We start from the raw sequence: 56,529 nt of genomic DNA, 5'->3' as shown, positions 1-56,529 counted from the left end.
CACCTCTCAACGCGATGCGCGCCTTCGAGGCCTCGGCACGCCACCTGAATTTTCGTCTTGCTGCGGAAGAAATCGGCGTAACCCAAGGGGCCGTTGCGCAACAGGTGCGGGGCTTGGAAGCGCGGCTAGGGACGGCGCTGTTCGAACGCCTTCCGCGTGGGTTGCGCCTGACCGAAGCGGGGCGTCGGTTCCACGCGCCGCTGCGTCGGGCGTTTCGGCTGATTGAAGAGGCTGTCGATGAGCTGGCTGATCAGCGGCAGATCACGATCTCGGTCACGCCCAGCTTTGCCTCAAAATGGCTGGTGCCGCGTCTGAATGATTTTGTGACCCGCCATCCCGATATCTCGGTGCAGGTTGACGCGCGCGAGCGGTTGGCGGATTTCCAGTCTGATGGAATTGATATCGCGGTACGCCAAAGCCGTTCACCGGTTGCGCGCGGTCTGCAAGCGACACCTTTGTTCTCGACCGAATTCGTTGTTGTGGGCAGTCCGGACCTCGCATCACAAATTTCTGGTCCAGACGACCTGATGCAACACGTTCTGCTCAGCGATTCCCATGGTCTGTGGCCTTTGTTTCTTGAACGCGCCGGGGTCGAAGGGAAGCCACGGATGATGAGTTTCAGCCAGACAAGCCTGGCGATAGACGCCGCTGTCTCGGGGCAAGGATTTGCGCTGGCCAATGCGCCACTTGTGTCTGCGGAACTGACTTCGGGTCGGTTGGTGCAGCCACTCTCTGAGGTGCTGGTTGACGATCTGAGCTTTTTCATTGTCACCCCGCAGAAACCGCGTCAGCGGGAGTTGGTGAAACAGATGCGCGACTGGTTGCTTTCTCAGGTCTGAAGCGAGGCCGCAATCGCGTCGATCCGTTCCCGTAACCAGCGATGTGCCGGGTCGTTGGCCGAGCGTTGGTGCCAGACCATATAGATTGACACTGCTTCGCATTTGAACGGCAGTGGTGCGCTGTCCAGCGTGGCAAGCGGCCCGCGTTTCATCAGTGCCGTGTCGGTCGAGATCAGGTCGCTGCCTTTCACGAAAGGCGGGATTGCGTTGAAATGCGGCAGGGTTACGACGGGCGGTCTGATCTGGCTTTGATCCACGCCACGCATCACGGCACGGGCGTTGCGCCCGTCGGCAAATCGCACCTCGACATGATCGCTATTGCAATAGGAGCGCCAATCCTCAGGCGGATCACGGTGAGCGGCATCATAGAATACCAACAACGGGCTGGTGATCAGCCGCTTCTGAAAGATATCCGGCCCATCCGGTGGCAGCGGGGTGAGCATCAATTGACACCGGTCGCTGCGCAGCAAGTCCGGGTCAGGAACACCCGACGGGATGAACTCCAGCCGCAACCTGACGCCTTCGGCGCGTGTCGCCCGCAGAAGTTCGGGAAAGATCAACTCACGCGGCATGTCGTTGGTGGCGATCTGAATGTCCATCTGTTCGGACAGCGGATCAAACGGGCGACCTTCGGTCAGGGCGCGCATGTTGTCCAGCACCTGTTGCACCGGCTCTTTCAACGACAAAGCGCGTTCGGTCGGGGTCAGCCCCTGTCCGGATCGGACAAATAGTGGATCGCCCAGCACTTGCCGCAACTTGCCCAGCGTATGGCTGATGGCCGATTGCGTCACCCCTAACCGGTCGGCAGCTTTCGACACCGAGCTTTCTTCGAGTATCGTCAGGAACACCCGTAGGACCTTGCCGTCCAGATCTGTGAAATCAATTCTGCTCATACCATTTATGATTATTCATGAATGGATTTGGTGTCCATGCCGGGGTAGGGGAAAGGGCAGCTAACTGGAGGCGCGCGATGGGGATCCGCTTTTTCTCGGACAAGAACAGACCTGTTCACATGGGTCCGTTCCCGCTGGAACGGCTGGCGCGGCTGGATCGGATGCCTGATCTGGCGCAGGTCGAACCGATGTGTGCGCTTAGCTTTCGCAGGCCCGAGCAGCCCGAAAGCATCGTGAATGCGATGGGCGAGTTTCAGGCGATGATGGACGCAATTCGGGATGGATTTGTGAACCCCGTCGCATCGGAAATTCCTGCCAACCCAGCAGATCGTGCCAATCATCTGAAAGCGTTTGGCTATTTCAACGATGCGTCGATGATGGGCTGCGGGCCGCTACCCGCGGAGGCGATGTTGGCTGAGCCTCGGCGCAACCCGGATATCGACCGGCTGGCACATGCGCTTAGGACGCGGCAAACCAAAACGCTGGCCTCGGGCATCGATGTGATCATGGCGGATCTAAAAGAAAGCATGGAGGCCGCGCCACGCCCGATGGACCGTCATCGCCATACGCTCGTGTTTCTCTATGAGTTCAACCGCGATCCGGACCCCTCGGAGCCCGGGTCCGATTGGATCATGGATGCGCAGGATCACCGCGCCTGTTTGCTTGCCACCGAGAATGCTGTGGTCATTGCCAACTACATCCGCCTCCTGGGTTTCGATGCGCGGGCGCATTCGGCGATGTCCTCTGAGGTTGATCTGGGCAAGCTGGCAGTTGCTGCGGGTCTGGCCTCGGTTGAGGATGGTGCGGTTGTGGTGCCTTGGTTGGGTAAGCGGTTCGGATTGGCCGCTGTGACCACCGAAATGGAGATCGCGCATGACCGACCCTTGCGACCGCTGGCCGAACAACCGTGGTTCCGCACGCAAGGACCTGCATGGTGGCTGGGTGCAGGCTTCGCCAAGAACGCTCTGAACCGGGATGCCTATGCCAAGCGGCGCTATGTGGACGGGGCACATCCTTTTGAAAACCTCAAACGAGTCGAAACACCGACCACCTATATCGACGAGCAAAACGTAGCCCGGGTGCCCAAACGCGCAGACATGTTTGCGCGGGCTCAGTTCGGCGACATGGGTAAGTCGCTGCAAGACGCGACCAAGGGCGGGCATTACGTGCGCAAATCCGCCCCCAGCTTCGCCCAACGCCGCGCGCTGGGCGCATTTGTTTTGCTGCAGGACGGTGACAGCGCCGAGGCTGTACAGCCCACAGATACCGAAAGAAATGCCGCGAATATCAAGGCTGCAACCTATTTCCTTGGGGTCGATGCGGTCGGGCTCAGCCGGTGCCCCGAGTGGAGCTGGTATTCCCATGACGCCACCGGAGAAGAAATCGTTCCGCCCCATGATCAGGCGATCAGCATGATCATCGACCAGGGCTATGAGACGATGGAAGGCGCCAGCGGGGATGACTGGATCAGCGTGGCCCAATCCATGCGCGCCTATCTGCGGTTTTCACTGCTGGGGGGCGTGATCGCGCAGCAAATCCGAAATCTCGGCTACAAGGCCAAGGCGCATACGGTGATGGATGGCGAGGTGCTGCAACCGCCGCTGCTGCTGTTGTCGGGGTTGGGGGAGGTCAGTCGGATCGGTGAGGTGATCCTGAACCCCTATCTTGGCCCGCGCCTGAAATCCGGTGTCGTGACAACCGACATGCCGATGTCGCATGACAAACCCATCGATTTCGGCCTTCAGACGTTTTGCGAAAGCTGCAACAAATGCGCTCGGGAATGCCCTTCGGGCGCGATCACTGCCGGGCCAAAGCTGATGTTCAACGGCTATGAAATCTGGAAATCCGACAGCCAGAAATGCGCCACTTACCGTATCACCACGCCCGGGGGGGCGATGTGCGGACGATGCATGAAGACCTGCCCGTGGAATCTCGAAGGTATATTCAAGGAACGCCCGTTCCGATGGGCCGCGATGAATATTCCGCAGGCCGCGCCTGCATTGGCCAAACTGGATGATGCGGTCGGCAATGGTGGTCTGAATGACATCAAGAAATGGTGGTGGGATATCGAACTGGAAGCCGACGGAGCCTATCGCCCGTCACAGCACCCATTGAACCGGCGGGACCTGCAAAAAGACCTCGATTTGAAGTACGAGGATCAGACGCTTGCTGTCTACCCCGCTCCGCTCGCTCCGCACCCATGGCCCTATCCCTTCAACATGGACCGGGAAGCCGGAATTGCCGCCTATGAGGCGATGGTCACAGCTGAAGACTACAAAGCGCGCAAAGCGGCAGGCGATATGTCTGTGATCCACCGTTATCAGGTCGCAGGGGACGCCCCGGTGATGCGGGTGGAACTAACCAAGGTCGACAAGATGACCTCGGATGTCACCAAGTACGAGTTCTCAACCCTCGACGGTGCGCCCTTACCGAAATGGACTGCGGGCGCGCATCTGGACGTGCTGGTTTCGCCCGAATTCCTGCGGCAGTACTCGATGTCGGGCGATCCCTCCGACCGCAACACTTATCAGATCGGCGTGCTGCGCGAGGATGAGGGGCGCGGCGGCTCGGCCTTGCTGCATCGCATCTTCAACGAAGGGCGCAAGGTCTTCATCTCAAAGCCGATAAACCATTTTGAGCTGGACGAGACTGCAACCAAAACCTTTCTGATGGGCGGCGGTATTGGCATCACACCGATGATTGCTTTTGCCCACCGATTACATGCGATGGGCAAACCGTTCGAGCTTCACTATTCCGCCAGCACACGAGCAGGTGCCGGATATCTGGATGATCTGGCGGCTGTGCCATGGGCCGATCACGTGCACTATCACTTCTCGGACGAGGGCACGCGGGCCGATCTGGAGGCTGTTCTGGAAGGATATCAGGACGGATGGCACGTTTATACCTGCGGCCCTGACCGCTATATGGACGGCGTCATTCACGCAGCCGAACGGCAGGGGTTTCCGGAAGGTGCACGGCATCTCGAATATTTCTCGGTGCCGGAACAGCCCGAATATGAGAACCATCCGTTCACTCTGAAATTGGCGAAATCGGGTCGGGAGTTGACTGTACCCGCTGACAAAGATGCGGCGCAGGTACTTAATGAGGCGGGCTTTCACGTGGATGTGAAATGCGCTGATGGGATCTGCGGGGTCTGCAAATGTGACGTGATTTCAGGTGATATCGAACACCGCGATTTCGTTTTGTCCAAAAAACAACGCGAAGGTGCGATCATACTGTGCCAAAGCCGGGCGGCCCGGGCAGACGGGGTGATCGAGATCGATCTGTGATTGCTCTCGATAAAACGACATTTTGAATCCCAAAAATTGGTCGTTCCAGCCATGGACGCCGCCGACTTGCTGCACTAACGTCCCCGGCGAACCCCAGTCTATCCTGATCAACAGGTGCGAGGTACTTTCATGGATTATCACAGCCCCGCCAGCTTTGCCGAGGCGTCGGCTCTGGCCGCAAATGCAACGGGCATCACTCGGTTTCTGGCAGGCGGCACCGATGTGCTGGTGCAGTTGCGCTCGGAATTGGTGACGCCCGATACGCTGATCGACATCAAGAAGATCGACGGCGTTAGCGAAATTACCCGCAATGCCGATGGCAGCTGGACTCTGGGCGTCGCCGCGACCGGTGCCGAGATGAGCGAGCACGCCGCGTTGGGCCGCGATTGGCCGGGTGTGGTCGAGGCGATGGACCTGATTGGATCGGCTCAGGTACAGGGGCGTGCGACGCTGACCGGGAATCTGTGCAATGGCTCTCCGGCGGCGGATTCGGTGCCAGCGATGGTTGCGGCAGGCGTTACGGTTACCGTGACTGGCCCGGACGGCACACGAGAGGTGGCGGTCGAAGACATCCCGACGGGACCTGGAAAGACCTCACTGGCCAAAGGCGAACTGATCTCGGCGGTCAACATTCCAGCGCGTGGCGACAACGCGGGTGACGCCTATCTGCGCTTTATCCCGCGCACCGAGATGGATATCGCGGTGGTTGGTGTGGGCGTAAGCTTGCGGCTGGATGGTGATACCATCACCGAAGCGCGTGTCTCGCTGGGCGCTGTCGCGCCGACCGTACTGCTGGTGGAAGACTGTGCGAAAGCGATTATCGGCAGCACGTTGGATGACGCGGCGCTGGACGCGCTCGCTGCAGCGGCCTCGGCTGCCTGCAATCCCATTGATGACAAACGCGGCACTATTGCATTCCGCACCGAAGTTGCTGGCGTTCTGGCCAAGCGCGCCGCAAAAATCGCCTATGCCCGCGCAAAGGGAGAAGACGTATGAGTAAGTTCCACGTATCTACCACCGTGAATGGGGACGCGGTTGAATACCTCTGCGACCCACGCGAAACCCTGCTGGACTGTCTGCGCGACAAGCTGAACCTGACCGGCGCGAAAGAGGGCTGCGGCACCGGCGATTGCGGCGCTTGTTCGGTCAGCGTCGATGGCCGTCTTGTGTGTTCATGCCTGATGTTGGGCGTCGAGGCTGAAGGCAAGCAGATCGAAACGGTTGAAGGGATCGCGGACGGCGACGTCCTGCATCCGCTGCAAAAGAAGATGATCGAGTTTGCCGCCCTGCAATGCGGCATCTGTACCCCGGGCATTCTGGTGGCGGCCAAGTCGCTGCTGGAAAAGAACCCCAATCCCACCGAAGAGGAAACCCGGTACTGGCTGGCAGGCAATCTCTGCCGCTGCACCGGCTATGACAAAATCATTCGCGCCGTGATGGATACGGCGGCTGAGATGCGGGAGGCTTCGTAATGGCACTGGACGATCGCAAATCTGACTTCACGTTTGTCGGCACCCGCCCTGACCGCCCTGACGGTCTGGACAAGGTGACGGGCCGCGCCAAGTTCGGTGCGGATATCTCAGCCCCCGGCATGTTGCATGGCGCTATCCTGCGTTCACCCCATGCCCATGCGCGGATCGTCAAGATTGATGCTTCAAAGGCCGAGGCCCACAAAGACGTCAAAGCCGTTGTTACCCGCGCCGATTTCGCCGATGTCCCCTTCAAGCCGGGGCTGGAAGGCGAATTCTGGAACGTGCTGGAAAATGTCATGGCGGGCGAAAAGGCTCTGTATGACGGCCACGCGATTGCAGCAGTTGCAGCGACATCAGCCTTGGCGGCGCGCGATGCGCTGAAGCTGATCGAGGTTGAATATGAAGTTTTGCCCCACGTCACAGATGTGGACAAGGCGATGGCACCGGACGCGCCTGTCATCCGCGAAGGTGCGGCAGATTATTCGGTGCCTGAGGGGATGCACCCCAACGTGGTGCGCTATCACGAAAGCGGCCACGGAGATGTCGAAGCCGGATTTGCCGAGGCGGATCTGGTAATTGAGGACAGCTTCGTTACCGAGGCAACCCATCAGGGTTACATTGAACCTCATGCCTGCATGGGGTCTCTGGGTACTGACGGCAAAGGTGAGCTTTGGTGCACCACCCAGGGCCATTGGATCGCACAGAAAACCTGCGCGGCGTTGCTGGGCATCGAAACCTCACAACTGCGTGTGACCGCGTCTGAGATCGGGGGCGGCTTTGGTGGTAAGACCACTGTGTTCATCGAACCGGTTGCGTTGGCGCTCAGCCGCAAGGCCAACCGCCCCGTAAAGATCGTGATGACCCGGTCCGAGGTGTTCCGTGCGACCGGCCCGACCTCATCGGCGTCGATGGATATCAAGATCGGTATGAAGAAGGACGGCACCATCACAGCAGCCGAAGGCATCTTCCGCCTGCAGGGCGGTGCCTTCCCGGGTGCGCCGGGCGACATGACCGCCATGTGTGCCTTTGCGCCCTACAACCTGACCAACGTTCGCCAGGTCGGTTATGACGTAATGGCCAACCGCCCGAAACAGGCCGCCTATCGCGCGCCAGGCGCTCCGATGGGTGCGTTTGCGGTCGAATCCGTTCTGGATGAGCTGTGCAATCAACTCGGCCTCGACCCGGTGGATGTGCGCCTAAAAAACGCCGCGCATGAAGGCACCAAAGCCAGCTATGGCCCGACCTATGAGCGTATAGGTCTTGTCGAAACGCTTGAGGCCGCCAAGGCGCATCCGCATTACTCGGCCCCGTTGAAGCCGGGGCAAGGGCGCGGGATTTCCTGTGGGTTCTGGTTCAACCATGGTGGTGAGACCTCGGTATCTCTAGCGCTGTCCGAGGACGGCTCGGCCCAAGTCATGGTCGGTACGCCGGATATCGGCGGATCACGCGCGTCAATGGCTCTGATGGCAGCTGAAGTTCTGGGTATCCCCTACGAGAATATCCGCGTGACCGTCGCCGATACGGCAACGCTGGGTTACAATGACGTAAGCCATGGCAGTCGCGTGACCTATGCCTCGGGTCTGGCGACAATCAAGGCGGCGCGCCATGCGGTCGAGCAGCTATGTGCCCGCGCAGCGGCCAGTTGGGGAATTCCGGTTGATGCGGTGAAATGGGAGAACGGTTGTGCCGTGCCCTCAGGCCCCAATGCCGGTGACTTCGATCCGCGCCCGCTGGCCGATATCACCGCCCATATGGGCGCGACCGGCGGCCCGATCTCGGGCCATTTCGAGGCTACGCCGGAAGGCGCGGGTGTATCCTTTGGCACCCATATCGTGGATGCCGAGGTCGACCCGGAAACCGGCAAGACCAGCATCACCCGCTACACGGTCATTCAGGACGCGGGCAAGGCGATCCACCCGACCTATGTCGAAGGCCAGTATCAGGGCGGAGCTGCGCAGGGCATCGGCTGGGCGCTGAACGAGGAATATATCTATGGTGAGGATGGCCGCTTGCAGAACTCGATTTTCCTCGATTACCGCATCCCGGTCGCCAGCGATCTGCCGATGATCGACACGGTGATTATCGAAGTGCCCAACCCCGGCCACCCGTTCGGTGTGCGTGGTGTGGGAGAGACCGGCATCGTGCCGCCGTTGGCCGCCATCGCCAACGCGGTCTCCAACGCGGCCGGTGTACGCCTGAAGCAACTGCCAATGTCCCCGCCGCGCATTCTTGCCGCGCTCAAGGACAATGGTTGAGGTCCACCTCTGGTCTAGCCTCCGGTCTTTGACCGGGGGTCGCGAGGTGGTCGAGGTTGAGGCCGCCACCACGGGCGAATTGCTGCAGGAACTGGTGCGTATACATCCCCGGCTGCAGGCACCGATCGATGCTGGGGTCTCGGTGGCGTTGGACGGGCGCATCATCGCGACCGGACTGTCTGAGCCGATTCCGGAAGGTGCCGAGGTTTATCTGATGCAGCGTCTCAGGGGCGGTTGAAGGCGAAAGGTCTAATCGACCCCCTCCCTCACGCGAAATCACGGGATAGGATGAACGCGCAACACTGCTCGGTCAGATCTTGGAAGCGCGAACGCTCGCGGACATAGAGATACACTTGCCTTTTGTCGTGAAGGTCCGTGATCGGGCGGTAAGACACCGCCTCCGGCAAGAATTCGGCAACGGTTTGAGGAAGCACCGTGATCCACTCGCCCGATCGCACTAGTGTGATAAGTGAATGCGTGTTGTGAATTGTGATCTCGGCGTTTTTGATTGCCGTATGGAAAGCCGGCGTTTGAATCAGATCGCATAACATGTTTCGGACAAAGGGCGCGGTGGCCATGTCGGGGATAGTCAGCGGTTCAGCGCGTGTGATCAGAGGATGATCCGAGGCCGCGACCAATCCAAAGGAGTCCTGAAATAGCGGAATGGTTTGGATGCCGTTAAGGGCGTGATACCCGGATGCGATTCCGATATCTGCCTGATCCTGAGCGATGGCATCCAACACCTGCTGCGTGTCGGTGTCGCGCAGCTCGATCTTCACCCCGGGGGATTCGCTGCTCATGTGGTGCAATAGTGGTGGAAAGATCAACGCGCCAACCGAAGGGACGGATACGATCCGGATCAATCCCTGTTCAGCCAGCGCGGCGGCCTCGATATTCTGGACAGTCTGATCGAATTGGCGCACTTGCCGCAAGCCCAGATCGAGTACCTGCTCACCCAGCGGGGAAAGCTGGTTCTTGCGCTCGCCTTCGAACAGCTTTTTGCCCAGATGGTCTTCGAGCTGCTTCAATGTCATCGAGACGGCTGATTGCGTTCGACCAAGGCGGTCGGCGGCCTCGGACAGGTTCCCGGTCTGGGCCACCGTGCAAAAGCAACGCAGCATCTCAATCTTGATTGCCAACTTCAGGTTCCTTGAAGTTTGTTTAAGTTATTTGAGTTTGACTGATGTGCATCGGAAAATCCATCCTGTGACAAACGAATTCTGACTCTGGGGCGCATTGTGACCAAACTGAACCTGATCGCTGGCGAATGGCTGGCAGGCGAAAGCGAAATCGAAAACCGCAACCCTTCTGATTTGACTGACCTGGTTGGTATGTTCGCGCAAGCCAGCAGCGACCAACTTGAAGCGACGCTGGATCAGGCGCGTATCGCGCAAGCTGAATGGGCTGCCTATGGGCTGGAACGTAAGCAGGCCGTTCTGAACGCCATCGGTAACGAGCTGATGACCCGCGCCGAGGAACTGGGCACGTTGCTCAGCCGGGAAGAGGGCAAACCGCTGGCCGAAGGTAAGGGCGAGGTCTATCGAGCGGGTCAGTTCTTTACCTACTACGCCGCTGAATGTCTTCGGCAGATTGGGGAAAACGCCGACTCCGTTCGCCCCGACATCGAGATTGACGTGCGCCGCGAAGCGGTGGGTGTTGTCGCCATTATCAGCCCGTGGAACTTTCCCACCGCGACCGCTTCTTGGAAGATTGCGCCCGCGCTGTGCTATGGCAACGCTGTGGTGTGGAAACCGGCCAACATCACGCCTGCCTCGGCTGTGGCCCTGACCGAGATCATCGAACGTCAGGACATTCCCAAGGGTCTGTTCAGCCTGGTGATGGGTTCGGGCCGTTCGATTGGCCAACGTCTGGTCGAAAGCCCCAAGGTCAACGCGATTTCCTTCACCGGTTCGGTTCCGGTCGGCAAGGGCATCGCGGCGGCGGCGATCCAGAACCTGACCAAAGTTCAGATGGAGATGGGGTCCAAGAACGCGCTGGCCGTGATGGACGACGCGGATTTGGATCTTGCGGTTTCGCTGGCATTGGGCGGCGCATTCGGCGGCACCGGTCAGAAATGCACCGCCTCGTCGCGGCTGGTGGTGCATGCAGGCATCCATGATGCTTTTGTCGAGAAACTCGTCGCAGGCGCGCAGGCGATGAAAGTTGGCCACGCGCTGGAAGAAGGTGTTCAGATGGGCCCCGTCGTAAGCCAGCAGCAACTAGGCGAGAACCTCGCCTATGTCGATCTGGGTAAATCTGAAGGGGCCGAACTGGCCTGCGGCGGACAGCGCCTAAAGATGCCGCATGAGGGCTTCTACATGTCGCCGGGCGTGTTCCTGAACACCACCAACGATATGCGCATAAACCGCGAGGAAATGTTCGCGCCGCTGACCAGCGTCATCAAGGTTGGCAGCTATGACGAGGCGCTGAGTGTGGTGAACGACACCAATTTCGGCCTGACCTCGGGCATCGTGACTAAATCGCTGGCCCGTGCCACCCATTTCCGCCGCAATGCGCGAACTGGTGTGGTGACGGTGAATCTGCCTACGGCAGGCACCGATTATCACGTACCCTTTGGCGGTCGCGGCGACAGCTCGTACGGGCCGCGCGAACAAGGCAAAGCAGCGGCAGAGTTCTATACCACCGTCAAGACCGCCTATATCAGCGCAGGCCCCGTCTGATGCGTATCGACGCGCTGCAATATGTCAACTGGTCGGAGAAGATTTTCCGCCAACTGCGCGAAGGCGGCGTGGATGCGATCCACGTCACCATCGCTTATCATGAGAATTTCCGCGAAACCGTTCTGAACTTTGAAAAGTGGAATCGCTGGTTCGAGCAATACCCGGACCTGATCATGAAAGGCCGTTGGGCCAGCGACATCGACATCGCGCGCGAAACGGGGCGGACGGCTGTGTTCTTCGGGTTTCAGAACCCATCCCCGATCGAAGACGATATCGGTCTGGTTGAGGTTCTGCATGATCTGGGCGCTCGCTTCATGCAGCTGACCTATAACAACCAGTCGCTGCTGGCGACCGGCTGTTACGAGGCCGAAGACACCGGCATCACCCGCATGGGCAAGCAGGTGATCAAAGAGATGAACCGCGTGGGCCTTGTTGTCGACATGAGCCATTCGGCGGATCGGTCGACCATCGAAGCGGCGGAATTGTCCGAGCGCCCCATTGCCATCACCCATGCCAATCCGCACGAATGGTCACCTGCTTTGCGCAACAAGCGCGATGCGGTGATCCGGGCGGTGACGGAAAATGGTGGGATGCTGGGCTTTTCGGTCTATCCTCATCACCTCAAGGACAAGTCCGACTGCACGTTGGAGAGTTTCTGTGAGATGATCGCCCGAACGGCTGAGAAATACGGTGCCCAGCATCTGGGGATTGGCACCGACCTGTGTCAAGATCAGCCCGACAGTGTGGTTGAATGGATGCGCGTGGGGCGCTGGACAAAACAGATCGACTATGGCGAGGGTTCGGCCTCGGCCCCCGGTTTCCCGCCAATGCCGGGCTGGTTTCGGGACAATCGCGACTTCGGTAACATCGAGTCCGGCTTGCGCGCCACTGGCATGAACTCCGACGAGGTCGCGGGGATCATGGGCGGCAACTGGTACCGCTTCTTTGCCAATAATTTTGGGCCACAAGGCATATGATGGACCAAAGCCCGCAAATCGCACGCCGCGACCCGGCCACTGTGATGCGCCTGTCCCGTTTGGGATCGTTGCATCAATGCCGTCTTAGTTTCATGCGGCAATTGATCCGTCGGATGGCTGCCGAAAACTGGACGGTCACCCGCCCAGTCTTCCAGATTGATGAAAAGGGCGTCGGTCACGCGGTCTACACCGCACAAGGTCCGGAACGCGCTTATTCGTTGGTGGCGTTTGCCCATGATCTGCCACCCGAGCAACGCTCGGATCGTGTGATCGCCGAGGCATGGGACGCGACCTTTGCGTTGTTTGACGGAATTCCTGACCCGGAAGACATTGAGCGGCTTTCGCAAAACGTACCTCTGCAAGAGGCCGGGCGTGTAAGCGAAAGCGAGCTGTCCTTGTCACGCGCCAACCGCTCGGTGCGTCTGTGGGCACATGTCGTGGATAGTCTTGCCACCGGTCAGCAGCCCGACCTCGAACAGATTTACAAGGTCGGTTACCTGATGCGGACAACCGCCGTCTATGGCTCGGGCAAGTTCGGCGCGGCAGATCGTGAGAGGATTGCAGACCGAGACGAAGTCAGCGCGCCGTTTCAGGCCGAGATGCTTTCGGTCTATCTGACGCGGACCTTCGTGCGCGATCTGGTGCAACATATGGCCCGCACCAAGGGTGGCGACCAGACCGCAGAGTTGAACCCGGAAATCGCGCGTTGGCTGGGCATCGGCAATTCGACCGGGCTAGGTATGGCGCCTTTCATCGTCAATCACCCGATCCTGTTCAACAACTGGATCATGGTCCGGGAAGAGGCGATCTCGCGGGTTCGGTCCATTGAGACCGCAACAGAGGCAGAAGCGGCCAAGTTTCGCGACATCTTCGCCCGTAGCAAATTGTCGATCTCGTGGTGGAAGTCCGAACATCCAATCCAGATCGAAAAGCTCGCGGCGCTGAATGCTGACTTGTGCGCAATATCGGACTATCTCGACAAGACCGATCTGACGGGCAATCAGCCCTGGGACCACTTGATAAAGTGGTCTCAGGCTGCGCTCAGCGAAGAAGGGCAGGAGTTGCTGGCCTCGCTGATCCTTGAACCCTACGGAGAACTGGTCGATGGGCTGACCAGCTGTATGGCAGACAGCAACGGTGCGGCGCATGTGATTGATGGCACGATGACCGTTGGCGCGGTGCGCGACCTGATCCGCGCCAGCTTTGGCTGGGCAATGGATCTGGACTGGAACGCGCCCGAACACTGCGCGCGCGCTTGGTATGTGTCCGAGGAAAAGCTCGAGCCCCGGCTGGGTGAGCGGTTTGACGAACCGATTGCAGACTACGAACAGCCGCTTGCCCCGGCGCGCGACGCGGCTCTGGCCGAAAGCGCGCTTTCGGAATGGGCGGATGGTGCACCCATCGCCGAGTTCCTACTTGAACACCCTGAACACCGCCACACGATCCGTCGCGCGCAAATGAGCCGCGTCGCGCCTTACGGCGAAATTCGCGACAACACGATCAGCGCGGATGTTCTGCCGATCGACATGCTGCGTGCCAAACTCTCGTTCTTTGGCGCCACGCATTTCGATCCTCGTTCAGACCGCTGGGTGCGTATCTGCATGTATGCTGGCGCGCCTTATCCCGAAGAGTTAAGCAGCAAGACTGCCGATCTGTGGGTCTATCCGGAGCTTGCACCGTGAACGTATCGCTGAACGAGATCGAAGCCACGGCCAAACGCGCCGCGCGCGGAGCCGGATACCCCTGGGGACTGGCGGAAGAGGCGGGCAAAGCCACACGTTGGCTATGCGCGCACGGGATTGATGGCACGAATTCCCTTGCGCAATTGTTGGAGCAAGGTCTGGCAGCCTCGCTCAAGAATCACCGCCCGGTTGAGATGCGGTCGGCTTGGGCGGGGCAAGGTGTGCTTTGCCCGATCATCACGGGCGCTTTGCTGTCTGATCGGTCTGACCTGCTGCACGCAGGTCCCATACGTATCCAGAAGCTCGCAGTACCTGTTTTTCTGCTGCCCTTCGTAGCCTCGGCGGCACGCGCCCAGAATAACGTGATCACGCATACGTGCGATCTGTTCAGGGCCGCAACGGATGGCGGTCGTCTGGAGGCGGGGCAGGATTGGCCATCGTTTTCTGATCACACCCAGATCACGCTGGGCGGCCAACTTACCACCCCTCGACCGCACGTGACCCGCGCAACCCCGGACCCGGTTTGCTGGGACACCCTCAACCGATTTGCCCATCGCACCTACGCGCCTGCTACCGAAGAATCCCGACTGTTGGGCGCCGGCGCTGGCCTGTCCGACAATGACTGAATGAGAGAGCGACATGATCGAAACCCGTACCCTTAGCCTAGCTGAAATCGAGGATCTTTCTTTCCGTGCGTTGGTGTCCGCGGGCACCAGCGAAGAAAACGCGCGCCCATTGGCAATTGCAACCGCCGCAACCGAGGCGGACGGGGTAGCGAGCCATGGTCTGGCCTATATCCCGATCTATTGCGAACATGTTCAGTGCGGCAAGGTAGATGGGCAGGCCACCCCTCAGCTGTCCCAGCCGCGCCCCGGCGTAGTGACGGTCGACGCGGCAACCGGGTTCGCCCACACGGCGATCGACGTTGGGTTCGAGGCATTGATCGCTGCGGCGCGCACGCAGGGCGTTGCGGAGTTGGCGATCTGCAACAGCTATAACTGTGGCGTGCTGGGGTATCACACCTACCGGCTGGCACAGGCTGGTTTTGTGGGGCTTGGGTTCACCAACGCGCCCGCCTCCATCGCGCCGTCCGGGGGTGCCAAGCCCGTGGTCGGGACCAATCCGTTCTCAATTGCAGTCCCCGGAAACGATGGCCAACCCGCATTACTGATCGATCAAAGTGCCAGCACCATCGCAAAAAGCGAGGTCATGAAACACGCGCGCGAAGGCAAACCAATCCCGGTTGGCTGGGCGTTGGACGCAGATGGCAACCCTACGACCGACCCGAATGTTGGGCTTAAGGGTTCCATGGCCCCATCGGGTGGGTACAAAGGGGTTGGCGTTGCCCTGATGACCGAGGTTTTGGCTGCAGCGCTGACCGGTGCCACGCTTGGGATACACGCCTCACCTTTTTCGGGAACCGCCGGTGGGCCTCCGAAAACAGGCCAGTTCTTTATTGCAATTGACGCTTCTGCGACTGCGGATGACGCATTTTCTTCCAGAATTGTCGATCTTGTCGAAGCGATCCGATCTCAGAACGGCGCACATTTGCCCGGTGACGGCCGCCAGGCAAAGCGTTTGGTGGCCAAGAACGATGGTGTGGCTGTCAGTGTAGCGACCCTCGACAAAATAGAAGCTCTGCTGACGTAGGGCTCGATGGCGAAGCTCCGGGACGCTCATGAAGATCTTTCTGGAAATCAGGACACGTGCGAATAGGGAGGAAACACATGTCTATGAAGGAACCTTTTACCGATCTGGAGATCAAGCGATCTTCGGGCGGGTTTTATGAAGGGCACAGTGTTGAGATTGCCTTGCTGAGCAAGTCAATCATGGTCGCGCTGGTTATCTGGGCGCTTGTCTGGCCCGCAAATGCAAACGGAGTTCTTGGAAGCCTGAACTCGCGTCTGCTGGAAGATTTCAACGCCTTCTATATCATTATTGTCGGCTTTTTTGTCTTTTTCCTGTTTGTCGTGGCGGCGCTGCCGCAAACCGGTAAGCGGCTTATGGGCCCAGAGGGCGAAAAACCAGAATTCTCGGATTTCTCATGGTTTTCGATGATGTTTGGCGCGGGCTTGGGCGTCGGTCTCATGGTGTTCGCTACCGCTGAGCCTTTAGGGCTGTGGGGATCGAACCCGGTTGTCATCGCGGGCGATGTCGTCGGCAATAGCGAAGACGCATTGCAGTCAGGATATCGCTACACTTTCTTGCATTACGGGTTTCACGCCTGGGCGATCTATGTGGTGACCGGCCTGTCGCTGGCCTATTACGCCTACACGCGCAACATGCCCCTGACTATTCGCACCGCGCTGACACCTCTGTTCGGCAAGCTGATGAACGGCTTCCTGGGCCACGTCGTGGATGTGCTGGGCGTGGTAGCAACCATTCTGGGTGTTTCAGTTACCATCGGGTACGGGGTTTCGCAGTTCATCGACGGCCTATACGCCATTTCGGGTATGGAATGGATGATGGATCTGACCGGTGACGCACCAGCCCCCAGCACTGTTGGTCTGCTGGCTGGCCTCATTGTGATCATGGGCCTTTCGATCATCTCGGCTGTCTCTGGTGTTGGTCGTGGCGTCAAGTACCTGTCTAACCTGAACCTGGTGTTGTCGCTGATCCTGTTGCTGGTCTTTGTTGTCTTTGGGTCGTTCCTGTTCGCGATGACGACTTACGCAACTGCATTTGTCGATTACATCCAGCACTTCATTTCGCTCAGCTTTGGTGCTTTCAATCCGCAATCGGCGGCGGCGTTTGATGCTGCCCTGCCGAGTGAAGCAGCGCCGTTTGCCGATGCGCTTTATGCCGGTGCGACCAATCCTTGGGGATCGTTTGACGGGTTCAAATCTGGCCTGGAAGGCGACGCCGCCGCGCTGCCGGAATCTGTACTGGCTTCGGTCTACGCCGCAGGTGATCCGGGTCGGCAGTTTGGCTGGCAAGCGGGCTGGACCACGTTCTACTGGGCCTGGTGGATTGCGTTTTCGCCTTTCGTCGGCCTGTTCCTGGCGCGCATTTCCAAAGGACGCTCTGTGCGTGAGTTCATCATCGGTTGTGTCTTTGCCCCTGCGCTGGTCTGCTTTGCGTGGATGACCATTCTGGGTGGCACCGCGATCGATCTAGAACTGAATGGCACCGCCGAAGGCGCCATCGTCGGGGCGTCGAACACCGCCAAGCTGTTTGTCACATTGCAAGAGATGATCACCGGTGGGCTGTTGTCTGGCATCACCGTGATGTGCGTCGTCCTGATCATGACCTTCCTGGTCACCTCGGCGGACTCGGGCATTCTGGTGATGAACACCATCATGTCTGGCGGAGATCAGAACATCGGTAACAAGCACAAGATCGTCTGGGGCCTTATCCTGACAGCGGTGATTGGCGCTCTGATCCTCGCTGCGGGTGAAAACAATCCGATGGACGCCTTGCGAAATGCGATGATCATCGGTGCGCTACCCTTTACGATGGTCATGGGCCTGATGTGCATAGCGCTCGCCAAGGCGCTTTATCGCGATGGTCTGAGGCAAAAGCAGACCACAGCACCTGCGGAATAAACCTAGGCACGGGCGGTTGTGATGCAACCGCCCGCTGTCATCAGGCGCTTGCGCGCGTCAACTTCAACTCAATTCAATGAAAATGCCAGTGGCTGAGACGCCACGTGATCGTGCACCACTCGAAGCATTATGTCGGACGTGAAGATGGTGCTGCTGGAGAGAATTGAACTCTCGACCTCTCCCTTACCAAGGGAGTGCTCTACCTCTGAGCTACAGCAGCGCTGTGGGCGGGTGATTAGACTCAAACGAAACGCGGCGCAAGGGTGTCTGGACGGTTTTTTCTACTCCTGTAGAGAAAGGCAATGGCAGACAAAAATTCACCTAAAAAACACGGCAAGTCCGGGGAAACGCGCGAAGACCGTCTAAAGGCGGCGCTAAAAGCGAATATGGCGCGGCGCAAGGCTCAGGCCAAGGCGCGGGCCACCTCCGGGGACAAAGCCGGCAAGGACGAGGGATAAGAGCAAATGGATTCGATTCTGGTAACGGGTAATGGCCCGCTGAACGGGCAGATTCCCATTGCGGGGGCCAAAAATGCGTGTCTGACGCTGATGCCCGCGACCTTGCTCAGCGAAGAACCGCTGACGTTGACCAATGCGCCGCGTTTGAGTGACATCAAGACCATGACGGCGCTGCTGCGGTCGCTGGGGGCCGAGGTGTCTTCGCTGCAGGATGGTCAAGTCATTGCGATGTCCAGCCATGACCTGAACAGCCACACGGCGGATTATGACATCGTGCGAAAAATGCGCGCTTCGAACCTGGTGTTGGGGCCGATGCTGGCGCGGCTGGGGCAGGCCGTGGTGTCGCTACCTGGTGGATGTGCCATTGGCGCGCGCCCGATGGATTTGCATGTCGAAGGGCTTGAGGCGCTGGGCGCCGAGATCGAGCTTAAAGATGGCTATCTGCACGCGAAGGCGTCGGGCGGGCTGAAAGGCGCTGTGCATGAGATGCGCTTTGCCTCGGTCGGCGCGACCGAGAACATCGTCATGGCCGCCACGCTGGCCAAGGGCACCACGGTGCTGAAAAACGCCGCGCGCGAGCCCGAGATTGTCGATCTGGTCGAATGCTTGCGCAAGATGGGCGCTCAGATTTCGGGTGAGGGGACCTCGACCATCGAAATTCAGGGTGTCGATCGTCTGCACGGCGCGACCCATCAGGTGGTGACCGACCGGATTGAGCTGGGCACTTATATGCTGGCCCCGGCGATCTGCGGGGGCGAGGTTGAGCTGCTGGGCGGGCGCATGTCGCTGGTCGAATCCTTCGCCGCCAAGCTGGATGCGGCGGGGATCAGTGTTTCTGAAACCGACAAGGGGCTGAAGGTTTCTCGTAAGAACGGGCGTGTGACCTCGGTAGATGTGGTCACCGAACCCTTCCCCGGCTTCCCGACCGATCTGCAGGCGCAGATGATGGCGCTGATGTGCACTGCCGAAGGTGTGTCCGTGCTTGAAGAGCGTATTTTCGAGAATCGCTTTATGCATGCGCCCGAACTGGTGCGCATGGGCGCGAATATCGAGGTACATGGCGGCACGGCCACCGTAACCGGGGTCGAACGATTGAAAGGTGCTCCGGTGATGGCGACAGACCTGAGGGCCTCGGTTTCGCTGATCCTTGCTGGAATGGCGGCGGAAGGTGAGACGGTTGTCAGCCGGGTCTATCATCTGGACCGCGGATATGAACATGTGGTGCGCAAGCTGGAAGGCGTGGGCGCAAAGATCGAACGGATTAAGGGTCAATGACAGACGCAAGTTTCAAAGATGGCCGCGAGGCACCGCTGAACCTTGGAGCCGAGGATGCCGATGATCTCCAGGTGATTGCGACCCTGACGCAGGATGCGGTTTTCCCGGTGACCGAGATGACATGGCAACCCGGCCAGCGCCGCTTTGCGCTGCTGCTCAATCGCTTTCGCTGGGAAGACAAGGATGCCGCTGCCCGGCGCGGTCGCGCCTACGAGCGGGTGCAGGCCGTTTTGATGTTCGGCTCGGTTCTGTCGGTAGCGAGTCAGGGCATCGACCGCAGCGACAAGGACATGATCCTGTCTCTGCTCTCGGTCGAATTCGAGCCAAGCGAGGATGGTGCGGGACAAATCCTGTTGACCTTGGCAGGCGACGGCGCGATCCGCCTGTCGGTTGAGGCCATCGATGCAACGCTCAAGGATGTGACGCGTCCCTACAAGGCGCCTTCTGGACAAGCGCCCCATCACCCCGAGTGAAGAATAAACGTGGCATCGCTCAGGCCTTCCCGAATCCGCCACGCGGCATCGCGGTGCGGCGGGCAACCGTGTTTGATGTATTCGACATCAACCGTGTTCTGATCCGATCGATCCGTGACCTCTGTCGGGCGGATCATCTGGATAATCCCGAAAACCTTTCCCGCTGGTCTGCCAATAAGGATCCGGCTTCGGTCCGAAACTGGATCGATAGTGGAGCAATCCTTTGGGTCGCTACGCAAGTGGGAGTGGTTACTGCAGTGGGCGGTTTAAGTGGCGAGGGTGAGATATCCCTGCTTTATGTCGATCCCGATCACGCAGGGCGCGGGCTCGGAGCAGCGCTGCTGCACCGGTTGGAAGAGGAACTGCAAGCACGTGGCGCCTCTGAGGCGCATCTGCACGCGACCAAAACGGCACATTCGTTCTATCTGGCGCACGGCTGGCATGATGTCGGCGACCCGACGGAATGGCACGGCATCCCCCAATTCCCGATGCGCAAATCGCTGCACCCAGCGGCCTAAGGGTTGAGGCCACCCGGCCCGGGCGATAAGACCCGTTGAAACGCTTCCGGAGTCTCTCACATGCCCGCTTTCCTCGATACGACCTCCGCCGATTTCGAACCTGCATTTCAGGCGCTGTTGTCCGCCAAGCGCGAGGACAGCCCCGATGTGGATGCGGTCGTGGCGCAGATCATCGATGATGTGCGGACCCGTGGTGATGCTTCGGTGATCGAACTTACCGCGAAATTCGACCGGCTGGAGCTGACGCCCGAGACCATGGCCTTTTCATCCAATGAGATCGCCGAGGCCGTTGCGCAGGTCACGCGCCAGGACCGGGCCGCGTTGGAACTGGCTGCAGAACGCATTCGTGCATATCACGAAAAGCAGATGCCCGAGGATCATCAGTGGACCGATGAGGCAGGCGCAACACTCGGCTGGCGCTGGTCGGCGGTGTCGGCTGCGGGGCTTTATGTGCCGGGCGGATTGGCTTCATACCCGTCGTCGGTTTTGATGAACGCAATACCTGCGAAGGTGGCGGGCGTAGACCGGTTGGCCATTGTCGTCCCCACGCCTGAGGGTCAGGCAAACCCGCTGGTCCTGCTGGCGGCACAACTGTCGGGCGTGGATGAGATTTATCGCATCGGCGGCGCGCAAGCTGTGGCCGCGCTGGCTTATGGCACCGAAACCATTGCGCCGGTCGATAAGATCACCGGCCCGGGCAACGCCTTCGTGGCCGCCGCGAAACGCCGTGTATTCGGCAAGGTCGGCATCGACATGATCGCGGGCCCCTCGGAAATTCTGGTCATTGCAGACAAGGACAACGACCCCGACTGGATCGCGCTGGACCTGCTCAGCCAGGCCGAGCATGACGAAAGCGCCCAATCCATTTTGATCACGGATGACGCAGAATTTGGTCAAGCCGTGACGCAAGCGGTGGAAAAACGTCTTGAGACCCTGCAACGCCGCGCCATCGCCTGGGCCAGCTGGCGCGACTTTGGTGCCGTAATCACTGCGCGCGATCTGGACGAGGCTGCCGCGTTGTCCAACCGCATCGCGCCCGAACATCTGGAACTCTGCGTGGCCGACCCGGTGGCGTTAAGCCAGCAAACGATCCATGCCGGTGCCATTTTCCTTGGCCAGTACACGCCCGAAGCCATTGGCGATTATGTCGGCGGCCCCAATCACGTGCTGCCCACAGCGCGTTCGGCGCGCTTTTCGTCTGGCCTTAGCGTGATGGATTTTCTCAAACGCACAACGCTCAGCCAGATGACACCCGAAGCTTTGCGCGCCATCGGCCCGGCGGCTGAAACGCTTGCGCAATCCGAAAGCCTCGAAGCGCATGGCCTGTCCGTTTCTGCGCGCCTTAACCGGCTGAATGGCTGAAGTGACGCAAAGACTTGGCACGCATGGCGCTTCTGTACGTTGCTCAATGAAAATCGTTGTTATAGGTCTGTGCAGACGCAAGGATTGTGACCGTTAAGATGACCCGTATTTCGCATATCGAACTGGACGACCGAAATCTGCCCCCGCCGACACCGGAGATCGAGCAGGAGCGGAAGGTCGCCATATATGATTTGCTTGAAGATAACTCGTTCACGCTGCCAGCGCGCGACGATCGGGTGATCCCCGACGGGCCCTACCATGTGCAGCTATCAATCCGTGACAAGCGACTGGTTTTCGATATCGCCACCGAAGCCAGCGAGAAGGCGGCTGAGTTTCATCTGTCGCTTGGTCCATTCCGGCAGGTCGTAAAAGACTATTTTCAGATCTGCGAGAGCTATTTCGATGCGGTGAAAACACTGCCGCCCAGTCAGATCGAAACGATCGATATGGCTCGGCGCGGCATCCACAACGAAGGCAGCCGCGTGTTACAGGAAAGGCTGGAAGGCAAAGCTGAGGTTGATACTGATACTGCCCGCCGCCTCTTTACGCTCATCTGCGTCCTTCATTTTGGAGGCTAACGGGTGACGCCTCTGCCGCAGTCCATTCTGTTCTGTTGCGACCACAATTCGGTTCGGTCACCCATGGCCGAAGGCATCATGAAGAAGTTTTACGGCACCGGCACCTATGTGCAATCTGCTGGCGTGCATAACGATCTGGAGATCGATGGGTTCTGCATCGCAGCCTGTCAGGAGATTGGCGTTGAGCTGTCCCGTCACCGCTCGCGTTCTTTTGACGAAATGGAGCAATGGGGCGATGACCTCAGTTCATTTGATCTGATCGTGGCCCTGTCACCCGCCAGCCAGCGAAAAGCGCTGGAACTGACGCGTTTTTTTCACCTGGATGTCGATTATTGGCCAATTATGGACCCTACCGGACTAGGTGAAACCCGCGAGGACAAGCTACGTCATTATCGACAAACCCGAGATCAGATCATCGCGCATCTGAAAGACCGCTGGGGTGAACCGACGGAGTGACCATGAACCCGACCGTGAAAACTTACTTTGATGCCTTCAATGCCGGTGACGTGGATGGCATGTTGGCCTGCCTGTCGGATGACGTGGCCCATCATGTCAACGAAGGTCAGATTCGCGTCGGCAAAGAGAAATTTGCCGCCTTCTGCGCGCATATGAACCGCTGCTACCGCGAGAACCTGACGGATATCGTGATCTTTGAAGCCGAAGGCGGTACCCGTGCTGCGGCTGAGTTCATCGTCAACGGAACCTATCTGGAAACTGATGAAGGTCTGCCAGAAGCGTATGGGCAGACTTACCGCTTGCCTGCGGGTTCGTTTTTTGACCTTAACGACGGCAAGATCACCCGCGTGACCACGTTTTACAACCTTGCGGACTGGACCAAACAGGTCTCGAATGGCTGAGATTTCGCAGGTCCGCGCAATGACCGGATCGACATTGGTCGACGCGTTGGATGAAGTCGCGCGCCTGCGGATCGACGTATTTCACGCTTGGCCATATCTCTATGATGGCGATCTGAAGTATGAGCGGAAATACCTGCAGTCCTACGTCGATAGCGCCAGGGCCATCGTTGTCGGAGCGTTCGACGGTGATACTTTGGTGGGTGCTTCGACGGGTGCACCTTTGACGGATCACGCCGACGATTTCGCGGCCGCGTTCGAAGGCTCGGGCCTATCGCTGGGCGATATCTTCTATTGCGCAGAATCGGTTCTGCTGCCGGAGTATCGCGGGCAGGGAGCAGGCCATACGTTCTTTGATCTGCGCGAAGCCCACGCCCATGCGATGGGATTCACCAAAAGCGCCTTCTGCAGTGTAGTACGCCCTGACGACCACCCCATGCGACCAGATCATTACCGCCCGTTGGATGCCTTCTGGCGCGCGCGGGGATATGCGCCGCTTCCTGGCGTCGTGGCGCTATTCTCGTGGAAGGATCGAGGCGACGATTGCGAAACCCAAAAGCCGCTTCAATTCTGGATTCGGGATTTATAAGCCATCCATGCGCGTCGCGCCGGGTGTTTGAAACGGGTTGTGGCATTGTGAGTTGGCGATGACATGTGCGGCCGAATTTGCCTGAAACACCCTATGATTGTATAGTTTCACCTATTCAATTGCGCGTTTTCATGGGGAAATTTGATGAAGTCCGTTTTCAATCGCCTGATTCCGGCCTTGGTGCCGCTGACTTTGATCACCGGTTGTGCCTACGAGAATAGGGCCTTTAATGCCGAGCAAACCGTGCTGTCGAATACATCGGGAGACGTTATCCAGCACGCTGTTGGGATCGGGGGTGCGTTTGAAACGGCACCAAAAACATTTCAGTCCACAAGCCTGTTGCTTGAACGCGGTCCTATTCGTACGTCGTATTATGCGCTGCAACTTTCAGATGCCTACAAAAGGCTGGGCGACGAAGCAGCGCGCAATCGGGACCTGACAGCGGCGGCACTGATCACTGTAGCAGGCGGTGCCGCGCTTGGAAGTGCGGCCTCGATCTCAGGGAAAGACCTGGCCTTGGTCTTGGCCGGTGGAGCTTTGATCAATGAAGGCGTTAAATACGTAAACCCTAACAGCGCGGCGCAGGCTTTCTACGTGGCATCCGAGTCAATGGCGTGCGCAAGCGCTGCGATTGCCGCCCATGTACCTGTGGACACTCCACCAGACATTCGTGTGTCTTCTCTGACCCTTTGGTACATTCGAAAAATTGAGGTTTTGCTGCGCGCGGGATTGAAACGGGACGTACCGGACTGGAACACGTTGCTCAAAAACCTTGGTTTGACGAGGCAAGGAGCCAATGAGGTGGACGCTCTGCGAGCTGGAGACATAAACCTCAGTGCATTGGAAGTAGACTTGGAAAAGTGCCTGAGGCGAGAACCGGTCGAGAAAGGCAAAGCCAAGACTTAGTACGTCGTGCGGGAGACTTTTCCTTAGAACAAAAAATACGCCTCTGTTTTTGACCTCAATCCGAAAACTGCCGCCGTTTTGCTGCGCGGATCTCGCGAGCTTGTTGTTCTTGTCCAACGCGAAATGAATCCTCGACGAAATCCATATGCGTGCGTGCGGCGGTTTCTGCACGGTCCGGGTCGCCATCGATGATGGCCTGCGCGATTGCCTTGTGCTGATCAAGCAGTGCTTCACCCGTGCCGTCCATCGAGCGCAGGAAGCGGCGGTTGTAGAACACGCCTTGGCGCGTGAGGTCATAGATGGATGCCATCATGTGGATAAGGGTCGTGTTTTGGCTCGCATCGACAACGGCGGCGTGCAGTCGAAAATCAGCCTCTTCACTGGCATCCTGATCATCATTCTCCCAGGCTCGCTGCATTTCATCGATGATTTCAGCAATCCGTTCCTTGTCGGATTGTGTAGCGCGCTGTGCGGCGAGGCGGCTGGCAAAGGCCTCTTGCTCGCGCCGGTATTCAAGATAATCGTAGAAAGCACTGCCGTGCCGGGCATAGAGAGACAGAAGGGCGGGCGACATGGCACGACCGGTCAGTGGGGCGATAAAGGTGCCCTCGCCATGTCGCACGGTCACCAAGCCGCGATTTTCGAGGGTTTGGAGTGCTTCGCGCAGCTTGGGGCGTGAAACGCCTAGGGCTTCCGCAAGCTCCCGTTCAGACGGGATTTTGCGACCCTCTTTCAGGATTCCATCAACAATCATTGTCTCGATTTGTGCGACCACCGCATCGGCAATTGATTCGTGACCAACGGGATCAAAGAGGCTGTTCGTGCTCATAATTCCTGTCCGGTAGTTAGATTAAAGATCGTCGAGGTTGTTTATAATATTTACCACTAGCTTTCGGCATTGCAAGAAAAACTACCCAAAAATACGGACGCTCGCCGCGCATATAAGCGTTTGTTTTTATTGAGTGTCGCAAAATTATTCGAAAATTTCGGGTTATGAAAGGTCAATCTTGGTTATGAGCCACACCACCGCGGCGTAGCCAAATTGGTAAATAAAATTGTTGACTAAATGATAAGGTAAACAATATTTACCACTTAAGCCGTGCTCGCGGCGAGAGTGACAGCCAGACCACCGGCTGATCTTTACCTTGGAGGAGAACCCATGAAGACCACCCTGACATCGCTTGCCGTTGCGGCCTCGCTGCTGGCAGCCCCGGTTGCCCACGCGGCGGATAAGATGCTGCTGAAAACCCCAATCGCGTTTTCAACCGCTCTACCGGGCCTCGGCTCGCCGATCCCGCGCGTGGCCGAACAGCTGGACCTGATGTCCGGCGGCACGCTGAAGATGAAGGTTTACGAACCGGGCAAGCTGGTCCCGCCGTTTGAAATTCTGGATGCGGTGTCTTCAGGCAAGATCAATTCGGGCTATACCACCGCCGGCTACTGGGCGGGTAAGATCCCGGCTGCACCGTTGTTCTCGGCCGTTCCGTTTGGCCCTGAGGCGGGTGAATACATGGCGTGGCTGTACTATGGCAACGGCATGAGCTTGTATCAGGAGATGTATGATCAGGCCGGTTTCAACGTCCATGTCATTCCCTGCGCCATTATCGCTCCCGAAACCTCGGGCTGGTTCGCGAATGAGATCAACAGCCCCGAAGACCTGAACGGCCTGAAGATGCGCTTTTTCGGTCTGGGCGGTGAAGTGATGCAGAAGCTGGGTGTGGCGACGTCACTGCTGCCCGGCGGCGAAATCTTCCCGGCACTGGAAAAAGGCGCGATCGACGCGACCGAATTCTCGATGCCTGCCATCGACGCACGCCTCGGTTTCCACAAGTTGGTCAAGTACAACTATTTCCCCGGCTGGCACCAGCAAGCGACGGTGTTTGAACTGATGATCAACAAGGACGTCTGGAACGAAGCCAGCGATCAGCACAAAGCGATCATCGAAAATGCCTGTAAGGCTTCGATGGCTGACAGCTTTGCCGAAGGTGAGGCGATCCAACACGCTGCGCTGCTGGACAACGTTGAAAACAATGGTGTTCAGATCAAGCAGTGGAACGACGAGATGCTGTCGACCTTCCGCGCGACCTGGGAAGAGGTTGCCGCAGAACAGGCCGCCAACGACGAATTCTTTGCCAAGGTTCTGGCCGACATGAACGAATTCCGTGACGGTTATGCGGTCTGGAAAGAGAACGCATTCCTCCCCCGCAAGTAAATTTGCCACTTGCGATTGTCCGGGGGCGGCTTCCTTCCGCCGCCCTCGGACCCTTCTGATTTTCTTTATTTTCCCCAACGACCCGGGCGCATTCACGTCCCCACTGCCAAACTCTTGAGGAGGAGACCATGGCCGAGACACAGCGTCATCAGGACGACCCGATTGAAGTCTATGAAAGCATCCTTGAGCATGGGGAGCCCGATCGCCAGAAACTGGCCGTTGCCATCGACAACGGCGTCAAGGCGGTGGGTCATGTGGTCATGTGGGCCAACTTGCTGCTGGTTGCGGCCATCGTTTCGCAAGTGGCGATGCGCTATCTGCTGAACCAGAACTATCCCAAGCTGGATGAGATTCAGTGGCATTTCTATGGTCTGGTGACGATGATCGGCATTTCTTATGCGCTGGTCACCGACAGCCATGTGCGGGTGGACCTGCTGCACATGCAGCTCAGCCAGCGCGCGCGGCGGATTATCGAGATCATCGGAATCTTCACCCTATTGGTGCCGTTCATCTATTTGATGATCGATCAGGGGTATGACTATTTTTACGAAAGCTGGCGCGTCAATGAATCCTCGGACAGCCCTACCGGTCTACCTGCGCGTTGGGCTTTGAAAGGTGTGATCCCGGCCAGTTTTGTATTGCTGGCATTGGCTGCGGCGGCGCGGCTGATCCACGACGTGCACGCCCTGATCGTCAATCTCGACGAGGAACGGCAAGGCAAGGGCCTGCGTCTGATCGTCTGGGCGCTGTTGGGCTTTGCTGTGGTGGCGACCGCGCTGACCTTCCTGGTGGAAACGACTGAGGAAAAACTGGTCATCGCGATGTTCCTGACCTTCATCGCGCTGCTTTTCACCGGCTTCCCGGTGGCATGGACGCTGGCCGGGGTCGGGGTCGCATATTGCGGGCTCGCTTATCTGTTCGACAACGGCATGATGAATTGGACCGGGCTTGAGGAAACTCTGACCGGTCTGGACTATCTGACGCTGGGCGCGGTGGTGAACCGGGTCTATGCCACCATGTCAAATGCGGTTCTGGTGGCCTTGCCGATGTTCATCTTCATGGGCCTGATGCTGGACGAATCCGGTGTGGCCGAGCGTCTGATGACCTCGATGCAGCGCCTGTTTGGTACGGTGCGCGGCGGGCTGGCGATCACGGTGACAATGATCGGTATCATCCTGGCCGCCTCAACTGGCATTATCGGAGCCTCGGTGGTGCTGCTGGGCGTGCTTTCGCTGCCGTCGATGATGGAGCAGAAATACAGCCCCTCATTGGCCGCCGGTGTGGTCAGCGCTTCAGGCACGCTGGGCATCCTCATCCCGCCGTCGATCATGCTTGTCATCATGGCGGACCAGATGGCGCTATCGGTCGGCGACCTATTTATGGCTGCAGTGTTCCCCGGCGTGATCATTGGCGCGCTCTACCTGACCTATATTTTTGTCATCGCCCTGATCAAACGCGACGTGGCCCCGGTACCCGAAGGCGCAACCCGTCCTGACTGGAACGCAGTCAAGGACGTGCTGATTGCAGTCTTGCCGACGCTGGCCCTGATCCTCGCCGTGCTGGGCTCGATCTTCGCGGGTTTGACCACACCGACCGAAGCCTCGGGCGTGGGCGCGTTGGGAGCCACTCTGCTGGCGCTGGGATATCGCAAGCTGACGCTGGCCAAGCTGGTGAACGTGCTGAAAGCAACGTTCAACACCACCGCCTATATCTTCGCGATCTTCCTGGGTGCCACAGTGTTCTCCTATGTCTTGCGCGAACTGGGCGGCGACGCGCTGATCGAGGATATGATCCACAGTACCGGGCTCGGCCCAAATGGCACTGTCTTCATGATCCTGTTCATCGTCTTCCTGCTGGGCTTCGTGCTGGACTGGATCGAGATCACGCTCATCGTTCTGCCCTTGATGCGCCCCATCGTGAACGGGCTGGGCCTGGATATCGACGGCTTCGGTGTCATCGATGAACCTGCGCTGGTGTGGTTCGTAATCCTTGTGGCGGTGACGTTGCAGACCTCTTTCCTGACACCTCCGGTTGGATTTGCGCTTTTCTATCTGAAAGGGGTCTGCCCGCCCGAGATCAAGCTGACTGACATCTACAAAGGGATTATCCCATTCGTGATCCTGCAGCTGACCGGCCTGTTCTTTGTCTTCTTGTGGCCGCAACTGGCCACGTGGTTGCCCTCGGTCGCGTATTAACGGAGGGTAGCGGGATGAACGATGCCGATCTGATCAAGCGTCTTCAGGCCATTTGTGGGCGGCGGCGCGTTTTGACTTCGTCGCGCAGCACCCGCCGCTTTCGCCGGGGGTTCAGATCAGGTGAAGGGGACGCGCTCGCGGTGGCTCAGCCCGCCACGCTGCTGGAACAATGGCAGGTGCTTCAAGCCTGCGTTGCCGCCGACAAAATCGTCATCATGCAAGCCGCCAATACCGGCCTGACCGAAGGGTCTACGCCCAAGGGTAGCTACGATCGTGATGTAGTGTTGATCAACACGCGGCGGATGGACGATCTGCATCTGATCAATGAAGGCAAACAGGTCATCAGCTTTCCGGGCAGCACACTGTTTGCGCTGGAAAAGCTGCTGGACCCGATTGGCCGCCAGCCGCATTCGGTGATCGGATCTTCGTGCATCGGTGCCTCAGTCGTTGGCGGGGTGTGCAACAACTCGGGCGGTTCGCTGGTCGAGCGCGGCCCCTCCTATACCGAGCTGTCACTGTACGCGCGGATCACTCAGGACGGCGAGCTTGAGTTGGTCAATCATCTGGGCATGCAGTTGGGTGATACACCCGAAGAAATCCTGACCCGGCTGCAGAACGGTGATTTCTCAGCAACTGATATCGAGACCGACAATCGCAAAGCCTCTGACACCGATTACGCCCGTCGGGTGCGTAATGTAGATGCTGAAACGCCAGCACGCTTTAACGCTGATGAGTCGCGTCTATACGAAGCAGCGGGCTGCGCGGGTAAACTGGCGGTTTTTGCGGTTCGGCTGGATACATATGCCAAGAACGAAGCAGAACGTACTTTCTACGTCGGGGCGCACGACACCGAGGCATTCACGGAATTGCGCCGTCGCATCCTGTCCGACTTCAAAACCCTGCCGGTCAGCGCTGAATACATGCATGAGGAGGTATTCGATATCTCTGACCGCTATGGCAAAGACACCATGGTGATGATTGACAAGTTGGGCACCGATCGTTTGCCCACTTTCTTTGCGCTGAAGGGCGCGGTGGACGCGCGTTTGGAAGGCATACCGGTTCTCGGCAATTTTACCGATCGATTCATGCAGTTCGCGATGCGACTTTGGCCCGATATCCTGCCGCGCCGGATGCGGGCCTATCGGGATCGGTATCCGCATCACCTCATACTCAAAATGCGCGATGGCGGTATCGATGAAGCGCGCGATCTACTCAATGACATGACTGCCGAAGACAAGCTGGATTTCTTTGAATGCGACCTGCGTGAGGCAAAGATCGCTGGGCTACATCGTTTTGCTGCCGCAGGTGCAGCCATTCGTTATATGAAGGTTCATGCAGCCGAAGTGGAAGATATCATCGCCCTAGATATCGCGCTGCGCCGCAATGACGTCGACTGGTTCGAAGACTTGCCAGTTGAGATCGCGGATCAACTGGTCGGCAAGCTCTACTATGGCCACTTCATGTGTCATGTTCTGCATCAGGATTACATCGTCAAGAAAGGCGCGGATCCGAACGCGTTGAAGGCCGCAATGCTAAAGTTGCTGGACATACGCGGCGCTGAATACCCGGCCGAACACAATGTCGGCCACCTCTATGCGGCCAAACCCGATCTGGCAGCTTTCTACAAGTCGATCGATCCCACGAACAGTATGAACCCGGGAATCGGAAAGATGTCCCGCAACAAGCACTATTCGTGAGACGGAACGCTGCTGACCCGTATCCGTTGAATACTACTTGAAGCTGCGGCTGTCCTTGATCTGATCCCAGGCCCAGACGACCTCTTGCAACTGCTCTTCCTGAGATCGGTCACCACCGTTCATATCCGGGTGCAGCACCTTGATCAGCTTCTTGTAGGCTTTGCGAATCTCTGCCTTCGACCAGCTATCTTGCGCTTCGAGGATCTCAATCGCGCGGCGCTCAGTCGGCGGCAGGCGTCGACCGCCGGAATTGGCGCGGCCGGGATTTTTGGTGGCGTTTTCGCCTAGAACCTGATGCGGGTCCTCGATCCCCAGACGTGCCCAGGCACGGGCCTCGGGATCGCCCATCGGTTTGGTCTCACGCTCCCACACTTTGTCCTTCGAACGCTGCGCGTTCAGTTCGGCCTCGGTGGTGCCGTCGAAGAAATTCCACTTCTGATTATATTCGCGCACATGTTGCTGGCAGAACCAGAAAAAATCATCCAGCACGTCCGGAGCTTTGGGCGCGCGAAACTTACCGGGTTCTTCACAGCCCTCATGATCACAGATCTCGCACCGAAGTTTCGGACGCACCTGACATACCCCGACGGCCGCGCGGCTTCTTTTTCTTAGCGCTCGACACGGACATATCGAATCCGAAGGGATCTGACTTTACCATCTGCACAACCTCACGAAGGCATCTTTTCGACTCGGAGGCAGCAGTTTAATCTAAGCAGCCGAAAGTAGAAGAGGGGGACGGCAATTTATTTGCCGTTGAGCATAAAAATGAGCGTGACCGACGAAATCCGTGAACGATTGCAGGCAGCATTTAACCCGCGTGAGCTGGAGGTGGTTGACGACAGCGAGAGCCATCGTGGTCACGCTGGATATCAGGAGGGCGGTGAGAGTCATTTCAACGTCCTTATTCGTTCTGCGGCTTTCGAGGGGCAATCCCGCGTTGCTCGCCATCGCGCAGTACATACGGCATTGGGGGATATAGTCCCCCGTATCCATGCGCTTGCTTTGGATATCGACGTCTGACAGTCGCGGCCTTGGTTCAGATAAGCGACGATCACGTCGCCAATTCTCTGCGGATTTAATCTCGATCAAGGCATCGCGATACATGACTCTCTAATATTCGCCTCGTCGATCTCCGGTTAACCGGAGCGATCAGATTTGCGGATAATGAGGGCTTTTTAAATGATGACCAAAGCCAGAACGTGGTTCTCGGCACTGTCGACAGTTTTATTGCTGTCGGTGGGTGTTGCGTTCCCGGTTCACCATGCCCAGGCGGAACAGCCGGGCCCGGTAGAAGCCATTGAGTTCGACCAAGCCAAGGCGGCACTTGGCAAACGTTTGTTTTTTGACCCGCGCCTGTCTGGCGACACCGAACTGTCCTGCGCCAGCTGCCACCAGCCGGAAAACGGCTTTACCGACGGGCAGGCCCTATCGGATGCCTATGCCGGCAGCCTGCATTTCCGCAACGTGCCGACGCTGATTAACAGCGCCAAGCGCGCCGCGTGGTTCCATGACGGGCGCATTGGCACCAACCTCAACGACGCGACCCGCGAAAGCATCACCGAGACATACTCGATGAACATGGATATGCGTTTGATGCAGGAACGCATCAAGCAAGATCCGGTTTATGTCGAGATGTTCGAAGCCGCCGGATTTGGCGAGCCGTCGAACGGCGGGGTCCGTAACGCCATCCCGGAATATCTGAAAACGTTAATTTCGCGCGGTGCGCCGTTCGATACCGGCGAGATGTCGGAAGACGCCAAGGCGGGCTATGAGCTGTTCAATGCCAGCGGCTGCAATTCCTGCCACTCGGGCGAGCGGTTCACGGATGATCTGCCGCACAATATCGGCGTGGGCGACAACCCCGATATCTGGGCGACCCCGGAACGTCACATCACCTTTGTGACCATGATGAAGTTCCTCGGCGTCGAGAATTACATGAACCTGCGCTCCGACCCCGGTGCGTATATCCGCACTCACACCGCCGATACATTCGGCACGTTCATGACCCCCACGCTGCGTGAGCTGACCTATACCGCGCCATTTATGCATAACGGCTCGATTGCGACGCTCGAGGATGTGGTGGCCTTCTACAACGCCGGTGGTGGCGAAGATGAAAACAAGGATCCGCGCATCAAGCCGCTTGGCCTCAACGAGACCGAACAAGCACAGCTGGTGGCCTTCCTTAAGGCGCTGTCTGGTGAGCCGCTGACCGGCCCGGACTTTGTCGCCGAGGACATCAATACGGATTATGCGCCGATCGAAAACTGGCAAGACGCGACAAACTGAGGAGTGGACCCATGAAAGACCTAAAGTCTTACCTTTCAGGCACAATCGCCACCGCTGCCCTGTTTGCCGTCCTAGGTGCACAGGCGATTGCGGAAACCAGCATCGAGATTGAGGCCGGCATCGGTGGCGCAGACCCCGATGTAGACTCGCCGCTGGTGGCGCTGGGCGAGCCGCCGATCCCGCTGGACAACCCGCAAACCGACGCCAAGATCGAACTGGGCAAGATGCTGTTCTTTGATGCCCGTCTTGGCGGGAATCCGTCGACGCCCTGTTCGGCCTGCCACATGCCGGATGTCGGCTGGGACGTCGAGGCACCGATCTCGTTCGGCTATCCGGGCACGACCCACTGGCGCAACAGCCAGACCATCGTGAACTCGGCCTATTACGGCAAGCTGTTCTGGGCGGGTTCAAGTAAAAGCCTTGAGAGCCAGGCCAAATCCGCTGCTGGCGGTGCGGTCGCCGGTAATGGCGAGGCTGACATGATGGAGGCGCGTCTGGCCTTCGTTCCCGAATACGTGGAACGCTTCAACGATGTCTTCGGCGATCAGTGGCCGCGTATCAGCAACGCATGGCGCGCCATCGCCGCGTTTGAACGGACCATAGTTCAGACCGACACGCCCTTCGACAATTATCTCCGTGGGGATGACGCGGCGCTGACCGACGAACAGAAACGCGGGCTGGAATTGTTCACCGGTAAGGCACAATGTTCCGAATGCCACAACGGTGCGCTGCTGTCGGATGAGAAATACTACAACACCGGTGTGCCCGCCTATGACGGTTGGCAGGACGATGGTCTGGCGCAAGTGACCTTCCGGTATGAGCTTTATGCCAAAGGCTCGACCGAAGAGATGTACCGCCACACCAAGGACGATCCCGGCTTCTATTTCCGTACCAAGGAAAAGGCCGACAAGGGTAAGTTCCGCACGCCAAGCCTGCGCTACACCCTCTATACCGAACCCTACATGCATAACGGCATGTTGGATACGCTTGAGGATGTGGTCGAGTTCTACAACCAGGGCGGCGGCGAGAATGAGTTCTCGGCCAATAAATCTCCGCTGATCCAACCCCTTGGCCTGAATGATCAGGAAAAAGCGGATCTGGTGGCCTTCCTGAAATCCCTGTCCGGTGACGAGATTCTGGTCGAAGAACCTGATCTGCCGGATTACCAGCCGCTTCCCGCGGCAGCAGAGGAGTAAGCGTCATGAAAGATCATAACGCAACCGGATGCAGCTGTTCGGGCGAGGCCAAAAAGGCCTGCACCGTGAACCGCCGCCAGTTCCTGTTCGCCTCGGGTGCCACCACCTTTGCCGTGATGGTGACCATGCCCACCCGCCATGGCCAGGCGGAACAGGTGCCCGCTTTGGTATCGACCTATCCGCGCAAGCTGATCGGCAAACTTTCCGAGTTGGAACAGGATGTGCCGGTCGAGTTCTACTACCCGGATGAGGGCGACTATTCGGACTCGATCCTGGTCAAGACCGGCGTGGAAAGCGGCGGCGGCATCGGTCCGCAAAAAGACGTTGTGGCCTTCAACCTCACCTGCACCCATCAGGGCGGGTCGATGTATGACAGCTACAAGCCTGAACATAAGGTGCTGGGCCCGTGCCCGTTGCACCTGTCCACCTATGACGTGACACGGCACGGCATCCTCGTCTCGGGGCAGGCCTATCAGTCGCTGCCGCAGGTCCTTTTGGAGCTGGATGGTGACGATATCTACGCCGTTGGCATGTTCGGCCTGATCTACGGCCGTTACGACAACCTCATTGCATAAGGGAAGCGGAATCATGGCAACCCCGTATTACGTACCCGAAACCAACGTCCCGCTGCCGCCCAAAGGAGCCGAGGTCATCTCGACCGCCTGCGACTACTGCATCGTGGCTTGTGGTTACAAAGTCTATCGCTGGCCCGTGACGGCCAAACCCGGCGGCCCCACCGCGGACGAAAACGCGTTTGGCGAGGATTTCCCTGTTGCACCGCTGGGTGCCTGGGTCGCGCCGAACCAACACAATATCGTCCTGCACAAAGGTCAGCCGCACCACGTGGTGATCATCCCTGACAAGGACACGCAATACGTCAACACCGACGGCGACAGTTCCTTGCGGGGCGGATGTATCGCGCAGAAATGCTATAACCCTCAGACGCCAACACGCGACCGCCTTAAGACGCCGCTGATGCGGATCTATGGCACCTTGATGCCGGTTCCGTGGGATCTGGCGCTGGATGTTGCGGCTGAGGTGGGCAACCACGTGATCGCCAAGCACGGTACCAATGCCTATGGCGTAAAAACCTTCAGCTATCAGTATATCGAGAACACCTATGCGATCTCGAAATACGCGCTGCGTCATATCAACACCGCGAACTTCACCTTCCACGACACGCCGTCCGACGTGACCTCGACCCCCGGTTTCCGGGATGCGGGTTTCGACAACTTTGGTCCCTCGTACGAGGACTGGCGGGATGCGGAAACCCTTCTGGTCTGTGGCACCGACCCCTATGAGACCAAGACCATCCTCTATACTCAGTGGATGATGAAGGGGATGCAGAACGGTCAGAAAGAGATCTATTTGATCCCGCGCCGGTCTGCCGGTGTGGCCCATGCTGAAAAGATGGGTGGCCTGCATATCGACGTTCTGCCCGGTACCGACCTGCTGGTCGTCAACGCCATCGCCCGCGTCATCGTGGAAAATGGCTGGGAAGACAGCGACTGGATCAAGAAATGGGTCAACAACAAGTGGGAAAGCTCCTCGGGCTTCGGTCAGGGCACCCGGAACACGCCATGGCAGTGGCGCACAACGTGGGGCAAGTTCCAGACCAAAGGCTTTGAAGACTGGAAAGAGTGGCTGCTGTCGCAGGACGAATTCGCGCCTGAAACCGCTGCTGCTATGGCCGAAATCGACGTGCAGAAAATCTATACTGCCGCCGAATGGCTTGCTAAGCCCAAGGCAGATGGCACACGGCCCAAAACCTCGGTCATGATCGAGAAAGGGTTCTATTGGTCCAACAACACCGGCAACACACAAGCGATTTCGGCGCTGGGGATCATCTGTGGCTGTGGCGGTCGTCCGGGTCAGGTGATTGGCCGGGCAGGTGGTCACCAGCGGGGCGGCGTGAAGGGCGGGAAATACCCGCGCAACAAATCGCCCGAGAAGCTGCCCGGTCGCCGTCGCCGCGCCATGGATACCGACCGGTATCTGATCGCAGGTCATACCCGTATGGCCCATGTGATCGGCACCACATGGATTCAGGCGATGTGTGGTTCACAACAGTTAGCTGACAAGTTCGAGGAACTGACCGTCCGCAACCCGCATCAGATTGCGTCTTTCGACAAGCAAGAAATGATCGACACGCTGAAGGCCCGCGCCGACAGCGGCGGCATGGTGGTGATCAATCAGGACATCTACCTGCAAGATCCGATCGGCAACCGCTATGCCGACATCGTGTTCCCCGCAGCGACCTGGGGCGAAGAGGACTTTCTGCGCGCCAACGGCGAACGCCGCCTACGCCTGTACCAGAAGTTCTATGATGCGCCCGGTGCGGCCAAGCCCGACTGGTGGATCATTGCACAACTGGCACAGCGGATGGGCTTTGACGGGTTCGACTGGCAGAACTCGAACGAGGTTGCCGAAGAGGCCGTGCGCTTTACGCGCGGGTCGCGCAAGGACTTCCACGCGGTCTACCGTCTGGCAAAGAAAGAGGGCAAAGGTCTGCACCAGAAGGTCCGAGAATTCGGCACCGATGGTGTGCAATGCCCGGTCATGCTGGATGCCGACGGTGTCACGCTGATTGAAACCAAGCGTCTGCATGACACAACCCGCACGCTGCCTGATACCGGTGCGGCTGGTGCGGATGTATTCAACAAGAAGCTGACGCACTTCAACAGCCAGACCGGCAAGTGCAACATCCAGAAATCGCCATGGGGCCTGTTCTCGGATTACTGGGAATGGCTGAAACCCAACAAGGACGAAGGCGAATTGTGGGCCACATCCGGTCGGATCAATGAACGCTGGCAGTCCGGTTTCGACGACCGCCGCCGCCCGTATATCGTGCAACGCTGGCCGGAGAACTGGGTCGAGATTCACCCCGACGATGCGGCCGAGCGTGGCATCGAAAGCGGTGATTACGTGATGGTTTACTCGGAACGTGTTCCGGGCAACAAGCACACTTTGCTCGGTGTGGAAGGCGACGACTTCCAGTTCTCGAAACTGATGGAGAACGGGCATATCGAACTGACCAAAGCGGCGATCACCGCCGTGGCCATGGTTACGCCCGCCATAAAGAAAAGCGTCGTTTACATGGACTTCCTGCACATGCAGCAGCCCGCCAACGCGCTTGAGGGCCGGATCGTCGACTGGATCAGCGGCAACTATAACTACAAGATGGGCGTTGCCAAGGTCCGCAAGCTGGGGCCGAGCCCCTACAAGACCTCGTTCCGCACGATGTCCTTCGCGCCGCGCGATATCGCCTGACGCTTTTCCGGGGGGCGGACGCCATGCCGCCCCTCGGGTCCGGTCCCGCTGCAGAAGGGACCACCTGGAAGGCAGGCTTCGGTTGGGAAACCTGTCTTCCACATTCACCCAACCCGTCCCAACGCAAAACATGGCAGACCTGATATGAACATGCATTCCGATACCGCCCTGCGTGACGAGGCCACCAGCCTGTTCTCCGACTACGCAAAATCTGATTATGACGTGATCCGCCTGCGCGCCATTCAGGCCCTGACCGCCATTGGAGCCAGCAACAGCCCGGCCTTGGTCGAGGCGTTGCTGGATGATGACGAAGACGTCCGTCAAGACGCAGCCCAAGCGCTGGGCGCGCTGGGCGTAACGGAGGCCGCGCCGCAACTGCTGGAAAACCTGATCCACGATCCCTGCGGTGAGGTGAAACTGGCCTGCGTCACCGCCTTAGCACAGCTGAACGCCAAGGACGCCACGCCGTACCTGCGCACCCTCGTCACTGGACGCGGCGAGGATATCACGTGGGACGAGGACGAGCTGCACCAAGACGAATGGGACGACTGGCTGGATACCCAGATCGCGGCGATCAAGGCGTTAGGTCGCATGGGCGATGCGGCTGCGATTGAACCCATTTTCATGGCCCTGATGGACGAAGACGGGCAGGAACTGGGGGATGTGGCCTGCGAAGCGCTGGGCCAGATCGGTAAGCCGTCCGTGCCGACCTTGGGTGTGTTCGCTCAATCCTCGAACCGCCGTTTGCGTCACCGCGCTCTGCGCACGCTGGCCACCATCGGAGGACCCGAGGCCGAAGCCATCTTGCGCAAAGCCACCGCCGACAAGGACGGGGCCGTGCGTCTGATCGCTTATGAGGCGCTGATGCCGGGTGATCCGCTGCTGGTCGAACAGGCGCTGACCGATGCGGTCGAAGACATCCGCATCGCGGCGCTGAACCACTCGGGCTTCTCGGAACCCGAACTGCTGGACCGCATGATGCGCGACCCCGGCGCCAAGGTGCAACTGGCGCTGATCGACCGGCTGGACCGCAGCCAGCCTATCGTTGATCAAGACGACCTGCGCTGGCAGGTGCTGGATTTCCTCGCAACTGGACAACAGCCTGAGGTCTCGGCGCAGGCGCTGGGTCTGCTGGCGGCGTTGGCCCCGCAACTGGTGGCAGATCGGCTGAACGCGCTGTTCTCGGTCGAGGCGGACGACCTCAAGGCCGAGCGTATCCAATGGGCCATCGTCGACGCGCTGGCGACCTCGCCCCTGCGCGAGACGGCAGAATGGCTGCAACGCGCCTGCCGCGCGCCCTTCCGGTCGGTGCGGCTGAAGGCCGTGGCCTCGCTGGCGATGATTGTTACTGACACCGACCGCCCGCATGTGAACCAGCAGCAGGGCCGCGAATTGCTGCTGTCCTTCGCGCTCGCCCCGATGAGCGTGGTCGAAGACGCGCACGAGGAAGAGGCCCCGCAAACCGACATCGCCGCGCTGGAAGAGGCAGGGCTGGATGTATCCGACGGTGGTGAAAACGGCCCTACCTCCAGCCTCGGCGCGATCCTTGGCCATGACGCTATCGCGGCAGAGATGAAGAAAGAGGCCGAGGATGATGACCTGCACCCCCTGACGCCACGCGAGCAGGCATTGTTGGTCAAGGCCACCCGGTATCCCAAACGCCGCCGCGTGGCGTTGGATGACAATGCCGAAGCCTTGGAGCGTGAGACCCGCATTTCGGCCATCCGCCTGCTGGGCGACGTCACAGGTATGCAGATCATGCTGGCCCAGATCGCGCGGGACCCCGAGACCGAGATCGCCGCGCAGGCGCTGGCGGCACTGGGCTTGTCGGTCGCGCGCAACGGGTCCGAACTGGACCAGTCGCATTTGATCGAGCTGATCACACAGGGGCTTTCGCATACCGATGCCAATCTGTCTCTGCAAGCGCTGAACCTGCTGCAACAGGCTGACCTGCCACCGCAGGATGCGCTGCGGGGCAAATTGCGGGCTATGCTGAAAACCGGAGATACTGCCTTTCGTATCGACGCCATGCAGACTCTGACCCGCTGGGAGGGGACGGCCGATGTGGCGCGCAGCTTGCTGGACGATGTCTCGGCCCCGGTACGGCAGGCGGCGATGCGGCTTTTGTCTGAAACGGCCCCGGATCAGGCAGGTGCGGCCATCGTACCCTTCCTTCTGGCCAATCCTGAGCAACGGATCGTGACCTATATCAATGACAGCACCCCTGCCTTGGTGTCCATTGGGCGCGAATTGTTGGCCGGATTGCGCGACGAGAACCGCCGCGCCCAGTGGCCGGTGTTGATCAGCGCTTTGGCCGACCTGTTGGGAGACCCCTACCGGGCGGTCTGAAACCGGAGGGATAGATGGCGATTTCGCTGAAACTAGGCGCGGCGATTCTAACGGGGGCAATGGCTTTTGGTAGTGTCGCACTGGCCGAGGAGATCCCCGAGGTTGCCGTAGTTCATCAGGTCATCGACCTGAACGCCGACACTCCGGCGCATGCATTTCGGTTCGAACCCAAATTCCTGCAGGTTCCCGCTGGGGCGACTGTGCGTTTCAAAGGCTCGACCGGGCGGCACACGGTCACTGCCATTCCTCGAATGATACCCGTGGGCGCGCGCGTCTTCGAGATTCGGGGCAAACCCGAACTGGATCTGACTTTCGAGAAAGAGGGAGTCTACGGCATCCGTTGCCGCGTTCATGGGCGTCACGGCATGGTCATGCTGCTGGTAGTTGGTGATCCAAGCTCGAATCTGGAAGAAGCCAAGGCCTATCTACCTAAACTTGGAGAGGCCGAGCGGGTCGGTTTCGAAGAGCTCTTTGCGTATATGGAGGCCCAAAATGGCTGATGGATGTGCCTGCGACCACCATGCTCATATGTACCTGGCCGTAGATGACGCCCTACGGCGCGGTTTGTCCGTGGCCAACCCCATCACGGATACCGAAACACTACCGCTGGTGCAGGCTATTGGCCGGATACTGGCCGAGAATTGCGACAGCAAGGTAGACATGCCCGCCTTCGATAACTCGGCTATGGACGGCTATGCCGTTCGCAGCGCCGATCTGGGCGAGGGGCCTGTGTTCGAACTGCTAGTTGGCGGGCGCATAGCCGCCGGCGATAGCGGCGCACACGATGCGCCGGATGGCAGTGCCTTGCGTATATTCACAGGAGCGCCGGTGCCGTCCGAGTTCGATGCGGTATTAATGCAGGAAGACTGTGAGTTACAGTCCGATCGCATCCGGTTCAACCGCCGTCCAAAATCCGGTCAGCATATCCGTCGCGCGGGCGAGGATTTGAAAGCTGGTGCCCCGATCCTGCGGCGCGGGTGTGAAATTACTGCGCGTGAGGCCGCCGCATTGGCCTCGGCTGGTTATGGCGTGGTGAAGGTTTATCGCAAGCTCAAGGTCACGATCTTCTCGACCGGTAGCGAGCTTCGCCAGCCGGGTGAAGCGCTTGGCCCCGGACAGATCTACAACTCGAACCGCTACATGCTTTTGGCTTTGCTGGATAAACCCTGGATCGAACTAGCCGACCGAGGCCCGGTCGAAGATGATCCGGTGCTGCTGAAGCAGGTCTTGAGGGATGCCTGTAATAGCTCGGACCTGATCATCACCACGGGCGGTGTTTCGGTCGGGGACGAAGACCACATGCCGCGCCTGTTCAGTGAAATCGGTGGCGAAACCGAGGTGATGAAAGTGGCGATGAAACCCGGCAAGCCGATCATGTTCGGTTGTCGGGGTGATGCGCTTTATGTGGGCCTGCCGGGAAATCCGGTTTCGGCCTTTGTGACGTGGCAGATCATTGGTGCGCGGATGATGGAACGCCGTGCCGGTCTGCATCGGAACGAACGCACCCCCGAGCAGGCGGTTTTGGCAGAACCTCTTCAACGCCGCGCGGGACGGCGTGAGTACCGCCCGGTAAGCATCGACGGATGTACACCGAATGGCGCACCGCGATTGCGCCTGATGGCCGGGTCTTACAGCGGGCGCGTTGCCCTTCTTGCACAGGCCGATGGTCTGGTAATTATTCCGGCAGAAACTGAGAAGCTGCCAGCCGGAGAAGCTCTGGAGTTCCTTCGATTCTAGATGGATCCCGATGCGCTTGAGGTATCAAATTCTTTGGTCAACGAGCGCCCTTTGCTGTCGATGGCGCGCGGCTGTAGGCCATTGGTGCCGACCTATGTCGGGACCTTCGGGGATCGCCGAATGCTCTGTCGCGAATGTGCGCGCGACGGGCAGCTAGGTGACGTCCTTGAACATGTAAGTGGTCGGCTCCAGCCGATCCTCAAACGGGTTTCGGCAATAGTTCGGGATCTCTCCGGCAATCTGAAAACCCATCGACTGATACAGCAAGCGTGAAGGATCGCTGCTACGGGTGTCCAGCACCAGCATCGTGCGTTTCAATTCCCGAGCACGCTCATGCAGTGCCTCCATCAGCGACCGACCCAAACCGCGACGGCGAGCCTGCGGATGAACCAGCAGCTTTGCCACATCCGCGCGATGTGGCTGGTTTGGAATTGCGGCGGGGATCAGTTGCACCGTGCCCAGAATGCGTCCGTCACCATATGCGACAAACAGATCGAGTGTCTCCGCGCGGAGTTCGGGCTGCACCCTGTCCCGCCAATAGGCGCGGGCATCGTCCCGCGAAAAAGGAAGGATGAACCCGATACTGGCACCGGTATGGACACAGCGGTGCAGGATATCGGTCAGATCCTCAAGCGCTTCGTCGAAATATTCCTGTGGCAATCGCGTAATCATATCAGCACCAACAGATAGCGCGCACCGCGTTTGGGTCCGGTTTCGAACTGCGTTGGCCCCGACAGGTGATAGCGAAGGCAGTCGCCGCCGCTGAGCGCATGGGCAATCCCGTCCACTGTCAACGTTAGCCCTCCATCAAGTAGGATCAGGTGGTGCTCCTGTCCCGGCTTGGGCGGAGTATCGTAGGTGATGACAGTACCTGGGGGCAAATGACCTTCCATTACTTCCCCACTGAGGCCAGTCGCCGGTGGTGAAACCGAACGGCGGGTAAACCCGCTTTCGGGGTCATGCCATTCAGGCTGCTTCTCGAAAGGTACTTTGGGATCGAAACTGTCTTCGACCATCATCAGCAGGCGTGACATGGGCAGGCCGTATGCCGCGCATAAACGGCCAAGCGTTTCAGCGGTAGGGCTGACATCACCGTTTTCCATTCGCGACAGTGTCGCCCGGCTGATCCCACTTTGGTCTGCCAGCTGCTCAAGCGACCAGCCATGACCCTGGCGCAGCTCGTTCAGACGCTTAGCGAGGCGGTTTGATAGTGTGTCGAGCATGGCTCACATATGGGAATCAGTTACGAATATGGGATTATTGCCTTGCTTTACTTCAAACACAATAGAAAAAGGGCGCAGAAATCTGCGCCCTTTTGCTGCTCGGGTATCGAACGGGATTACTTCCAGCCAACTTCGTTATAGATTTTCTGTGCCTCGGGGATGTTTTTGGCGGCCTCTGAGAGGTTCACCTCATCCGCTTTGAATTCCCCCAGAGCGGCCACGTTCTCAGCCAGCGCGACGCCTTCGACAGCGGGGTATTCATCGTTTCCGTTCGAGAAGTAGACCTGCGCCTGATCGCTTGCGAGATACTCAAGGAACTTAATCGCGTTTTCTTTGTTCGGCGCGTTTGCTGCAACACCCGCACCCGACAGGTTCATATGTGCACCTTCGGCATCCTGTGCCGGGAACTGCACGCCAATCATCTCGATATCCGCGCTTAGACCTTTGACGTCTTTGCGCATAGCGCGGGCCATATAGTATGTGTTGGCAACCGCAATCTCGCACTCGCCTGACACGATGCCGCGCAGCTGGTCTGTGTCACCGCCCTGAGGTTCGCGTGCCATGTTGGCGGCGACACCTTCAGCCCATTTCCTGGCTTCTTCCGCGCCGTGATTTGCAATGATCGATGACAATAGTGTCTGGTTATAGATATTGCCGGACGAGCGAATGCAGATCTGCCCTTTATACTCCGGTTTTGCCAGATCCAGATAGGTTGCGGGTGGGTTGGCGACATCAGCCTTGTCAAAGAAGATGATCCGTGCGCGCTGAGAAAAGCCGTACCACTGATTGTCTTCGTCCTGAAGGTTTGCCGGAATACGCTCCTCTAAGATTGCGCTCTCGACCGGCTGCAGGATGCCTTCGCTCTTGGCACGGGCCAAGCGCGAGCTGTCGACCGTCAGCAGGACATCAGCGGGCGAATTCGCGCCTTCTGCTTTCATCCGTGCGATCAGTTCGTCGGCCTTGCCTTCGATGCGGTTGATGGTGATGCCGGTGGCCTCTTCGAAGTCGGAATACAGGCGTTCGTCGGTGTCGTAGTGGCGCGAGGAATACAGGTTCAGCTCGCCCTCGGCTGCGGCAGAGGTGGCGATCAGGGCCGTCAGGGTGGCGGCAAAGCAGGTAGAGGATTTCAGCATCATTTGTCCCAACATTGAAAATCGTGACGGGAATTAACCCGACTGATTTGGTCAATTAAACGATTCTCGGTGGGATGCAAGGAAATCCGACAAAATTAGTTGGTCAAAACGTCGCTGAACTTACCTTGCCGGACGGCCCCTTCAGGATTGACGCCGCCTACTTTGTTTTCTTTCGGGTTGCGGTGGGACGGGTGACGGTGCCGGCTCGGGGTCCGGATCGTCGCTGAGCACCGGTTCTTTGGTCAGCATCGCCTGTGTTACCGCTTCCATGTATTTCTGCAGCATGACCGGCGGATCAGCTGGGGCCAGCTTGATTGACAGCCTACTTGCGCCTTCCTGATTATAGGCATAGCGCGAGGAATAACTTGCGTTGACCTGCGCCGCCACGGGGCCCCAGCCACCTTTGACCGATGCGCTGCCTGATTTCTCGGTCTGTTTGGTCATCGAGATCGCCATTTTGACCTCAATCTCGGCCTCTTGCACCGCATAGAATGCGGGCAGAAAGCCCATCGAGACCAGACTGAATTCCTTTGGTGGGCCCTGGGGATTGGACAGGTCCGGAAGCTGGATTTTTTGATCCGCCATGTATTTGGCAACATCTGTAGAATGCCGATCCAACTCGGTCTGCGACTCGGCAACGGAAAGCGCAAGCTTTTGCACCATTTCCGCAAACGGGACGTTTAGCAGTTCCTGCCCGATACTCATTTCCAAACTCCTCTGTTAATTCAGTCTTTCTCAATAATGTGCGTGGCGGTCCGCCTCCTGACGGAAAAAGTGACCTTGGATGCGTTCTGGCTGATCGCCTGTTTTCGGGCATTCGTCGCGATCTGGGCTTTGGTGCCGTCCTGGCCCAACCCGACAACTGCTTCGACTTTGACATTGTCGATGGTGAAATCGCTGCTGCCATCGGAACCGGCGAGGATCTGTTCACCCAGGGCTTGCGAGAATTTCTGCGCGTCGACGACCTGTGTGTCAGGATCGTCCGCTTCCATTGCAGCGCGGCCCTCGGCCATCGGGTTCATCACCGGGGCTCCTGCGCCCATCAACATGCCACCGCCGCCTTCTTCCAGATCGTCGATCCGTTCTAGCAGGTCGTTGATCGTCTCCAGCAGCGCGACTTCGCGCGCCTCCATTGCCGTCATACGGTTTTCAAGTGACTGAAGCAGGGTGGTGAATGCCTCGGGCATCTCGGTGACGCGGACATCAATCGGCGTTCTTTTGGGGGCTTTGACTTTCTTAGTTGCCATCATTGCCATCCAAAGATCTGCTTTCATCTACCGGCCCGGGCGCGAAACGCATTCGCATCGTGGACGCGCTTTTGGAATCGAGCGTGTCTGTCTGTGTCAGCTTCGGGCCAAAAATAAAGGTACCGATCCTACTGCGCTGGCCTTCTACGGTGGAACTGCTCATCTCCATGACAACCTTCAGTTCCACGTCGACTTCCTGCATGTGGTAAAAGACCGGCGGGATGCCCAGATCGCGTAGTTCCTGGGGGTAGTTCTTCAGCGCTTTTAGCTGATCCACGCTAAGCTGCTCGGCGGCCTGGGCCACGCTGCTGCCTATGTCGGCTACCATCTCGGTCAGAGTTGTTCCGAATATCTTGTCCAGATCATCGTTCGCCAATCCGACCTCCCGTCATAAAAACAGGGAAAGCGTAGCACGAGACGGCCCCATCACAATGCGGAATCTCAGAACCGAACTTTCTGAGCAAATTCATGTGCTTCCGGGCGTTTCACGTTTGGCTGAAATGCCGGGCACAAAAAAACCGCACCCGAAGGCGCGGTTCTTTTAATTCGGTATGTGCAGCTCTTAGCCCTGGCGAGCTTTGAACTTGCGCTGCGTCTTGTTGATCACGTAGACGCGGCCTTTGCGACGCACAACCCGGCAATCACGGTGCCGGTTCTTGAGCGAGCGGAGCGAGTTCTTGACCTTCATGGGTCTGTCTCCAATCTGCGGCGCCTTCATCAAAGACGTGGCCAGCGCCTGGGTTAATCGGGTGCCCCGGAAAGACCAGAGCAATGAATTCATGGTGGGCGGTACAAGGATCGAACTTGTGACCCCTTCGATGTCAACGAAGTGCTCTACCGCTGAGCTAACCGCCCATGAAACCGTAGCGTGACCTGCCCCATAACGAAATGGGGCGCGGAACCCCGCGCCGGTAGCGGGGTCTATAAAAGGAGTCGTTGGGGGGATCAAGGGGTTTGGCAGAACTATTTTACGGTCTATGTTGAGTGCGAACAACGGAGAGCCCATGCCCGACGCCGCCACCAATGCAGCCTATATTCTGGATATGCCCGCAACGCGTACGTCCTGCGTGGTATTTGCCTCGCCCCATAGCGGTCGGACCTATCCCGAGTCTTTATTGAAGCGGTCTGTTTTGAACCGCAATATGATTCGGTCCTCCGAGGATGCGTATGTCGATCAGCTTTTTTCTTCAGTCGCTGAATTCGGTGCACCGCTGCTCGCCGCGGCCATGCCGCGCGCCTATCTGGACCTGAATCGCAATTCGGATGAATTGGACCCCGCTTTGATACAGGGTGCGCGTCGTCACGGACATAATCCGCGGGTTACTTCGGGCCTCGGGGTGATTCCACGCGTGGTCGCCAACGGCAGGGCGATCTACAGCGGCAAGCTGACTATGGATGAGGCGCGCCTGCGGATCGATACCTATTGGCGTCCATACCATACTCGCCTGAAATCTCTGCTGGCGGAATCGCATCAGATGTTTGGGCAGGCCATTCTGATTGATTGCCACTCGATGCCGCACGAGGCGGTGGCGCTGGCCGGCGGCTCGCGCCGGGCCCGACCGGAAATCGTTTTGGGCGATCGGTTCGGTGCGGCCGCTTCCGGTGTGATCGTTGATCAGATCGAGGCCGCTTTTGCCGACGCGGGTCTGAATGTGGCGCGCAACACGCCTTTTGCAGGGGCCTACGTCACCCAGACCTATGGTCGACCTGCCCGCCATCAGCATGCGGTTCAAATCGAGATCGATCGTTCACTTTATATGAACGAGGAAACGATCCAGCCGAACGGCAACTTTGAGGCGTTGCGTGATGTGTTGCGGCAGGTCACCGCGCAGATCACCAGTATCGGGTCCGATCCAATGTCACTTGCCGCCGAATAGACCTAGCGCAGCGCACGACCTTTTACGATTGCATCACTGCCGAAACGGCGCCGGATTTCGTCCGTCGCACGTTCGGCCTGTGATCGGCGTTCTGCACCGGGATCCAGAAGGTCGCCCGAGATATCGGCCTGATCCTCTGAGCACAGGTCAGACAGGCCGCATCCCAAAAGGCGATAGGGACCCTGATCGCCAACCTGATCAAATAGCCCACGAGCGGTGCGATAAATCCGATCCGCTATCTGAGTCGCATCGCGTAGCGATATCCGCCGGGTGATGATCTTGTGGTTGGCCTGTTTCAGCTTCAGCGTCACCACTCGCCCAGCCAATCCCTTGGCTTTGGCCCGGTCGGCTACCTTTTCAGACATACGCCACAGATGCCCGTCCAGAATTTCAAGACTGGCGGTATCCTCGAAAAAAGTGGTCTCATTACTGATCGACTTCATCGGCTCATGGGCCGATACGCGCCGTTTGTCCTGCCCTCGCGCCAGATGCCACAGACGGTAGCCCATTGATCCGAACCGCGCTGTCAGCGCCTCCTGATCCCAGCGCAGAAGATCAGAAAATGTGCGAATCCCTGCGCGATCCAGAGATTCCTGCGCCGCCGGACCAATTCCCCAGATTAACCGCACCGGCCGGTCATGCAGGAAATCAGCCGTCTCGGCCTGGCCGATCACTGAAAAACCCCGAGGTTTGTCGAGATCCGAGGCCACCTTGGCCAGAAACTTGTTATGGCTCAAGCCAATCGATCCCGTCAGGCCCAGCTCATCTTTCATCCTCTTGACCAGACGCGCAAGCATGACCGCTGGCGGTGCACCATGCAGCCGCTCGGTGCCGGATAGGTCCATGAACGCTTCATCCAGCGACAGTGGTTCAACATCAGGTGTCAACTCGTCCATCATGGTGCGTATCTCGCGCGAGACGCTGGCATAGAGCGACATACGCGGTTTGATCACCACCGCTTCGGGGCATAGTTGAAGCGCCTTGAACATTGGCATGGCTGAACGTACCCCGCGAACGCGGGCCACGTAACATGCAGTTGATACCACCCCGCGCTTGCCGCCGCCAATGATCACAGGCTTGTCGGCAAGTTCGGGATTGTCGCGCTTTTCGACCGAAGCATAAAAAGCATCGCAATCCATATGCGCGATCGTCAGGTCAAACAGCTCTGGGTGCGATTTGACCCTCGGGCTGCTGCAAGTTGGGCAGCGCGGCCCTTGCTTAATTTCCTTCAGGCAGTCGCGACAGATGGCGGGCATGATGTAGTTTCTTTCCGGCCAGCGGCGGATTGATCAAGACATTCGATAGGTTAATAAGTATCGCGAATGGATAAGGATAAAAAGAGGACCGATGGACTTCGCCGGGGCAAAAATAGCGTTGTTTCTGGGGCGCAAGCTGCTGGTCATTCTAAGAGATGATCGATCTGATATCCCGTTTCCAGGTCATCTCGATTTTCCAGGCGGCGGGAAAAAGTCAGGCGAAACACCGATCGAATGCGCGTTGCGTGAAACAGATGAAGAGGTTGGGCTGCGCCTGTGCGCAACCGATCTTGTCTGGTCACGGCAATATGGTCAATGCTGGTTCTACGTCGCCCTGCGCCCGCCGGAAGATCTAGGTCTGATCCGTTTTGGGGACGAAGGGCAGGGGTGGAGGCTGAATTGTCCGCGGGATTATCTGTCGAATCCGTTGGCCATTCCAAATTTTGCAGATCGCCTTCGGGATTATTTGTCGGAAACGGCGCAGCTTTGAACGGGACTTCGAAAGAAAACCCCCGCGCCTGCGGGGGAGGTAACGAGCCTCAGGAAGAGATGGCCCGTTGGGGAGTGTCTTGTGTGTAGAATCGCCGAAAATGGCGTTTTTCGATAGCCACAAGCCGAACGCCATAAAACTCATGTTTTTCATGTGTGTTTTCGGGCACAGGGACGATTTGGCGCGGCGGCGCGAAAAATTGACCTAACGTCAATTGCTTGAGCACCGTTCCTTCCGCAATTTTTGGCTTTTCGCCTAATGGTGAGTCAATGAATTTAACTCGCTCAAAACTGCTTGTGCGGCGGCTTTGGGGTCATCCGCCTGATAAATCGGGCGGCCCACAACGATATGATCGGCCCCATCGCCGATTGCACTGGCCGGGGTTGCGACCCGCTTTTGGTCGCCCAAAGCTGCGCCAGCAGGGCGTACCCCAGGGGTTACAATCAAACGACCTTCGGATTGGGGCAGGGCGCGGATTAGCGCGGCTTCCTGAGGGCTGGCGATGACGCCATCAGCTCCGGCCTCGAAAGCCTTGGCCGCGCGTTCTACAACGAGGTCCTGCACGTCACCCGCTTTCAGAAGGCTTGCATCCAGATCGTCCCTGTTCAGTGATGTCAGGACGGTTACCGCCAGAATTTTCATGTCCTTGCCTGCAGCGCCCTCCTTTGCGGCGCGTACGACATGCGGATCACCATGCACCGTCAAGAAGTCCAGATCGAACTGAGCCAACCCACGCACTGCATTTTCTACAGTGTTGCCGATATCGAACAGCTTCATGTCCAAGAAAATGCGCTTTCCGTGATCCTGTTTCAACTCGTTGGCCAATGCCAGACCGCCGCCAGTCAACATACCCAGCCCGATCTTATAGAACGAAACCGAGTCGCCCAGCCGCTCGGCCATGGCTAGACCCTGCAGGGCGTTTGGGACGTCGAGGGCTACGATAAGGCGGTCATCGGACATGGGGCGCTCCTTTTTGGCAAACGTTTGCGTCCTAACGGGTTCAGGGCGATCTGTCCATGTGTGAAGCCCGAGGTGACGCAGTTCACTCATTATTTTGGGCAATGTGCTAAAGTGCCGATGTTCAGAACAGGGATAGAAACGATGAAAAAGGTAATTGTACTTGGCGCGGCACTGATGTTGGCCGCATGCGAAGACGCGCCTCAAAGCGATCCGCCCGAAACCGGTGTCGCGCCGGCTCCAACCAATGACAATCTTCTGTTAGTGCGTGGGTACCGATCGGAAGACGACTGGTGTCAATTGACCGGGGAAACAGCCTATACCGGCAACTTCCTCGATCATACGGCTGATCTGGTTTCATGCCCCACAGGCAGCAGTGCCGAGCAGTCTTTGGTCGAAATGTATAACGCTGAATTGATGGGAGAAACTGGCGGTTATTCCGTCTACTCGATTCCGCGCGGATGACGCCGATTTATATGCTCTAGCCCCTTGAATGGGAAAAGACATTTCCCAAATTGAATGTGAGGCCCAGACCGACGCGTGCCGCCAAGCGGGCGCATCAATACGGGGCGCTTAAGAAAAGGAGAATGCTATGGACTTGAACAAGTTCACCGAGCGGGCACGGGGTTTCGTGCAAGCCGCGCAGACCATTGCGCTGCGCGAGGGGCACCAAAGGCTGGAGCCCACACATATCTTGAAAGCATTGATGGACGACGATCAGGGGCTGGCCAGCAACCTGATCACACGCGCTGGCGGCGCACCGAACCGCGTGGTTGAGGCGTTGGACGCGGCCATGGGCAAAATCCCGAAGGTCAGCGGCGACGCGAGCCAGATCTATATGGACGGCCAGACCGCCAAGGTTTTGGACGAGGCAGAGAAGCTCGCCACCAAGGCGGGCGACAGCTTTGTGCCGGTTGAACGCGTTCTGATGGCGCTGTGTATGGTGAAATCCAAAGCCAAAGAGGCTTTGGAGGCCGGTGCTGTATCGGCCCAGAAACTGAACGAAGCGATCAACGATATCCGCAAGGGCCGCACTGCTGACACCGCATCGGCGGAAGAAGGCTACGACGCGCTTAAGAAATATGCGCGCGACCTGACCGAGGCTGCAGCCGAAGGCAAGATCGACCCGATCATCGGGCGGGATGAGGAAATCCGCCGTTCGATGCAGGTTCTGTCGCGCCGCACCAAGAACAATCCGGTACTGATTGGTGAACCCGGCGTCGGTAAGACCGCGATTGCCGAGGGCATGGCCCTGCGCATCGTCAATGGTGATGTGCCGGAATCATTGAAGGACAAGAAGCTTCTCGCGCTCGACATGGGTGCGCTGATCGCCGGTGCTAAATATCGCGGTGAGTTCGAAGAACGACTGAAGGCTGTTCTGACCGAAGTGACCGAAGCCGCCGGTGAGATCATACTGTTCATCGACGAGATGCACACGCTGGTAGGTGCAGGTAAATCCGACGGTGCGATGGATGCTGCCAACCTGATCAAGCCTGCGCTTGCCCGGGGTGAGTTGCATTGTATCGGCGCGACGACGCTGGATGAGTACCGCAAATACGTCGAGAAGGACGCAGCCCTCGCCCGCCGGTTCCAGCCGGTGATGGTCACTGAGCCGACAGTTGAGGACACGATCAGCATCCTGCGCGGTATCAAGGAAAAGTACGAGCTGCACCACGGTGTGCGCATCTCGGACTCGGCGCTCGTGTCGGCGGCGACCTTGTCGCATCGCTACATCACTGACCGCTTCCTGCCTGACAAAGCCATCGACCTTGTAGATGAAGCGGCGTCGCGTTTGCGGATGGAGGTGGATTCCAAGCCCGAGGAACTCGATCAGCTGGATCGTCAGATCCTGCAAATGCAGATCGAGGAAGAGGCGCTGAAGCTTGAAGATGACGCGGCCTCGAAGGATCGTCTGGAAACCTTGCAAAAGGATCTGGCCGACCTGCAGGAGCAATCCGCCGAGATGACTGCTCAGTGGCAGGCAGAACGCGACAAGCTCGCGGGTGCCCGTGATCTTAAGGAACAGCTCGACAAAGCTCGCGCTGATCTGGAAATCGCGAAGCGCGAAGGGAACCTCGCCAAAGCGGGTGAGCTGTCCTACGGTGTCATCCCTGAGCTTGAGAAAAAGCTGACCGAGGCTGAAAACGCCGAAAGCAACGCTATGATGGCCGAGGAAACGGTGCGCCCAGAACAGATTGCGTTGGTGGTCGAACGCTGGACCGGTATCCCGACCTCGAAAATGCTGGAAGGCGAGCGTGAGAAACTGCTGCGGATGGAAGACGATCTGCATTCCCGCGTGATCGGTCAGGATGCGGCGGTCACTGCTGTTGCCAACGCCGTGCGCCGTGCGCGTGCCGGTCTGAATGACGAGAACCGCCCATTGGGCTCGTTCCTGTTCCTCGGCCCGACCGGCGTGGGCAAGACCGAGCTGACCAAGGCCGTGGCGAACTTCCTGTTCGACGACGACAACGCGATGGTGCGCATCGACATGTCCGAGTTCATGGAGAAACACGCGGTCGCCCGTCTGATCGGTGCCCCTCCGGGCTATGTCGGCTATGACGAAGGTGGTGTGCTGACCGAAGCCGTGCGGCGCAGACCCTATCAGGTCGTGCTGTTTGACGAGGTCGAAAAGGCACACCCGGATGTGTTCAACGTGCTGCTGCAGGTCCTAGACGATGGCGTCCTGACCGATGGTCAGGGTCGTACCGTCGACTTCAAGCAGACGCTGATCATCCTGACGTCGAACCTTGGCTCTCAGGCGCTCAGCCAGTTGCCTGAAGGAGCGGACAGCGCGCAGGCGCGGCGCGACGTGATGGATGCGGTCCGGGCGCATTTCCGGCCCGAGTTCCTGAACCGTCTGGATGAGACCATCATCTTCGACCGGCTCAAACGGGCCGATATGGATGGCATCGTCGATATCCAGATGGCACGTCTGCAGAAACGTCTGGCTGCCCGCAAGATCGAGCTGGCACTGGACGATGGCGCGAAGGAATGGCTGGCCAATGAAGGCTATGATCCGGTCTTCGGTGCCCGCCCATTGAAACGCGTGATCCAACGCGCCCTGCAGAACCCGTTGGCCGAAGCACTGCTGGCCGGTGAGATAAAGGATGGTGAGACCGTTCCGGTGACCGCCGGAACCGATGGTTTGATCATCGGCGACCGGCTGGGAACGTCCGAGCGTCCGCGCCCGGATGATGCAGTCGTGCATTAAGTCTCAGGTAATGAAGAGACCCGCCATCCAGGCGGGTCTTTTTTTGGTGGCTTGTATTGCGACTAAGAGCGTTCAGACCTGCCCGGTCAGATCCTGCGCCAGCATCATTGCATTGCCGTCCGGGTCGTAAAATGTGGCGGTGCTGACCATCCCCTCGATCGTCTCGGTTTCGCCGTCAAACCGAACGCCGGACCCTTCCAGAGCACCGCGTGCGCTTGCGATATCAGCAACACCAAAGACCGGAACGGTGTTTCCGGGCGCGGGTTCTGCCTGCTCGCCCAAACCAAGGGTCACGCCTTCGGTTTTGGTGAGCATCTCGCTCCAACCCGCCTCATCAATATGATGGATCAACTCAAACCCGAGCTTGTCATTATACCAGCGCGCACTGGCGTGGCGATCTTTGACCGAAATGGCAAGAGTGATGGTGTTTTCTAAGGAAACGAGGGCCATGGAACTTTCCTTTTGTCCTAAAATAAAGTAACTATACTTTATGGACATTAAGGCACTTGTCAAGCTCACCTCTCGGGCCTGGTCGCTGAACATTCTTGCGCAGCTACACCAGGGGGTTCCGGGCAGGCAGGCCCCGTTGCTCGCCGCGACGGGGGCAAGCCGGACGGCGTTTGTGGCAAGTCTGGAGCATCTGGCTAGCCTTGGCTTGCTTGAACGGAACCCGGGCCACGGGCACCCTTTGCGACCTGAATTCCGTTTGACCAAAGCCGGGGTTCAGGCGGCGGCTGTAGCGGCAGAAATCATGGCCTTGGTGCCGGATGATACTGAATTGAAGCTACTGCGCCGCAGCTGGACGGTTCCTATTCTGGCGCTGACCCGCCAACCGCGGCGCTTTTCAAGGCTCAGGTCGGATCTTCAGGTGATCACTGATCGCGCATTGTCATCCTCGCTCAAGCAATTAGTGGAGCAGGACTGGGTTCGGCGCGATATCGAAACTTCGGCCCGGCTGCCCTTTCCGACCTATCAGGCGGTCAATCTTGGGTGCGAAATAAACCGTGTTGTCGGCTTGAACATCGGGTGACCATTATCCTCGCGCCCAAGCGTACCTAATTTTCGTTACAATCTGTTCGCTCAATCGTGACGCCTGTTTCCTTGGCTCTGTGCTATCAGACCTTACCTCAGTTTCGAGGTTAATGGATAACGGAGAACCAAATGGCGCATCGCTGGACCAACAAACTGACGCATGCGGACGTCACCCCAAGGGCGGCGTTTCTGAACCGGCGACAGGTCATGGCCGGTTTGGCGGGTGTCGGGCTGGCGGGTCTGGCGCGGCCAGCGGCGGCCGAGGCGCTTGAACCGAATACATGGGAAGAGATTACTTCCTACAACAATTATTATGAGTTCGGGACTCGCAAGGATGATCCGGCGAAATATGCACACACACTGGTGACCGAGCCCTGGAGTGTCACCATCGACGGTCTGGTCGACCGCCCTGGTGATTATGATTTCAACGACATCATGTCTGAAATGACTATTGAGGAGCGAATCTATCGGTTCCGCTGTGTTGAGGCCTGGTCGATGGTGATACCTTGGAACGGGTTTGAACTGGCAGATCTACTCGGCATGGCTGGCGTTCAGGACGGCGCGAAATACGTGGCGTTTGAGACCGCCTATCGTCCCGATGAGATGCCGGGTGTGGCGTATCCGGTACTAGACTGGCCATATCGCGAAGGGCTGCGTTTGGATGAGGCGATGCATCCGCTGACCATTATGGCAACTGGGATCTACGGCAGGGATATCCCGAACCAGAACGGCGCGCCTTTGCGACTGGTTGTGCCGTGGAAATACGGATTCAAATCTATCAAATCGATTGTGCGGATTACCCTGACGGATACGCAGCCTCCGACAAGTTGGAATATGGCGGGTCCGCGTGAGTATGGTTTTTACAGCAATGTGAACCCAAATGTGGATCACCCGCGCTGGTCGCAGGCTTCGGAACGTCAAATCGGCGGAGGTCTGTTTGCCAAGCGAATCCCGACGCTGATGTTCAACGGATATGAAGATGAGGTCGCCAGCCTTTACGAAGGCATGGATCTGGCGAAGAACTACTGAGATGATGCGGCGGCTCAACGACCTCTTGCGACGGCTTCCCAATTGGGCTGTTTATCTGCTGGGCGCACTGCCTGTGCCCTGGTTGTTTTATCAGGGCATGACCGGTGGTCTCGGGGTCGAGCCGATCGAGGCGCTCGAGCACGAGTTTGGCGAACTGGCGCTGCAGCTTCTGATTTTGGGTCTCGCGATTTCGCCCTTGCGTCGCTTCGCTGGCCTAAATCTGATGAAGTTCCGCCGCGCGATAGGTGTACTGACATTTTCCTATGTCGCATTGCACCTGTTGATCTGGCTGGTTCTGGATGTTCAGATTCCCAGCCAAATCTGGGCGGACATTATCAAGCGGCCCTATATCACGGTGGGCATGGCTGGTTTTGTATTGTTACTGCCGCTTGCAATCACGTCCAACAACTGGGCGGTTCGCCGTTTGGGGCCTCGTTGGCGCAAATTGCATCGTCTGGTCTACCCGGCAGCAATTCTGGGCGCGCTTCATTATGTGATGCTGGCGAAGGGGTTTCAGATCGAGCCATTGGTCTACCTGGCGATTATCCTGGGTCTTCTGGCCTTGCGCTTGCCGGTCACATCATTCCTGATCCGGTTTAGGCAAGCCGATTCAGCCTGACTCGCAGGCGAGTCTGTGGGTAACAGTGTGAATAACATATCCATGGCGCTGATTTGCGATGGTCTGTGTCCGCGACTTCCGGGTTGAATGGCCGGATGCTCTTCGTAACCATTTGTTTTAGTAGGATAAAATTCTGTTTTTGCTTTTTTTTGCGGTTTTTTGATTTTTTCCACTTGCGGCTTCTGGGCGATATACTTAGAACGCCCTTCACCGGCGCTGCTGAGGTGCTGGGACGCGGTGGAAGCTGCGGAGACGCTCGGGAGAGACTGGGGGCATCTGAGGTTTTTGATTGGGCGGTGGCGCTGAGAGATTGGCGTTATGGTCTGGTTTTTGGGTCTTGGTTGTTTTGTTCTTTGACATTGATGGATAACTGAAGAGATATGTGGGCGGTTTGGTTCGTTTCGACGGATTGAATGTCTGTATATCGCGCTGGTAGGGGTTTTTCCCCGATGACCAGTGTCAGCTTCACTGTTTGTACGGCTTTCGGTTTCTGATGAAACCAGAAGCACACAAACAGATGACTTTTGATTGTACCCTGACTAGCCGGTTGGGGTGTCGCTTATACGTGCTCAAGTAGCCGAATAGGCGGTAGCACAATCAAAGATGTGCAGAGGTTCGAACGTCAAGGATATGATGGCAACATCATTTCAACTTGAGAGTTTGATCCTGGCTCAGAACGAACGCTGGCGGCAGGCCTAACACATGCAAGTCGAGCGCGCCTTTCGGGGTGAGCGGCGGACGGGTTAGTAACGCGTGGGAATATGCCCTTTGGTACGGAATAGCCTCTGGAAACGGAGAGTAATACCGTATGAGCCCTTCGGGGGAAAGATTTATCGCCAAAGGATTAGCCCGCGTTAGATTAGGTA

53 protein-coding genes, 2 tRNA genes, 1 rRNA gene and 1 pseudogene (2 of these 57 cut by a window edge) are annotated in these 56,529 nt (G+C 58.3%); 41 read left to right on the top strand and 16 right to left on the bottom strand.

Going from position 1 to position 56,529, the window contains the following annotated elements:
• Window positions 1-839, top strand: the 3' portion of a protein-coding gene (locus tag AC1DFB_RS14505; protein ID WP_170514539.1) for a LysR substrate-binding domain-containing protein. 13 nt of this gene lie to the left of the window's left edge; 839 of the gene's 852 nt are visible here — the last part of the coding sequence; the start codon falls outside the window, past its left edge; the stop codon is at window positions 837-839.
• Here AC1DFB_RS14505 and AC1DFB_RS14500 read toward each other — a convergent pair.
• A complete protein-coding gene (locus tag AC1DFB_RS14500; protein WP_170625434.1) occupies window positions 830-1,732 on the bottom strand; it encodes a LysR family transcriptional regulator in 903 nt (300 codons plus the stop codon). The two genes, AC1DFB_RS14505 and AC1DFB_RS14500, sit on opposite strands and share 10 nt — an antisense overlap.
• Before the next feature lie 77 nt (window positions 1,733-1,809).
• Between AC1DFB_RS14500 and AC1DFB_RS14495 the strand changes: the two genes are divergently transcribed.
• From AC1DFB_RS14495 to AC1DFB_RS14475, 5 genes are all read left to right on the top strand, one after another.
• Window positions 1,810-5,022, top strand: coding sequence for a reductive dehalogenase (locus AC1DFB_RS14495; RefSeq protein WP_480921544.1), 3,213 nt, complete (start codon window positions 1,810-1,812; stop codon window positions 5,020-5,022).
• A gap of 129 nt (window positions 5,023-5,151) precedes the next feature.
• On the top strand, window positions 5,152-6,018 hold the full coding sequence (locus tag AC1DFB_RS14490) for an FAD binding domain-containing protein (protein ID WP_480921543.1): 867 nt from the start codon (window positions 5,152-5,154) through the stop codon (window positions 6,016-6,018).
• The gene (locus AC1DFB_RS14485) at window positions 6,015-6,494 is read left to right on the top strand and encodes a (2Fe-2S)-binding protein (protein WP_170637063.1); all 480 of its coding nucleotides are present in this window, start codon (window positions 6,015-6,017) and stop codon (window positions 6,492-6,494) included. The genes AC1DFB_RS14490 and AC1DFB_RS14485 overlap by 4 nt, the downstream gene beginning before the upstream one ends.
• The gene (locus tag AC1DFB_RS14480) at window positions 6,494-8,749 is read left to right on the top strand and encodes a xanthine dehydrogenase family protein molybdopterin-binding subunit (protein WP_480921542.1); all 2,256 of its coding nucleotides are present in this window, start codon (window positions 6,494-6,496) and stop codon (window positions 8,747-8,749) included. The genes AC1DFB_RS14485 and AC1DFB_RS14480 overlap by 1 nt, the downstream gene beginning before the upstream one ends.
• A gap of 46 nt (window positions 8,750-8,795) precedes the next feature.
• Window positions 8,796-8,987, top strand: a complete 192-nt coding sequence (locus tag AC1DFB_RS14475) for a MoaD/ThiS family protein (RefSeq protein WP_480921541.1) — start codon at window positions 8,796-8,798, stop codon at window positions 8,985-8,987.
• Between the two features lie 28 nt (window positions 8,988-9,015).
• Here the strand turns inward: AC1DFB_RS14475 and AC1DFB_RS14470 are convergent, their stop codons facing one another.
• Window positions 9,016-9,888 (bottom strand): LysR family transcriptional regulator, encoded by an 873-nt coding sequence (locus AC1DFB_RS14470; protein WP_170408214.1) that lies wholly within the window; start codon window positions 9,886-9,888, stop codon window positions 9,016-9,018.
• A 99-nt stretch (window positions 9,889-9,987) separates the two neighbouring features.
• Here AC1DFB_RS14470 and AC1DFB_RS14465 point away from each other — a divergent pair, with 99 nt between their 5' ends.
• The 6 genes from AC1DFB_RS14465 (at window position 9,988) to AC1DFB_RS14440 (ending at window position 17,634) form a co-directional block, all read left to right on the top strand.
• Window positions 9,988-11,430 (top strand): aldehyde dehydrogenase family protein, encoded by a 1,443-nt coding sequence (locus AC1DFB_RS14465; RefSeq protein WP_480921540.1) that lies wholly within the window; start codon window positions 9,988-9,990, stop codon window positions 11,428-11,430.
• A complete protein-coding gene (locus tag AC1DFB_RS14460) occupies window positions 11,430-12,407 on the top strand; it encodes a membrane dipeptidase (RefSeq protein ID WP_480921539.1) in 978 nt (325 codons plus the stop codon). Before AC1DFB_RS14465 ends, AC1DFB_RS14460 begins: the two co-directional genes overlap by 1 nt.
• Complete coding sequence (locus tag AC1DFB_RS14455; RefSeq protein ID WP_480921538.1) at window positions 12,407-14,089, top strand: hypothetical protein; 1,683 nt, start codon at window positions 12,407-12,409, stop codon at window positions 14,087-14,089. Before AC1DFB_RS14460 ends, AC1DFB_RS14455 begins: the two co-directional genes overlap by 1 nt.
• A complete protein-coding gene (locus AC1DFB_RS14450) occupies window positions 14,086-14,715 on the top strand; it encodes a DUF3726 domain-containing protein (RefSeq protein ID WP_480921537.1) in 630 nt (209 codons plus the stop codon). The genes AC1DFB_RS14455 and AC1DFB_RS14450 overlap by 4 nt, the downstream gene beginning before the upstream one ends.
• A gap of 13 nt (window positions 14,716-14,728) precedes the next feature.
• A complete protein-coding gene (locus AC1DFB_RS14445; protein WP_480921536.1) occupies window positions 14,729-15,739 on the top strand; it encodes an Ldh family oxidoreductase in 1,011 nt (336 codons plus the stop codon).
• A 77-nt stretch (window positions 15,740-15,816) separates the two neighbouring features.
• Window positions 15,817-17,634, top strand: coding sequence for a BCCT family transporter (locus AC1DFB_RS14440; protein WP_170408220.1), 1,818 nt, complete (start codon window positions 15,817-15,819; stop codon window positions 17,632-17,634).
• A 145-nt stretch (window positions 17,635-17,779) separates the two neighbouring features.
• Here AC1DFB_RS14440 and AC1DFB_RS14435 read toward each other — a convergent pair.
• Window positions 17,780-17,854, bottom strand: a tRNA-Thr gene (locus tag AC1DFB_RS14435).
• A gap of 82 nt (window positions 17,855-17,936) precedes the next feature.
• On the opposite strand from AC1DFB_RS14435, the gene AC1DFB_RS14430 reads away from it, so the two are divergent.
• The 10 genes from AC1DFB_RS14430 to AC1DFB_RS14385 all read left to right on the top strand — a co-directional run bounded on the left by AC1DFB_RS14430 (window position 17,937) and on the right by AC1DFB_RS14385 (window position 24,647).
• Complete coding sequence (locus AC1DFB_RS14430) at window positions 17,937-18,092, top strand: hypothetical protein (RefSeq protein ID WP_170425679.1); 156 nt, start codon at window positions 17,937-17,939, stop codon at window positions 18,090-18,092.
• 6 nt (window positions 18,093-18,098) lie between these two features.
• Window positions 18,099-19,367, top strand: a complete 1,269-nt coding sequence (gene murA / locus AC1DFB_RS14425; RefSeq protein ID WP_170398447.1) for a UDP-N-acetylglucosamine 1-carboxyvinyltransferase — start codon at window positions 18,099-18,101, stop codon at window positions 19,365-19,367.
• Complete coding sequence (locus AC1DFB_RS14420; RefSeq protein WP_170408222.1) at window positions 19,364-19,840, top strand: DUF2948 family protein; 477 nt, start codon at window positions 19,364-19,366, stop codon at window positions 19,838-19,840. Before murA ends, AC1DFB_RS14420 begins: the two co-directional genes overlap by 4 nt.
• A complete protein-coding gene (locus tag AC1DFB_RS14415) occupies window positions 19,837-20,358 on the top strand; it encodes a GNAT family N-acetyltransferase (protein WP_480921535.1) in 522 nt (173 codons plus the stop codon). Before AC1DFB_RS14420 ends, AC1DFB_RS14415 begins: the two co-directional genes overlap by 4 nt.
• A 60-nt stretch (window positions 20,359-20,418) precedes the next feature.
• Window positions 20,419-21,720, top strand: a complete 1,302-nt coding sequence (gene hisD, locus AC1DFB_RS14410) for a histidinol dehydrogenase (RefSeq protein ID WP_480921534.1) — start codon at window positions 20,419-20,421, stop codon at window positions 21,718-21,720.
• Window positions 21,721-21,818: 98 nt separating this feature from the next.
• A complete protein-coding gene (locus AC1DFB_RS14405) occupies window positions 21,819-22,298 on the top strand; it encodes a UPF0262 family protein (protein ID WP_480921533.1) in 480 nt (159 codons plus the stop codon).
• A gap of 3 nt (window positions 22,299-22,301) precedes the next feature.
• Window positions 22,302-22,754, top strand: a complete 453-nt coding sequence (locus AC1DFB_RS14400; RefSeq protein WP_170398460.1) for an arsenate-mycothiol transferase ArsC — start codon at window positions 22,302-22,304, stop codon at window positions 22,752-22,754.
• 2 nt (window positions 22,755-22,756) lie between these two features.
• On the top strand, window positions 22,757-23,155 hold the full coding sequence (locus AC1DFB_RS14395) for a ketosteroid isomerase-related protein (RefSeq protein ID WP_170398462.1): 399 nt from the start codon (window positions 22,757-22,759) through the stop codon (window positions 23,153-23,155).
• Window positions 23,148-23,741: a GNAT family N-acetyltransferase gene (locus tag AC1DFB_RS14390; protein WP_170408225.1), complete on the top strand. Its 594-nt coding sequence runs from the start codon at window positions 23,148-23,150 to the stop codon at window positions 23,739-23,741. Before AC1DFB_RS14395 ends, AC1DFB_RS14390 begins: the two co-directional genes overlap by 8 nt.
• Window positions 23,742-23,885: 144 nt before the next feature.
• A complete protein-coding gene (locus AC1DFB_RS14385; protein ID WP_170513804.1) occupies window positions 23,886-24,647 on the top strand; it encodes a hypothetical protein in 762 nt (253 codons plus the stop codon).
• A 55-nt stretch (window positions 24,648-24,702) separates the two neighbouring features.
• On the opposite strand, the gene AC1DFB_RS14380 is transcribed toward AC1DFB_RS14385, so the two are convergent.
• Window positions 24,703-25,476, bottom strand: coding sequence for a FadR/GntR family transcriptional regulator (locus AC1DFB_RS14380; protein ID WP_480921532.1), 774 nt, complete (start codon window positions 25,474-25,476; stop codon window positions 24,703-24,705).
• Window positions 25,477-25,806: 330 nt separating this feature from the next.
• Between AC1DFB_RS14380 and AC1DFB_RS14375 the strand changes: the two genes are divergently transcribed.
• The 3 genes from AC1DFB_RS14375 (at window position 25,807) to dld (ending at window position 30,751) form a co-directional block, all read left to right on the top strand.
• Entirely contained in the window at window positions 25,807-26,859 is a 1,053-nt protein-coding gene (locus tag AC1DFB_RS14375; RefSeq protein WP_170398473.1) for a TRAP transporter substrate-binding protein, read from the top strand.
• 128 nt (window positions 26,860-26,987) lie between these two features.
• Entirely contained in the window at window positions 26,988-29,054 is a 2,067-nt protein-coding gene (locus AC1DFB_RS14370; RefSeq protein ID WP_480921531.1) for a TRAP transporter large permease subunit, read from the top strand.
• A 14-nt stretch (window positions 29,055-29,068) separates the two neighbouring features.
• Window positions 29,069-30,751 carry a D-lactate dehydrogenase gene (gene dld, locus AC1DFB_RS14365; RefSeq protein WP_480921530.1) on the top strand — a complete coding sequence of 561 codons (1,683 nt, stop codon included), beginning with the start codon at window positions 29,069-29,071 and terminating at the stop codon, window positions 30,749-30,751.
• A 33-nt stretch (window positions 30,752-30,784) separates the two neighbouring features.
• On the opposite strand, the pseudogene AC1DFB_RS14360 reads toward dld, so the two are convergent.
• Window positions 30,785-31,409 (bottom strand): annotated as a pseudogene (locus AC1DFB_RS14360) (DnaJ domain-containing protein).
• A 107-nt stretch (window positions 31,410-31,516) separates the two neighbouring features.
• Between AC1DFB_RS14360 and AC1DFB_RS14355 the strand changes: the two are divergent.
• From AC1DFB_RS14355 to AC1DFB_RS14320, 8 genes are all read left to right on the top strand, one after another.
• Window positions 31,517-31,771 (top strand): BolA family protein, encoded by a 255-nt coding sequence (locus AC1DFB_RS14355; protein WP_170398480.1) that lies wholly within the window; start codon window positions 31,517-31,519, stop codon window positions 31,769-31,771.
• A 159-nt stretch (window positions 31,772-31,930) separates the two neighbouring features.
• Window positions 31,931-33,037 (top strand): cytochrome-c peroxidase, encoded by a 1,107-nt coding sequence (locus tag AC1DFB_RS14350; RefSeq protein WP_480921529.1) that lies wholly within the window; start codon window positions 31,931-31,933, stop codon window positions 33,035-33,037.
• 11 nt (window positions 33,038-33,048) lie between these two features.
• A complete protein-coding gene (locus AC1DFB_RS14345) occupies window positions 33,049-34,233 on the top strand; it encodes a cytochrome-c peroxidase (RefSeq protein ID WP_480921528.1) in 1,185 nt (394 codons plus the stop codon).
• Window positions 34,234-34,238: 5 nt separating this feature from the next.
• Window positions 34,239-34,808, top strand: coding sequence for an arsenate reductase (azurin) small subunit (locus tag AC1DFB_RS14340; RefSeq protein ID WP_170425700.1), 570 nt, complete (start codon window positions 34,239-34,241; stop codon window positions 34,806-34,808).
• Window positions 34,809-34,821: 13 nt separating this feature from the next.
• Window positions 34,822-37,503 (top strand): arsenate reductase (azurin) large subunit, encoded by a 2,682-nt coding sequence (locus AC1DFB_RS14335; RefSeq protein WP_170595222.1) that lies wholly within the window; start codon window positions 34,822-34,824, stop codon window positions 37,501-37,503.
• A 144-nt stretch (window positions 37,504-37,647) separates the two neighbouring features.
• The gene (locus AC1DFB_RS14330) at window positions 37,648-39,852 is read left to right on the top strand and encodes a HEAT repeat domain-containing protein (RefSeq protein WP_480921527.1); all 2,205 of its coding nucleotides are present in this window, start codon (window positions 37,648-37,650) and stop codon (window positions 39,850-39,852) included.
• Window positions 39,853-39,866: 14 nt separating this feature from the next.
• Window positions 39,867-40,352 carry a plastocyanin/azurin family copper-binding protein gene (locus AC1DFB_RS14325; RefSeq protein ID WP_170408233.1) on the top strand — a complete coding sequence of 162 codons (486 nt, stop codon included), beginning with the start codon at window positions 39,867-39,869 and terminating at the stop codon, window positions 40,350-40,352.
• Window positions 40,345-41,589, top strand: coding sequence for a molybdopterin molybdotransferase MoeA (locus tag AC1DFB_RS14320; RefSeq protein ID WP_480921526.1), 1,245 nt, complete (start codon window positions 40,345-40,347; stop codon window positions 41,587-41,589). Before AC1DFB_RS14325 ends, AC1DFB_RS14320 begins: the two co-directional genes overlap by 8 nt.
• Window positions 41,590-41,742: 153 nt before the next feature.
• Here the strand turns inward: AC1DFB_RS14320 and AC1DFB_RS14315 are convergent, their stop codons facing one another.
• From AC1DFB_RS14315 to AC1DFB_RS14280, 8 genes are all read right to left on the bottom strand, one after another.
• The gene (locus tag AC1DFB_RS14315; RefSeq protein WP_480921525.1) at window positions 41,743-42,261 is read right to left on the bottom strand and encodes an N-acetyltransferase family protein; all 519 of its coding nucleotides are present in this window, start codon (window positions 42,259-42,261) and stop codon (window positions 41,743-41,745) included.
• The gene (locus AC1DFB_RS14310; RefSeq protein ID WP_170513838.1) at window positions 42,258-42,812 is read right to left on the bottom strand and encodes a helix-turn-helix domain-containing protein; all 555 of its coding nucleotides are present in this window, start codon (window positions 42,810-42,812) and stop codon (window positions 42,258-42,260) included. Before AC1DFB_RS14310 ends, AC1DFB_RS14315 begins: the two co-directional genes overlap by 4 nt.
• Window positions 42,813-42,928: 116 nt before the next feature.
• Complete coding sequence (locus tag AC1DFB_RS14305) at window positions 42,929-43,945, bottom strand: Fe(3+) ABC transporter substrate-binding protein (protein WP_170398498.1); 1,017 nt, start codon at window positions 43,943-43,945, stop codon at window positions 42,929-42,931.
• Window positions 43,946-44,086: 141 nt separating this feature from the next.
• Window positions 44,087-44,650, bottom strand: a complete 564-nt coding sequence (locus AC1DFB_RS14300; RefSeq protein WP_480921524.1) for a hypothetical protein — start codon at window positions 44,648-44,650, stop codon at window positions 44,087-44,089.
• 20 nt (window positions 44,651-44,670) lie between these two features.
• Window positions 44,671-45,192, bottom strand: a complete 522-nt coding sequence (locus AC1DFB_RS14295; protein ID WP_480921523.1) for a hypothetical protein — start codon at window positions 45,190-45,192, stop codon at window positions 44,671-44,673.
• Window positions 45,182-45,568, bottom strand: coding sequence for a hypothetical protein (locus AC1DFB_RS14290; protein WP_299664064.1), 387 nt, complete (start codon window positions 45,566-45,568; stop codon window positions 45,182-45,184). The genes AC1DFB_RS14295 and AC1DFB_RS14290 overlap by 11 nt, the downstream gene beginning before the upstream one ends.
• 186 nt (window positions 45,569-45,754) lie before the next feature.
• Window positions 45,755-45,880: a type B 50S ribosomal protein L36 gene (gene ykgO / locus AC1DFB_RS14285; RefSeq protein WP_005648635.1), complete on the bottom strand. Its 126-nt coding sequence runs from the start codon at window positions 45,878-45,880 to the stop codon at window positions 45,755-45,757.
• Window positions 45,881-45,972: 92 nt separating this feature from the next.
• A tRNA-Val gene (locus AC1DFB_RS14280) sits at window positions 45,973-46,047 on the bottom strand.
• Between the two features lie 149 nt (window positions 46,048-46,196).
• On the opposite strand from AC1DFB_RS14280, the gene AC1DFB_RS14275 reads away from it, so the two are divergent.
• Complete coding sequence (locus tag AC1DFB_RS14275; protein WP_170514642.1) at window positions 46,197-47,069, top strand: N-formylglutamate amidohydrolase; 873 nt, start codon at window positions 46,197-46,199, stop codon at window positions 47,067-47,069.
• A gap of 2 nt (window positions 47,070-47,071) precedes the next feature.
• Here the strand turns inward: AC1DFB_RS14275 and AC1DFB_RS14270 are convergent, their stop codons facing one another.
• The gene (locus tag AC1DFB_RS14270) at window positions 47,072-48,325 is read right to left on the bottom strand and encodes a DNA polymerase IV (protein WP_170595237.1); all 1,254 of its coding nucleotides are present in this window, start codon (window positions 48,323-48,325) and stop codon (window positions 47,072-47,074) included.
• 91 nt (window positions 48,326-48,416) lie between these two features.
• On the opposite strand from AC1DFB_RS14270, the gene AC1DFB_RS14265 reads away from it, so the two are divergent.
• Complete coding sequence (locus AC1DFB_RS14265; protein WP_480921522.1) at window positions 48,417-48,815, top strand: NUDIX domain-containing protein; 399 nt, start codon at window positions 48,417-48,419, stop codon at window positions 48,813-48,815.
• A 255-nt stretch (window positions 48,816-49,070) separates the two neighbouring features.
• On the opposite strand, the gene pyrF is transcribed toward AC1DFB_RS14265, so the two are convergent.
• On the bottom strand, window positions 49,071-49,775 hold the full coding sequence (gene pyrF / locus AC1DFB_RS14260) for an orotidine-5'-phosphate decarboxylase (RefSeq protein WP_170514647.1): 705 nt from the start codon (window positions 49,773-49,775) through the stop codon (window positions 49,071-49,073).
• 141 nt (window positions 49,776-49,916) lie between these two features.
• Between pyrF and AC1DFB_RS14255 the strand changes: the two genes are divergently transcribed.
• Window positions 49,917-50,237 carry a hypothetical protein gene (locus AC1DFB_RS14255; protein ID WP_170398514.1) on the top strand — a complete coding sequence of 107 codons (321 nt, stop codon included), beginning with the start codon at window positions 49,917-49,919 and terminating at the stop codon, window positions 50,235-50,237.
• A 127-nt stretch (window positions 50,238-50,364) separates the two neighbouring features.
• A complete protein-coding gene (gene clpB / locus AC1DFB_RS14250) occupies window positions 50,365-52,983 on the top strand; it encodes an ATP-dependent chaperone ClpB (protein ID WP_480921521.1) in 2,619 nt (872 codons plus the stop codon).
• Window positions 52,984-53,055: 72 nt separating this feature from the next.
• On the opposite strand, the gene AC1DFB_RS14245 is transcribed toward clpB, so the two are convergent.
• Window positions 53,056-53,433 (bottom strand): VOC family protein, encoded by a 378-nt coding sequence (locus AC1DFB_RS14245; protein ID WP_170425724.1) that lies wholly within the window; start codon window positions 53,431-53,433, stop codon window positions 53,056-53,058.
• 40 nt (window positions 53,434-53,473) lie between these two features.
• Here AC1DFB_RS14245 and AC1DFB_RS14240 point away from each other — a divergent pair, with 40 nt between their 5' ends.
• From AC1DFB_RS14240 to AC1DFB_RS14225, 4 genes are all read left to right on the top strand, one after another.
• The gene (locus tag AC1DFB_RS14240) at window positions 53,474-54,013 is read left to right on the top strand and encodes a winged helix-turn-helix transcriptional regulator (protein WP_480921520.1); all 540 of its coding nucleotides are present in this window, start codon (window positions 53,474-53,476) and stop codon (window positions 54,011-54,013) included.
• A 131-nt stretch (window positions 54,014-54,144) separates the two neighbouring features.
• Window positions 54,145-55,044, top strand: a complete 900-nt coding sequence (gene msrP / locus AC1DFB_RS14235; RefSeq protein ID WP_170425728.1) for a protein-methionine-sulfoxide reductase catalytic subunit MsrP — start codon at window positions 54,145-54,147, stop codon at window positions 55,042-55,044.
• 4 nt (window positions 55,045-55,048) lie between these two features.
• Window positions 55,049-55,663, top strand: coding sequence for a protein-methionine-sulfoxide reductase heme-binding subunit MsrQ (gene msrQ / locus AC1DFB_RS14230; protein ID WP_480922620.1), 615 nt, complete (start codon window positions 55,049-55,051; stop codon window positions 55,661-55,663).
• 648 nt (window positions 55,664-56,311) lie between these two features.
• A 16S ribosomal RNA gene (locus AC1DFB_RS14225) occupies window positions 56,312-56,529 on the top strand (it continues 1,244 nt past the right edge of the window).

Source organism: Ruegeria sp. S84, from assembly GCF_056583445.1.
The sequence above is the reverse complement of the archived record's forward strand: the minus strand, read 5'-3'. Positions and strand labels throughout refer to the sequence as shown.

Bases quoted from the DNA above. Each gene is read 5' to 3' on its own strand.
- AC1DFB_RS14500 (WP_170625434.1), bottom strand. From the start codon at position 1,732: ATGAGCAGAATTGATTTCACAGATCTGGACGGCAAGGTCCTACGGGTG.
- AC1DFB_RS14495 (WP_480921544.1), top strand. From the start codon at position 1,810: ATGGGGATCCGCTTTTTCTCGGACAAGAACAGACCTGTTCACATGGGT.
- AC1DFB_RS14490 (WP_480921543.1), top strand. From the start codon at position 5,152: ATGGATTATCACAGCCCCGCCAGCTTTGCCGAGGCGTCGGCTCTGGCC.
- AC1DFB_RS14485 (WP_170637063.1), top strand. From the start codon at position 6,015: ATGAGTAAGTTCCACGTATCTACCACCGTGAATGGGGACGCGGTTGAA.
- AC1DFB_RS14480 (WP_480921542.1), top strand. From the start codon at position 6,494: ATGGCACTGGACGATCGCAAATCTGACTTCACGTTTGTCGGCACCCGC.
- AC1DFB_RS14460 (WP_480921539.1), top strand. From the start codon at position 11,430: ATGCGTATCGACGCGCTGCAATATGTCAACTGGTCGGAGAAGATTTTC.
- AC1DFB_RS14455 (WP_480921538.1), top strand. From the start codon at position 12,407: ATGGACCAAAGCCCGCAAATCGCACGCCGCGACCCGGCCACTGTGATG.
- AC1DFB_RS14445 (WP_480921536.1), top strand. From the start codon at position 14,729: ATGATCGAAACCCGTACCCTTAGCCTAGCTGAAATCGAGGATCTTTCT.
- AC1DFB_RS14440 (WP_170408220.1), top strand. From the start codon at position 15,817: ATGTCTATGAAGGAACCTTTTACCGATCTGGAGATCAAGCGATCTTCG.
- AC1DFB_RS14430 (WP_170425679.1), top strand. From the start codon at position 17,937: ATGGCAGACAAAAATTCACCTAAAAAACACGGCAAGTCCGGGGAAACG.
- murA (WP_170398447.1), top strand. From the start codon at position 18,099: ATGGATTCGATTCTGGTAACGGGTAATGGCCCGCTGAACGGGCAGATT.
- AC1DFB_RS14420 (WP_170408222.1), top strand. From the start codon at position 19,364: ATGACAGACGCAAGTTTCAAAGATGGCCGCGAGGCACCGCTGAACCTT.
- hisD (WP_480921534.1), top strand. From the start codon at position 20,419: ATGCCCGCTTTCCTCGATACGACCTCCGCCGATTTCGAACCTGCATTT.
- AC1DFB_RS14405 (WP_480921533.1), top strand. From the start codon at position 21,819: ATGACCCGTATTTCGCATATCGAACTGGACGACCGAAATCTGCCCCCG.
- AC1DFB_RS14395 (WP_170398462.1), top strand. From the start codon at position 22,757: ATGAACCCGACCGTGAAAACTTACTTTGATGCCTTCAATGCCGGTGAC.
- AC1DFB_RS14390 (WP_170408225.1), top strand. From the start codon at position 23,148: ATGGCTGAGATTTCGCAGGTCCGCGCAATGACCGGATCGACATTGGTC.
- AC1DFB_RS14385 (WP_170513804.1), top strand. From the start codon at position 23,886: ATGAAGTCCGTTTTCAATCGCCTGATTCCGGCCTTGGTGCCGCTGACT.
- AC1DFB_RS14380 (WP_480921532.1), bottom strand. From the start codon at position 25,476: ATGAGCACGAACAGCCTCTTTGATCCCGTTGGTCACGAATCAATTGCC.
- AC1DFB_RS14375 (WP_170398473.1), top strand. From the start codon at position 25,807: ATGAAGACCACCCTGACATCGCTTGCCGTTGCGGCCTCGCTGCTGGCA.
- AC1DFB_RS14370 (WP_480921531.1), top strand. From the start codon at position 26,988: ATGGCCGAGACACAGCGTCATCAGGACGACCCGATTGAAGTCTATGAA.
- dld (WP_480921530.1), top strand. From the start codon at position 29,069: ATGAACGATGCCGATCTGATCAAGCGTCTTCAGGCCATTTGTGGGCGG.
- AC1DFB_RS14355 (WP_170398480.1), top strand. From the start codon at position 31,517: ATGAGCGTGACCGACGAAATCCGTGAACGATTGCAGGCAGCATTTAAC.
- AC1DFB_RS14350 (WP_480921529.1), top strand. From the start codon at position 31,931: ATGATGACCAAAGCCAGAACGTGGTTCTCGGCACTGTCGACAGTTTTA.
- AC1DFB_RS14345 (WP_480921528.1), top strand. From the start codon at position 33,049: ATGAAAGACCTAAAGTCTTACCTTTCAGGCACAATCGCCACCGCTGCC.
- AC1DFB_RS14340 (WP_170425700.1), top strand. From the start codon at position 34,239: ATGAAAGATCATAACGCAACCGGATGCAGCTGTTCGGGCGAGGCCAAA.
- AC1DFB_RS14335 (WP_170595222.1), top strand. From the start codon at position 34,822: ATGGCAACCCCGTATTACGTACCCGAAACCAACGTCCCGCTGCCGCCC.
- AC1DFB_RS14330 (WP_480921527.1), top strand. From the start codon at position 37,648: ATGAACATGCATTCCGATACCGCCCTGCGTGACGAGGCCACCAGCCTG.
- AC1DFB_RS14325 (WP_170408233.1), top strand. From the start codon at position 39,867: ATGGCGATTTCGCTGAAACTAGGCGCGGCGATTCTAACGGGGGCAATG.
- AC1DFB_RS14320 (WP_480921526.1), top strand. From the start codon at position 40,345: ATGGCTGATGGATGTGCCTGCGACCACCATGCTCATATGTACCTGGCC.
- AC1DFB_RS14315 (WP_480921525.1), bottom strand. From the start codon at position 42,261: ATGATTACGCGATTGCCACAGGAATATTTCGACGAAGCGCTTGAGGAT.
- AC1DFB_RS14310 (WP_170513838.1), bottom strand. From the start codon at position 42,812: ATGCTCGACACACTATCAAACCGCCTCGCTAAGCGTCTGAACGAGCTG.
- AC1DFB_RS14305 (WP_170398498.1), bottom strand. From the start codon at position 43,945: ATGCTGAAATCCTCTACCTGCTTTGCCGCCACCCTGACGGCCCTGATC.
- AC1DFB_RS14300 (WP_480921524.1), bottom strand. From the start codon at position 44,650: ATGAGTATCGGGCAGGAACTGCTAAACGTCCCGTTTGCGGAAATGGTG.
- AC1DFB_RS14295 (WP_480921523.1), bottom strand. From the start codon at position 45,192: ATGGCAACTAAGAAAGTCAAAGCCCCCAAAAGAACGCCGATTGATGTC.
- ykgO (WP_005648635.1), bottom strand. From the start codon at position 45,880: ATGAAGGTCAAGAACTCGCTCCGCTCGCTCAAGAACCGGCACCGTGAT.
- AC1DFB_RS14275 (WP_170514642.1), top strand. From the start codon at position 46,197: ATGCCCGACGCCGCCACCAATGCAGCCTATATTCTGGATATGCCCGCA.
- AC1DFB_RS14270 (WP_170595237.1), bottom strand. From the start codon at position 48,325: ATGCCCGCCATCTGTCGCGACTGCCTGAAGGAAATTAAGCAAGGGCCG.
- AC1DFB_RS14265 (WP_480921522.1), top strand. From the start codon at position 48,417: ATGGACTTCGCCGGGGCAAAAATAGCGTTGTTTCTGGGGCGCAAGCTG.
- pyrF (WP_170514647.1), bottom strand. From the start codon at position 49,775: ATGTCCGATGACCGCCTTATCGTAGCCCTCGACGTCCCAAACGCCCTG.
- AC1DFB_RS14255 (WP_170398514.1), top strand. From the start codon at position 49,917: ATGAAAAAGGTAATTGTACTTGGCGCGGCACTGATGTTGGCCGCATGC.
- clpB (WP_480921521.1), top strand. From the start codon at position 50,365: ATGGACTTGAACAAGTTCACCGAGCGGGCACGGGGTTTCGTGCAAGCC.
- AC1DFB_RS14245 (WP_170425724.1), bottom strand. From the start codon at position 53,433: ATGGCCCTCGTTTCCTTAGAAAACACCATCACTCTTGCCATTTCGGTC.
- AC1DFB_RS14240 (WP_480921520.1), top strand. From the start codon at position 53,474: ATGGACATTAAGGCACTTGTCAAGCTCACCTCTCGGGCCTGGTCGCTG.
- msrP (WP_170425728.1), top strand. From the start codon at position 54,145: ATGGCGCATCGCTGGACCAACAAACTGACGCATGCGGACGTCACCCCA.
- msrQ (WP_480922620.1), top strand. From the start codon at position 55,049: ATGCGGCGGCTCAACGACCTCTTGCGACGGCTTCCCAATTGGGCTGTT.